The sequence below is a fragment of the Trinickia fusca genome, from assembly GCF_003628145.1.
GTDB classification, from domain to species: Bacteria; Pseudomonadota; Gammaproteobacteria; order Burkholderiales; family Burkholderiaceae; genus Trinickia; species Trinickia fusca.
On sequence record NZ_RBZV01000015.1, the window covers coordinates 55,717 to 111,608 of the forward strand.

The following is a 55,892-nucleotide window of genomic DNA, read 5'->3' on the forward strand; positions in this document are numbered from 1 at the left end:
ATGGCAGCGCTGCCCGCAGCACGTCGCGCGAAAATCGAGCGACGTGCGCAGGAACTCGCCTCCTTGAAGGACTTGCGACAGGCGGTCGAGAAAACCCAGGTCGAGTTGGCCCAGGCCCTAGGCGTCGGGCAGGACACCATTTCGCGCCTCGAACAACGTAGCGACATGCTACTTTCGACCCTACGGCGCTACATCGAAGGCATGGGTGGGAAACTGGAGCTGGTGGCGCAGTTTCCGAATCGTCCGCCAGTGGTTATTGACCATCTGGCCGAAGAAAAAGCGCCAGCCCGTTCTGCCGCTAGGGCGCAGCGCTCACCTCGGGCGAGCAGGGCAACAGCGTAATCGCGGCACACTCGCCGAACGAGGACGCGCATGTTGGCCAACCTAGACACCGTGACAAGCTTCGCTTCGGTCCACAACTGTCAGGCGGGTATATCAGGCGGTTACCCAATCCGCCGACAGCGTTTCCGCCTGCGCCAGCACCGTATCGGTCGCCTCCTCCTGCCGGTCGGGCGGATACTTATAGCGCTTGAGTAGCGTTTTGACCATCACGCGCAGCTTCGCGCGCACGGTTTCTCGCTTCGCCCAATCGACCGTAACCGTGCCGCGCAGCCTCACGACCAACTCGACCGCGATTTTCTTGAGCGTATCGTCGCCGAGTTCGCGCACCGCCGCCTCATTGGTTGCCAGCGCATCGTAAAAGGCCATTTCGTCGCTGTTCAATCCCAAGCGCTCGCCGCGCTCGGCGGCCTCCTGGAACTGTTTGGCCATCGCGATAAGCTCTTCGATGACCTGCGAAGTCTGCACCGCTCGATTGTTGTAGCGCGTCAGGCTCTGCTGCAGCAGTTCCGAGAACTTCGCGCTCTGCACTACGTTGGTTTTGAAGCGCGACTTGATTTGGTCTTTCAGCAGACGCTCCAGGAGTTCTACCGCCAAGTTGCGCTGCTTCATATGCCGCACATCATCCAGGAAGGCGTCGGACAGCACTCCAATGTCCGGCCGCTTCAACCCTGCCGCCGAGAAGATGTCGATAACCTCGTCGCTGACCACCACGCTGCTGATGATTTGCCGCAACGCGTGTTCCTTCTGCTCGTCGGTCAGCGTTTTGTTGACGTTCTCGCTCTTGGCGATGGCGGCCTTGACCGCCTGAAGAAAGGCCAGCTCGTCCCGGTACTGGAGCGCTGCATCGAGCGTGCAGCAAAGCGCGAACGCCTGGCCCGCAGCCAGGACGGCATCCGCGAAGCGTTTCTTACCGTCCTTCTGTCCGAGCACGTGGTCAGCTACAGCCGGCAACAGTTGCCATGCCTGGGTGCGGAACGCCGCGTAATCGACGCCGTGCAGCAAGTCGTGCAGCACATCCATCTTTTCCATCAACACGGCCAGCGCTTCGCGCGCGTCGATGGTAGGCCGGCCGCGTCCGTTGGCCTGCGTGTAAGTCGCCAGCGCCGCTTTCAGCTCGTTCGCAATGCCGATGTAATCGACCACCAAGCCACCCGGCTTGTCTTTGAAGACCCGGTTGACGCGCGCGATGGCCTGCATCAGGTTATGGCCCTTCATCGGCTTGTCGATGTACATGGTGTGCATGCACGGCGCATCAAAGCCCGTGAGCCACATATCGCGCACGATAACAAGCTTGAACGGGTCGGACGTGTCCTTGTACCGGAGTTCGAGCTTTTTACGAATGTCCTTCGGGTAGATGTGCGGCTTGAGCAACGCCTTGTCGGACGCCGAGCCTGTCATCACGACTTTGATAACGCCCTGCATCGGGTCGTCGCTATGCCACTCGGGACGCAGCGCAACGATAGCGTTATACAGATGCACGCAGATGTCGCGACTCATCGCGACCACCATCGCCTTGCCGTCCAGCGCGGCCAAGCGATTCTCGAAGTGGGCCACAATATCAGCAGCGATTATTTGGACACGCGGCGGCGCACCGACAATCTTCTCCAGAGCGGCCCATCGGCGCAGCGTGGCGACCTTCGATTCGTCGTTGGCCTCGTCTTCGGTCAGTTCGTCCACCTGGTCGTCGAGGTCGTCGGTGTCGGCCTCTTTCAGCTCCAGCTCAGCCAAGCGGCTTTCGTAGTAAATCGGCACTGTCGCGCCATCCTTCACGGCCTGCTCGATGTCGTACACATGGACGTAATCGCCGAACACGGCGCGCGTATCGCGGTCGTCGAGCGAAACCGGCGTGCCAGTGAACGCAACGAACGTGGCACCGGGGAGCGCATCACGCAGATACTGCGCATAGCCGTAGCGCACAGCCGAATTGGCCGGTGACGCACCGTCCTTGCCCGCATCCGTCAGGCGCGCATCGAAACCATACTGGCTGCGGTGCGCTTCGTCGCAGATAACGACGATATTGTGCCGTTCGGAGAGCACCGGGAATGTGTCCTCGTCCTCGCCGGGCGTGAACTTCTGAATGGTCGTGAAAATGATGCCACCGGACGGGCGATTGGCGAGCAGGCGGCGCAGTTCGGTACGCGTATCAGCCTGCACCGGCGTTTCACGAAGCAACTCGCTGGCTCCGGCGAACACACCGAAGAGCTGGTTGTCCAGGTCGTTGCGGTCAGTGACGACCAAGAGAGTCGGGTTCTGCATCTCCGCACTGGCCATTAGTGCACCGGCCAGGCAGGTCATTTCGATGCTCTTGCCCGCGCCCTGCGTATGCCAGACGACGCCGCCCTTGCGCGAACCGCCGGGGGCCGAGGCGTGCAACACGCTATCGACCACTGCGCGCACCGCGTGGAACTGGTGGTACGCGGCAATCTTTTTGACGAGCGCGCCTTCGTCCTCGAACAGGATGAAGTGGTGCAGGTAGTCGAGCAGGTAGTCGCGGCGGAACAGACCGCGCGTGAGTGTTTCGAGTTCGCGCATCGCGCCAAGCGGGTCGGTTTCTCGGCCGTCGATGGTACGCCAAGCTAGGAAGCGTTCCTTGCTCGACGTGAGCGAACCCATGCGGGCCGTGGTGCCGTCCGAGATAACCTGTATCGCATTGGTGTGGAACAGCTCGGGAATGTCTTCCTGGTAAGCCTGAAGCTGATTCCATGCGCCCCAGATGTCTGCATTCTGGTCGCCGGGGTTCTTCAGTTCGACCACGACAATCGGTAGACCGTTGAGGAACAGCACGACATCGGGACGGCGGGTTTTCTTCGCGCCCTGGATGCTGAACTGGTTGACGGCCAGCCAGTCGTTCGCGGCCGCGTCGGAGAAATCGGCGAGGCGTACGCGGTCGCCGCGCGTCTCGCCATCCTTCTGGAACTCGACCGGCACGCCATCGACCAGCCAGCGGTAGAGCTGGCGATTGGCATTGACGAGGCCGGGGACGTTCGGGTTCAGCACATGGCGCAGCGCGTCGTCGCGAGCGCCGGGCGGGATATGAGGGTTGAGCTTCGCAACGGCGGCAGCCAGGCGATGACGCAGGACGACATCGCGGTACGTGTCGCGTTCGGTGCCGGGCGTCTTACTGTCGGGCGGGGAAATGTCGGGGCCGTGGGCGGTTTGCCAGCCGAGGTCGACCAGCCAGCCGAGCATGGCCTGTTCGACTGCATCCTCGCTGATGACGCTCATGCAAGTGCCTCGTTCAATTGCGCCTCGGCTTCGGGGAGACGGAGTTTGCCGGAAATTAGGCGGGGCAATAGCGCATCACGTAATGCCGCAAGCGCTTTCGCCTGATTGTCGTTTGCTGCGATACGGGCTTGTATATTACCGAACACCGTTTCAGTAGCAACGGCGATACGCTCATCAGGGGGGGCAGCCAGTGGGAATTGCATAAGGCGTGACAGGTCGATACGTTGACGGCCACTCGTTCCCGTCATCGCCTGAATGGCAAACTGCCGAAATGGCTCGTGTCTGGCCAGCAAATATGCGCAGTATGTCGGAAATTTCAGTCGCGAATGCAACACGATAAATTCCGTTGAACCCCAACCTATTTCGTTTTCCCCAAGAAAATCGACAAACGCTGATTTTCCATTTTCGAGGCATGGGGTAATTTTTGCCAGCAGCGCATCCCCATTTCTAAATTTGCAACCGGAGCCAAACGGTCGAAAACCAACATGCCCCAATGGTCGGTGACCAGTCGTTGGAGCATTAGCCATTTCCAAATAGGCGGCGTCTCCCCCTTTTTTCAGCGAGCGAGATGGATTCAACTCGAATGCCTCGCCCAGAGTAATGGCATGCCATCCCTTCGGAATCTCACCCAACACCGAATTCTCAAACGAATCAGGAAACAGCGCAGCCGTATCGGCATCCAAACCTTCCGGCTCGCGGCCTGCGGCCTTCGCGCGCACCGGGTCGAAGTCGATGAACCAGCTTTTGAACAGGGCTTGGGCGATGGATTCGAGGGTGGCGTTGGTCTGGCGCAGGAGGTCGATGCGGTCGTCGAGGTTCTCAAGTATCTCGGCACATTGCTGCTGGACCGGCATGGAAGGAACGGGAATCCGCAGTTCCGCCAAGTCACTGCCCGTAATTCCCGACACTGCCACTTGCCGAAGAATCGTCCGCATTAATTCCCGACCTTGTGGCGACGCGAAGTAGTAATAAAGATAGTCGCTGCTCGCCTTTGACGGGTCTGGACGCGCTCGAATGATGGAACTTTCAAATGTAGTAGGCTCAAACACTTCCTTTACGACGCTACACCTCCCAGCTCCTTCGGCCACAAGGGAGCGTCTAGCAAAGAGCAAATCTCCTTGTCGAAGCGACGACTTACGGATTTCGTTGTCTGTGAGTTCAAGCCTTTTCATCGGCACATCGCGAAGTCGCGGATGACCGAAGAGTTCCCCCATATTAACGACCTTAGCTCCTCGGCCATGGTGCTCTTTCGACTTGTAGACGCCGTTTCGCAGAGGTTCAGCTAGCAAGTCGGCAAACTGAACAAGCGGATACTCTTCAGACCGCATATCCAATTCCCCCGAGCTTCTCCCGAATCACCGCATCTAGTTCCGCGCCCTTCGCCATCTGCTCGGCAAGCTGCGCGGTCAGCCGCTCCATCTTCTCGCCGAAGGCTTCGTCATCGTCTTCTGTTTCTTCCGCGCCGACATAGCGCCCTGGCGTGAGCATATACCCGTGTTCCGCAATCTCGGCCACCGACACCGACCGGCAGAATCCCGGCACATCGGCATAAGACACATCAGCCCCATCCTCGCCATCCGCGCGCCAGGCATGTACGGTCGAGGCGATGCGCGCGATGTCCTCGTCATCGAACACACGCACCACGCGCGACGCCATCCGCCCGAGCTTGCGCGCGTCGATGAACAGCACCTCGCCGCGCCGGTCACGGCCGACCTGACGGCCAGGGGACGGCGTACCGCTCTTGTCCCTGGCGAGGAACCACAGGCACGCTGGAATCTGGGTGTTGAAGAAAAGCTGCGGCGGCAGCGCGACCATCACATCGACCACGGCAGCCTCGACCATCGCGCGGCGAATCTCGCCTTCGCTATTCTGCGAACTGGACATGCTGCCATTGGCCAGCACCACGCCCGCCTGCCCGCGCGGACTCAGGTGATGCAGGATATGTTGCAGCCACGCATAGTTCGCGTTGCCTGCCGGCGGCACGCCATACGTCCAGCGTCGGTCGTCGGCCAGCCGCTCGCCGCCCCAATCGCTGATATTGAATGGCGGATTGGCGAGCACGTAGTCGGCGCGCAAGTCGGGGTGCTGGTCGCGGTGGAAGGTATCGGCCGGCTCCTTGCCGAGGTCGGCCGAGAAACCGCGAATCGCCAGGTTCATCGCCACCAGCCGCCATGTGGTCGGGTTCGCTTCCTGGCCGTAGATGCTGATGTCATCCGCCTTGCCGCCGTGCGACTCGATGAATTTCTCGGACTGCACGAACATCCCGCCCGAACCGCAGCAGGGGTCGTACACGCGCCCCTCGTGCGGAGCCAGCACTTCGACGAGCACGCGCACCACCGAGGCCGGCGTGTAGAACTGGCCGCCTTTCTTGCCTTCGGCCGTCGCGAACTGACCGAGAAAATATTCATAGACCTCGCCGAGCAGGTCTTTGGCGTGGTGGCCCTCGCCGAAACCGACCGTCGAAATCAAGTCCACCAGTTCGCCGAGCTTGCCCGGTTCGAGCTGCGTGCGACCGAAACGCTTGTCGAGGATGCCTTTAAGGCTCTTGTTATCGGCCTCGATAGCTTCCAGTGCCGAATCAATCCGCACGCCGATGTCCGGCTGCTTGGCTTGCGCGCGGATGGATTCCCAACGCGCGGACGCCGGCACCCAGAACACGTTCGCCATCGTGTAGTAATCGCGTTCTTCCAGCGCTTCAGCATGGTCGGTCGCGTCGGGCAGATACAGGTCGTCTTCCTGGTTGCCGAACGCCGCCGCGAGCTGCGCGCGGCGCTCGTCGAACGCATCGGAGATGTATTTCAGGAAAATCAGGCCGAGCACGATGTGCTTGTACTCAGCGGCATCCATCGATGAGCGCAGCTTGTCGGCGGCGGCCCAGAGGGTTTTCTTCAGGTCTTGGTTCACTGGTAGGACGGAATATGGGAATCGTCCAGGATGATAGTCTCATCGCATTGGACTCGTCATGCTGATACCGCATCGAGGCGCACGGCCCGGACCTCTGTAATGCCCAATGGCAACGAGGCTTCACGAAATGCGGGTATCTGCCGATATAGGACTTCTTGGCCATATCGGCCAACTTGTCCAAGCTGCCGAAGCTGGTCATGCTGGCCAAGTTCAAACGGATTATACAAAGCAGGATGAGAGGAAAACGTGCGTGACGCGGAAAACCGGTCGAAAGACAGCGGGCAATTCATCAGTTTGTGGGAGCTATTCGGGCAAATCGGCCAGGCGGAAACGGCCATAGTGTACGAGGCGGCTGGTTATCTAGTTTCGGCCCCAGAAGCCGACTTGACTGGCATCAACGACATCCGCTCCCGTGACGCATCGGGCGTCATACTTCCCTTGGACATGGGTGCGCGCTTGCAGCTGCTCAGTCAGCTTCGTCTCTTTGCTGACCAGGGAACGCTGTTCGACGCGGACGGCACGCCGAACGACGACGCGCAGCCCCTGTTCGAGCGTATCGGCTTCTACGTGGAGGACATCTATCCCTTTCTGTTGCGCCACGATGTCGCCGTCGTGCGGCCGGACGAGATGGATTCGGACTCGCGGCGGTTTCCAGACGGGCGGCATGTGCCGGGTTGGATACGCGCTTACGACGGTAAAGCGTGGATTTCGCACTACCGCGCCACCACCATCCTTATCGCCGGCACGAGTGATGCCGGGGTTCAATCGCCTGCATACGATGACGTGTTCTGGAAATGGAAGGCTGCCGTGACCGATGGCGTCGAGCGCACGGAGATTGCAGCGACCACGATTTCCGGCAAGCAGATGCTCTTGCATACCGATATTCGCTCTTGGTGCGCGCGGCACGGCTATGCGTGGCCTCTTGAAGCGCCCGCCGCCGAACTCGTCGCGGTCGCTGCCGACGAGACTAGCGCAGGAGGTGCTCGGGCATCGGAGCCGGGCATTACGCCCCGCCCCTTGCAGCAACAAGCCTTCCAGGAACAGGAAATTCTGAGGGTTCTAGCGGAACTCGGACATGACCCACTGAGCTTGCGTAAATCCCCCGCCGGGCAGCCAGGTGTGAAGGCCGAGGTTCGCAAAACCCTGAACTGGCAAGGCTCCACGACGTTCGACAAGGCGTGGGAGCGGTTGAGGCGCAACAAGGAAATCGCCGACGCCCGGTAATGTCCCCCGTGCCCGTCTCCCCCAAGTTGGGGGAACGGGGACGCTTGTGGGGGACGGTATAGGGGTAAATCTAATGCGTATCACCCTAACGAAACGCCAAACGGCGAAAGGTGATACAGATGAATCTCCAGCATACCCTCCGCCCGTTCCTCACGACCGAGGAACTCGCCTCGATGATGGCCGTGCGTCCGCAGTCCATCCGCAAGCGCTACATGGAAACCGGCAGCTATCACGGCGTGCGCCCGGTGAAACTCCCGAACCGCTTTCTCGCCTGGCCGAGTAATGCTCTGGAACAACTTATGGGCGGGGTGGCGGCATGAATCTCGTCACGTCCACCGCACAAACGCAAGCCGACGCAACTATCCTGCCGCTCGCCAAACCGGCACCGACCAGCAAGCCCGAACCCGCGAGCGATGGCGTCATCGTCGTCAACGGTGCTTCGATGCACCCGCAACCCATGAACTGGCTCTGGGACGGCTATTTCGCCCGCGGCAAGATGACCCTGCTGGCCGGCGAGCCGGGTACCGGCAAAACGACGATTGCCATGTCCATCGGTGCCACGGTCACGCAAGGCGGCATCTGGCCTGACGGTACCGTGGCCGAGGCGGGCAATATCGTCATCTGGTCTGGCGAAGACGACCCGCGCGATACGCTGACGCCGCGCCTGATGGCCGCCGGTGCCGACATGAACCGCGTGTACTTCGTTACGGGCACGCGCATTGAAGGCAAAGTAAAGTGCTTCGACCCAGCTCGCGATATGCCCGCACTCAAGGAGACGTGCGAGAAAATCGGCAATGTCCGGTTGCTTATCATCGACCCCATCGTGTCCGCCGTGTCGGGCGACAGCCACAAGAACACGGAAACCCGTCGCGCGCTGCAACCGCTCGTGGACCTGGCTGCCAGTGTCGGCGCAGCGCTGCTCGGCATCACGCACTTCAACAAAGGTAAGGCGGGCAGCAACCCGGCGCAGTGGGTCAACGGTTCGGTCGCGTTCACGGCCGTGGCGCGCGTCGTGCTGATTGCGGCGAAGGTGAAGCGCGACAGCGACGAAGACATCCGCATATTCGCTCGCGCCAAGTCGAACATCGGGCCGGACGATGGCGGTTTCGAGTACCAAATCGAACAGTGCGAACCGGCCGCCGGCGTCCCGTCTTCATGCATCGCATGGGGCGATGAAGTCTCGGGTTCCGCACACGAACTACTCGGCAACCAGGAAAAAAACGAAGGGCGCGGCAGCAGTGCAGTCGATTCGGCTCGGGAGTTTTTGGCCGAACTGCTGAGCGCTGGCGACGTCCCGGCCAAAGCCATCGAGGCCGACGCCGAACAGGCCGGTATCGCGCTGCGCACCCTGCGCCGTGCGTCGGATGCCCTGCGCGTGGAAAAGTACAAGGGCAAGGACAGCAAGTGGTACTGGAGCCTGCCGGAGTTGGCCAACAGGGAATAGCTGGCCAAGATGGCCAATATGCCGCGCGATTAATCATAAGCAACCGCCCAGTCGGCAATTGACCAACTGGACGGTTGTCGCGGCAACATCGCCGCCGTGGCCTCGATACGTCTGGCCCTCGCGTGTTTCTGAACCTCAGCACTGCAACTGCTGACCCCTGATGCTTGTTTACGTGCGATAGCCGGAAGCGCGAGCGCGCGCGCATCGCACGGCCTGCTTGAATGGCGGGCAGAAAAGGTCATCCACTACACGCACAGACCGGCTCGGCTGGCGTGGGTGGCCTGTACCCAGGCCGCCGGTTTGTGGCGGCCTGGTTTTTACTTGAACGCGATGTCCTCGAAACTGTATAGCGCATCGACGTGGGATGTGAGCCGGTTTATTGTGGCTTCGCTCCATCCGGCGGCTTTCAGTTCGCGCACCAGTCGCACGTGGAATGCTGGCGTGCAGATGAAGATGACCTTTGCCCAACGCAGCCCGCCGAGCAGCGCCGGCCCGTCTGTCCGGTGTGCATCGTCATGGACGGCTTTCAGGAAGGCATGGAGCTTCGCCCAGTCGCTGGCCCGGCGACGCGATTTCTCGACCTCAATCCACCAGACCCGTCCATCCCCTTGCAGCAGCACGTCGGGCTTCTTGCCCGCGATGCCTTGCTCGCCGCCGAGCCACTTGTCCTGCGCGATTTCGCGCTCGGTCGAAACGCGGAATCCGGCCACGATGCCGGCAATCGCAATGTCGTTCGCGATGCTGCGGTGGCGGAACTGCGCCGAGCTGAAGCGCCTCACCAAATCCTTGCCCGATACGGCCGGCACGCCGAGCTGCGCGAGCCGACGTACACCCGCTTCGGCGAGCGCGTAAATCAGGCTGCCGTCTGGTGCACGCGCCCGCAGCACTTGGCGAGCCAAATACAGTCGGCGCAGCGTGCGTTGCGCCATCAGCCGGGCCGATGCGGTCGGCATCCGCGGCTGCATGTCCGGCTCGCCGGCCGGCTTTCGCAGCCAAGGCTGCCAAAGGAGCGCCCCAAGCGATTTCGTAGGCAGCCAGCCGAAGCGATTGAGCGCGCGCAATACGCGCACCTCGTTCTGGCTAGCCACAATCCGGCCGTCCTGCGCTGTCACGGTATGTCTCTCCTTGGTTTCGACATTTCCGTATAGCGCGTGACCACCCATATGTGCCCCTGTATGCCCGGAGTCATACAGGGGGAACGAAGCCGCTTGCGCGGCAAGGCCACCATCCCCTTACGCGGCCTGTACGGCCGCACGGGGATTCGTCGGGCTGGACGCCCGCCGTGTCCTTAAAACCAGCGCCCCGCACTGCGTGCGGGCAAGGTACTCATCCGTCCGCGCGGGATGCGCCGCCGGCTCCGGCCTGTGGGCCTACGGTCTACGCTGTGCTGCGACCCGACTACCTTGCCCGCACGCAGCGCAAGCGCTGCGCTTCGGGGCGGGGCTCCGCCCCCGGCCCTCTGCCGGTCGCTGGGGCGACCTCTGTCAGCTTGGGCTGTCAGCGATGACCGGCTCCCCCACGCAGACCGGCAACCGTCCTGGGGGCCGGTGCGCCAGTCTGTGCTGCGCACTGAACGCGCTTGCCCCACGTCGCTACGCGACGCGGCCCCCCTTCACCGTCGCGCTGATGCGCGCCACTGGCTTGCGAGTCACGCACGCTACGCGTGCATGGGTCGCGCTCGCACGTGGCCCACCGGCCCCGCTCTCCCGCGACGCCAGTTTCGTCGCAATGGCGGCCTGCCGCCGTCCTTCCCGCCGCTTAGCCCAAACGGATGACTGTACGCCAGGCGTGCCGCCATACAAGGTTGAACGCTGCGCGCACGTTCCTCACCCGTTTCCTTCGGACTGCGGCTTCCGGACGTGACCTTGCACGTCGCCCCTGTTGCCTGGTCGTCGCAGTGCATCAGGGCGAAGCAGAGGGAAGAACGGCGGCAGACACAGCGCCACCCCATGCCGGCACCGGCAAACGGTGTAAGGGGGCTCTGCATCAGGAACCCGGTCAGCTTTAAAGGAGCGAACACCATGCAGGACAACACGCACAACCCAGACGACGTTTTCGGTAAGACGATTTCGAGCTATACCCGCGCGCAAGCGATTGCCGATGGCGTGCTGGTCAACGTGAGCGGTCTGGCGCGAGAAGTCGGCTTTCGTATTCCGGTCGCGGTGACATCAGCGGTATGGGCAGATTGCGTGGCGTGGACTGACGCGGACAGCGAGAGGCAGGCCGCACAGGACGAAAGCGGTCGGCTTTGGGACGTGCTCTGGATGGGTGCACTGGCAGCAAAGCGCGCACGAGGCGTGCAGCGTATCGCGTTTGAACTGCACCGCGTGCCGCGCGGCGGTCATGGTACGCAGCCTCGACCGGTCGTGCTGAATCTGCATATCGGCCCAGGCGACAACGCCGAACCCGTTATCACGATTCTGATGTCCGACGACGACTGAGTTTCACCCGCCTCGTCGATGACGGCGGGCGTCTTCCAACCGCTCAACAAGGAGAGCGCTATGACTTACCCTATCAATCCGGCAACCGGCTTGCCAATGACCAGCGAGGATTACTCCGGCGTCGATGTCGGCGGCAATCCATACGGCACGCGGCTCGACTCGCGCCACCCTGGTCAGCGCCCTTCTGGGACGTCATGTAACCGAAACGACGTTGACCGGGATTGAGGAAATCCAGTTACACAGCGGTTACACGACCAACAGAAATGAACAAGGGGTTACAAGAAAAATCTTGTAACCCCTTGATTGTATTTGGTGCCGGCTGCAGGACTCGAACCCGCCACCTGATGATTACAAATCAACTGCTCTACCAGATGAGCTAAGCCGGCTGAGCCTGCGATTCTACTTCATTTCACAATCTTCAGGTGAGCTTTACCACCACCTTTTGATCCGTCGTCGTGCGACACGGGAGCAGACGCGGACTCCTGCCCCTCGGACGCTTGCTCCGAAGACTCCGCCGCCGGCAGCTCGGGCGCCCTTTCGACACCCTCGGCATTGATGACCGGCTCAACAGGAAACGCCATCCCCTGCCCGTTCTCGCGCGCGTAAATTGCGAGCACGTTCGCGACCTGCACCTCGATCTTGTGCGACTTGCCCGAGAACCGCGCATTGAACTCGATCCACTCGTTGCCCATCTGCAGCTGGCTCGTCGCCTCGAAGCTGATGTTCAGCACGATCTCGTCGTTGTGCACGAACTGGCGCGGCACGCGCGTCTGGCTGTCGACCCTCACCGCGATATGCGGCGTATATCCGTTATCGGTGCACCACTCGTACAACGCGCGCAGCAGATACGGCTTCGTCGAAATTTCTTGCATCAACTGTCCTCGCACGGAGCAGGCGCCGCGCTCAAGCCGCGCAGCGCCCCTCCAAAGCAGCCCTTAGCGGCGCATCACCTTTTCCGAAGGCGTCAGCGCTTCGATATAAGCGGGCCGGCTGAAAATGCGCTCGGCGTACTTCATCAGCGGCGCGGCGTTCTTCGACAGCTCGATGCCGTAGTGATCCAGACGCCACAGCAGCGGTGCGATCGCCACGTCGAGCATCGAGAACTCTTCGCCCAGCATGTACTTGTTCTTCAGGAAGATCGGCGCGAGCTGCGTCAGACGATCGCGAATCGCCAGACGCGCCTTCTCGTGATTCTTCTCTGCCGCCTTGCCCTTCTCGTTCTCGAGCGTGCTGACGTGGACGAACAGCTCCTTCTCGAAATTCAGCAGGAACAGGCGCGCACGCGCACGCTGCACCGGATCGGCCGGCATCAGCTGCGGATGCGGAAAGCGCTCGTCGATGTACTCGTTGATGATGTTCGATTCGTACAGAATCAAGTCGCGCTCGACGAGGATCGGCACCTGACCGTACGGATTCATCACGGCGATGTCTTCCGGCTTGTTGAACAGGTCGACGTCGCGAATCTCGAAGTCCATGCCCTTTTCGAACAGCACCAGCCGGCAACGCTGGGAGAAGGGGCAGGTAGTGCCGGAATACAGAACCATCATGTTTAAAATTTCCTCAAAAAGCTGAAGGGCCAGCGCGCCGAAAAACCCGCCTTTCAAGCGAGCCCTTCCTTGCGCCGGCCCCACACCGGTTCACGGCGTGTTTATTTAACGTCCTTCCAGTACGCCGCGTTGAGCCGCCAGGCTAAAAAAGTCAACACGCCCAGGAACAGCAGCACCCACACGCCAAGCTGCTTGCGCGTCTGCTGCGTCGGCTCCGACATCCAATTCAGGTAAGCAACCAGGTCGGCCACGGCAGAATCATAATCTACCGACGCCATCGTTCCCGGCTTTACCTGCTGGAAGCCCACGAATCGATGCATTTTCTCACCCGTTTCCGGATCTGTCGCATCCTCGAATTTCGCCGTCCGCTGGCCCTGGAGCTGCCACAACACGTTCGGCATGCTGACGTTCTCGAACACCATGTTGTTCCAGCCCGTCGGCCGCGTGTCATCGCGGTAGAAGCTGCGCAAGTACGTATAGAGCCAGTCCCGGCTGCGCGCGCGCGCCTCTACCGATAAATCGGGCGGCGCCGCGCCGAACCACGCCTTCGCATCGTCGGGATGCATCGCAATCGTCATCGTGTTGCCGACCTTGTCTGTCGTGAACAGCAAATTCTGCTCGATGTCCTTTTGCGAGATCCCGAGCTGCGTCAGCGAGCTGTAACGCACCAGATTCGCGCTGTGGCAATTCAGGCAATAGTTTACAAACAATTGTGCGCCATGCTGCAACGAAGCGAGATTCTGCGTGTTGTCAGGCGCACGGTCGAGTGGAAAATTTTCGTCCGCGCGCACCGCGCTCGCCACGCCCATCGTCAGCGTCAACGCCGCCGCGCCAATTAGCGCGAGCTTCGAAAGCCATGTTTTCATGTCGTGTTGTCCTCGCTCGCGGTTAATGGGGCTTGAAACGCACACGCTCCGGCGGCTGCTTGAACTTGCCGAGCGGCGTCCAGAACGGCATGCCGAGGAAGAACGCGAAGTAGATCAGCGCGCAGATCTGCGCGATCAGCGTCGCGGCCGGCGACGGCGGCTTCGTCCCAAGGAACGCGAGGGTCAGGAAGGCGAGCACGAAGATCGCGTAGAACACCTTATGAAAGAACGGCCGATAGCGGATCGACTTGACCGGACTGCGGTCGAGCCACGGCAGGAAACACAGCGAGATCACCGCCGAGCCCATCACCACGACGCCCCAGAACTTCGATTCGGTCAGCCACATCGCCAAGACGACGAGCACCGCGAGCACCGGCAACCCCACCTTCCACTTGCCGCGCGCCCTCACGAGCGCCAGCACGCCGAGCAACGCGACGACGATCATCAGCACGATCTTGAACGGGTCCGTGGTCGCGCGCAGCATCGCGTAGAACGCGGTGAAGTACCACACGGGCGCGATCTCGGGCGGCGTCTGCAGCGGATTGGCCGGGATGAAGTTGTTCTGCTCGAGGAAATAGCCGCCCATCTCGGGTGAGAAGAAGATGATCGCCGCGAACACCACGAGGAATCCGCACACCCCCATCAGGTCGTGCACGGAGTAGTACGGGTGGAACGGGATGCCGTCGAGCGGCACGCCGTCGGGCCCCTTCTTGGCCTTGATCTCGATGCCGTCAGGGTTGTTCGAGCCCACTTCATGCAGTGCGATCAGGTGTACGAACACGAGCAGCAGCAGCACGAGCGGAATCGCGACGACATGGAACGCGAAGAAGCGGTTCAGCGTGACGTCGGAAACGACATAATCGCCGCGAATCCACAGCGAGAGGTCAGGACCGACGAACGGAATCGCCGAGAACAGGTTCACGATCACCTGCGCGCCCCAGTACGACATCTGGCCCCACGGCAACAGGTAGCCGAAGAACGCTTCGGCCATCAGGCACAGGAAGATCGCACAGCCGAACAGCCATACGAGCTCGCGCGGCTTGCGGTACGAGCCGTAGAGCAGCCCACGGAACATGTGCAGATAGACGACCACGAAGAACATCGACGCGCCCGTCGAATGCATGTAGCGAATGAGCCAGCCCCACGGCACCTCGCGCATGATGTACTCGACCGACGCGAACGCAAGCGTCGAATCCGGCTTGTAGTTCATCGTCAGGAAGATGCCCGTGACGATCTGGTTCACGAGCACGAGCAGCGCGAGCGAGCCGAAGAAGTACCAGAAGTTGAAGTTCTTCGGCGCGTAGTATTCGGACACGTGCGTCTTCCACGTCTTCGTCATCGGAAAACGTCGATCGATCCAGCCTGCAAAGCCGGTCGTTTCCACTTGTTTTTCCGTCGCCATTTACGCTTCTCCTTGTTCGTCCTTGCCGATCACGATCGTCGTCGCCGACGTGAACATGTAGCGAGGAATGTCGAGGTTCTGCGGCGCAGGCTTGTTCTTGAAGACGCGGCCGGCCAGGTCGTAAGTCGAGCCGTGGCACGGGCACAGGAAGCCGCCGGGCCAGTCGTTGGGCAGATTGGCCTGCGGCCCCGACTGAAAACGCGGCGTCGGCGTGCAACCAAGGTGCGTGCAGACGGCAACGGCGACGAGAATGTTCTTGTGATCGGCGCGCGAGCGGTATTCGTTGTTGCAGTACGCAGGCAACGGTATCGAGAACGGCTTCTCCGTATGCGGATCGGCGACTTCGTCGTCGGCCTTCACGACCTCTGCCAGCATGGCATCGGTGCGATTGATGATCCACACGGGCTTGCCGCGCCAGGCCACGGTCTTCATGTCGCCGGGCTTCAGATCGCTGATGTCGACCTCGACCGGCGCACCGGCGGCCTTGGCCTTCTCGGATGGTGCTAAAGAGCTCGCAAAGGGTATGACAGCGGCCACGCCTCCAAAGCCGCCTGCTACGGACGTCGCAATCAGCCAAGTACGGCGGCTGTCGTCGACGCGTTGATCTTCTTTGTCTCGCATCACACGCCCCACTTCTGAGTTGGATTTTCCGACACGCTTTTTGCCACCGCCGCTAGTTTGCGCGAATGGAGTCGGCATTTACAAGAGCCGACCGACAAAAAGCGTGCGAAGCGCTTGATCCGTAAGGGTTTCCCCGCACCGACAATGCGTTATCGACTATCTCGTTTCTCTTTAAGCGTTTCCTGTATCGGCACGATTATTGCGGGATAACCCGCCATGCATGGAATTAAACGGGATTATCGACATCGATAAATAGATGCTCGATGTCGAATTGCTCCGACAAGTGCGCGCCGACGGCCTGTACACCATACCGTTCTGTCGCATGGTGACCCGCCGACACGAACGCGACGCCGCTCTCGGCCGCGATATGCGTCGTCGGTTCGGAGATCTCGCCGGTCAGGAAGACGTCGGCACCGACATCGATGGCCGCTTCGAAGTAACTCTGCGCAGCGCCCGTGCACCACGCGACGCGCCGCAGTTCGCCATCGGGATCACCGAGCACGAGCGGCGTGCGGCCCAGCGTCTGCTCGACTTGCGCGGCGAAGTGCGCGAGCGTGATGGGCATCGGCAGCGTCGACATCCAGCCGAGTTTGTCCGCGCCGAATCGGGTATCGGCGATCAGGCCCAGGCGCGCGCCGAGCTGCGCGTTGTTGCCGTATTCCGGGTGATCGTCGAGCGGCAGATGGTAGGCGAACAGGTTGATCTCGTTGGCGATCAGCAGCTTGAGCCGGCGGTACTTGCGCCCCGTCACCTGCGGCGCCTCGTTGCGCCAGAAGTAGCCGTGATGCACGAGCACGGCATCGGCGCCCCACTCGTGCGCGGCTTCGAGGAACGCCAGCGAGGCAGTCACGCCGGTCGCGATCTTGTCGATGCGGCGACGCCCTTCGACTTGCAGCCCGTTCGGGCAATAGTCCTTGAACCGATCAATATCGAGCATGTCGTTCAAGTACAATTCAAGTTCTATACGATCCATAGAAACCTCGATTCTTCAAATGCTTAGACGCTTTTGGCTGTTCTTTGCCCAAGCGGTGACGGTGCTGCTCGCGCTGATGTTCATCGTGGTGACGCTCAAGCCTCAATGGCTGCAGCGCCAAGGGCAATTCGGCAAGCAACTGGCCGCGCCAATCGTCGCGCTGCGCGAAGTGGCGCCCGGCTCCAGCTCCGGCCCCGCCACGGCTTCCTATGCCGACGCGGCCCAGAAAGCCATGCCCGCCGTGGTCAACGTCTTTTCGGGCAAGGGCGGTGCGCGTCCGCCGAACCCGCATGCGAAAGATCCGTTGTTCCGATACTTCTTCGGCAATCCGAAGAACCAGCCGCAAACGCCGCAGGATGAGCCGGCAACCAACCTCGGTTCGGGTGTCATCGTCAGTTCGGAAGGCTACATTCTAACGAACCAGCATGTCGTCGACGGGGCAGACGAGATCGAAGTCGCGCTGGCCGACGGCCGGCGTACCAACGCGAAAGTCATCGGCATCGATCCCGAAACGGATCTGGCCGTGCTCAAGATCAACATGAACAACCTCCCGACGATCACGCTCGGGCGCATGGATCAAGCGCGCGTCGGCGACGTCGTGCTCGCGATCGGCAACCCGTTCGGCGTCGGCCAGACGGTCACGATGGGCATCATCAGCGCGTTGGGCCGCAACCATCTCGGCATCAACACGTTCGAGAACTTCATTCAGACCGACGCGCCGATCAACCCTGGCAACTCGGGCGGTGCGCTCGTCGATGCGAGCGGCAACCTGCTGGGCATCAACACGGCGATCTACTCGCGCTCGGGCGGCTCGCTCGGCATCGGCTTCGCGATCCCCGTGTCTACAGCGCGCAGCGTCCTCGAGAGCATCATTACGACAGGCGGCGTGACGCGCGGCTGGATCGGCGTCGAACCGCAAGACGTGACGCCCGCGATCGCCGAATCCTTCGGCCTCGAGCAAAAGGGCACGATCGTGGCCGGCGTGCTGCAGGGCGGCCCGGCCGACCGCGCCGGCATCAAACCGGGCGACGTCCTGCTCGACGTCAACGGCGAGGAAATCACCGACACGACGCGTCTGTTGAACGTGATCGCGCAGATCAAGCCCGGCACCGAGGCGAAGATCCACCTGATGCGCAAAAACAAGGAAATGGAAGTCGCCGTGACGATCGGCAAGCGCCCGCCGCCGCCGAAGCCGACGAACAGCGACGAAGACTCACAGCAAGAAGAGTGAGCGGCGCAAGATTGAATTGAGGGATGTGAGACAACGGGCTGACCAGGTGGTCAGCCCGTTGCGCTTTCACCGTCGGTGACGTCGGCCTTCTTCGCGACGAACAGCCACGCGGCAAGAATGCCTGCCTCGTACAGCACGATCAGCGGGACGGCCAGGATCAGTTGCGAGAACACGTCGGGCGGCGTGACGACCGCGGCGACGACGAACGCGCCGACGATCACATAGGGCCGGATCTCCTTGAGCTTCTTCACCGTCAGCACGCCCATCCGCACGAGCAGCACGACGACGATCGGCACCTCGAACGTGAGGCCGAACGCCAAGAACATCGTCAGCACGAAGCTCAGGTAGTTGTCGATGTCGGTCGACATCTCGGCACCCAGCGGCGCGTTGTAGTGCGCCATCACGCGAAAGACGGTCGGAAACACGACGAAGTACGCGAATGCCATGCCGCACAGGAACAGCAGGTAGCTGCTCGTGACGAGCGGCGCGACAAGCCGTTTCTCGTGCTGATAGAGCCCCGGCGCAACGAACGCCCAGATCTGGTACAGCACGACCGGCAGCGCGATGACGAGCGCTACCAGCATCGTCACCTTCATCGGCACGAAGAACGAGCCAGTCACGTCGGTCACGATCATGCGGCCGCCGGGCGGCAGATTAGCGAGCAACGGACGCGCTAGCAGGCGGAAGATGTCTGCCGACCAGTACACGATCGCGAAGAACACGACGATCACCGAGATGCCGGCCCGGATGATGCGGTCGCGCAATTCGACGAGATGCGAGATGAAGGTCTCTTCGTTGCCTTCGTCCTGGCTGTGCTTGGGGTCGCTCACACCGGCCCTCGTTGTGGGTTCAGGAAGTCGACGCGCGACGTCGACCGGTCAAAAGAAGGAAAGCGTCGCCGAGCCAGGCCCACAGGCGATCGATCAGAAAAAGCGCCGCGGCGTGCGCAGGCTCGCCGGCGTGTACCGTGCGACGCGCGCCGCCCCCGACTGCACGTGCGTGCGCAGGCCGGTCGTCCGCTTGTACCAGACAGGCGTGGCCGAACGCTTCACGCGCCAGCTGCGACGCTTCTTGGAGGCGATCATGCTGCTGCGCCACGAACTGGGCGCTTGGCCGGCATCGCCGGTCGTTGCCAGCGGCTCGTCGCCGGCCGCCGCACTGCCCGCGATACTCGGCATGCCCGAGCCCCACGCCTCGCTGAGCTCGGCTTCGTGCTGACGCACGGTGTCGTGAATCGTCGTTCCGACGTTGCGCGCGGCCGATTCGAACTCGGTTTTCATGCGCCGCAGCTCATCGATCTCGATTTCGCGCGTGACTTCGGCCTTCACCTCGTTGATGTAGCGCTGCGCGCGGCCGAACAGCGCGCCGGCCGTACGCGCGACGCGCGGCAGCCGCTCGGGGCCGAGCACGACAAGCGCGACGACGCCGATCAGCGCCATCTTGGTCAGACCGAGATCGAGCATGAGCGGGGGCGATGCGTCAGTGCGTACGCGAATGCCGCATCAGCGATAGTCGCTCGAGCGGATCTTTTCCTTGGCCTGGACGTCGACCGTGTCCGAGCGCGGCAGCTCTCGCGTCGCGTTTTGCTCGGGAGCCGACGGGGGCGAAGAGGACGTATCGCCGTCCTTGATCCCTTCCTTGAAGCCCTTCACGGCGCTGCCGAGATCGCTGCCGAGGCTGCGCAGCCGCTTCGTGCCGAACACGAGCATGACGATCAGCAGAACGACCAACCAGTGCCAACCACTAAACGAACCCATGAAAACTCTCCAGAGCCGTGCCGTAACGATTCATACGTCCAGCAGGCAAACCGGCCTTGCGGCCATCATTCCCGAGCGCATACGCGCTGATTTTTATCGCCTCTCGCGAGCCTTGCCGGCAGCGCTCAGCCCATCCGATGCCAGGGGCGCGGCCCCGCGAGGATGTGCGCGTGCAGGTGGTAGACCTCCTGGCCGCCACCCGGCCCCGTATTGATGACGGTGCGAAAGCCCGTTTCGCCGCCCGTATACGCGCAACCAAGCTGTTCAGCAAGCCGCGATACCAAGATCATCATTCTACCAAGCAGCGGTGCATCGCTCTCTGTGCAGTTCGACAGCGTCGCGATGTGCTTGCGCGGGATCACGAGGATGTGCGTCTGCGCAGCGGGGCGAATGTCCTTGAACGCGACGAACTCTTCATCTTCATGAACTTTGGTACTCGGGATCTCACCCGCGGCGATCTTGCAGAACAGGCAGTTTTCGTGGCTCATGGTCTTCCAGGTTGCGTGAGCGGCGGCGCAGTCAGAACCACGCGTGCGGCTCGAGCGGCTTGTTTTCGTAGAGGTACAACCAGCCTTTGACGATACGGTACAACACCCAGATCGAAACGGCAGCGATGATCGGCACGCCGATGGCGACGACGATCAGCGCTGCGCCGATCAGGTAGCCGACGAGCGCCGTCCAGAACGTGCGGATCTGCCACTCGAAGTGTGCGGCGTAAGGCGTGCCGGCGGCGTCGGACCGCTTCACGTAGTCGAGGATGATGGCGATGAGCCCCGTTACGCCGCCCGTGAACCAATGCACGGCGTAAAGCGCATAGAGCACATGCGTAAACAAACGCATGTTCTGCAGGCGATCGGCATCGACCGCACCGCCGTAGGAAACCGATGAACGCCCGCCTTGTGGTTCTTCCATGCTCGCCTCCTCCTCGCGCTTTGCGCGGTTGAGAACTGCCGGAAAACGGCGCGAATGCCTCAGCCGCCGTTCTCTTCGCGCTCGCGCCGCTTTCTGAGCGCCTTTTCCTCGATGCCCGACAGGCCCTCGCGACGCTCGAGCTCGGCAATCACGTCCGCGGGGCTCAGATCGTAGTGCGACAGCATGACCAAGCAATGAAACCACAGATCGGCCACTTCGCCGACGAGCGCCGACGGCGCGCCGCCCTGCCGCACGTCCTTCGCGGCCAGCACGACTTCCGTCGCCTCTTCGCCGATCTTCTTCAGCACGGCATCGTCACCGCGGTGAAACAGGCGCGCGACGTACGAGCTTTCAGGGTCGCCGCCCTTGCGGCTGTCGATCACGGCCGCGAGCCGCAGCAGCGTGTCTTCGGTGGATAGGATCGGTTGGGTCATCGGTAGATATGTTCGGGGTCTTTCAGGACGGGATCGACGGCGACCCACTCGCCCTCGTCGACCGTGCCTTCGAATTTCTGGAAGAAGCAGGAGTGGCGGCCCGTATGGCAAGCGATGCCCGAGACTTGCTCGACCTTCAGCAGCACGACGTCTTCGTCGCAATCGAGGCGCACTTCGTGCACGCGCTGCACGTGGCCCGATTCCTCGCCCTTGAACCACAGGCGCTGGCGCGAACGCGAAAAGTAGACGGCGCGGCCCGTTTCGATCGTCTTGGCCAGCGCTTCACGATTCATCCACGCGAACATCAGCACGTCGTTCGTCGACGCTTCCTGCGCGATGACGGGCACGAGCCCGTTCGCGTCCCATTGCACCTTGTCGAGCCAGGGAAGATTGGCATGCATGTCAGAGCCTCACCGGAATGCCTTGCGCGGCCATGAAGCGCTTGGCCTCGCCGACCGTGTGTTCGCCGTAGTGGAAGATGCTCGCGGCCAGCACGGCGTCGGCGCGCCCGTCGCGGATGCCGTCGGCCAGATCCTGCAGCGAACCCACGCCGCCCGAGGCGATCACGGGCACGGACACCGCGTCCGACACGGCGCGCGTGAGCACGAGATCGAAGCCGCTCTTGGTGCCGTCGCGGTCCATGCTCGTGAGCAGGATCTCGCCCGCGCCGAACTCCGCCATGCGCGTGGCCCATTCGACGGCGTCGAGCCCCGTCGCCTTGCGGCCGCCGTGCGTGAACACCTCCCAGCGCGGCGTTTCGCCGTCGACCGAGACACGCTTGGCGTCGATCGCGACGACGATGCACTGCGAGCCGTATTTGTCGGCCGCGTCGCGCACGAGCTGCGGATTGGCGACGGCCGACGAGTTCATGCCGACCTTGTCCGCGCCCGCATTGAGCAGACGCCGCACGTCTTCGACCGCGCGCACGCCGCCGCCGACGGTCAACGGAATGAACACCTGCGAGGCCACGGCCTCGATGATCGGCAAAATCAGGTCGCGGCCGTCCGAGGTCGCGGTGATGTCGAGGAACGTCAGTTCGTCGGCGCCCTGCTCGTCGTAGCGGCGCGCGATTTCGACGGGGTCGCCGGCGTCGCGCAGCTCGACGAAGTTGACGCCCTTCACGACACGCCCGGCGGTCACGTCGAGACAGGGGATGATGCGTTTAGCTAGAGCCATGATGTTGCCAGTGCCGCAAAGGGTGAGCCGCCCCTCGCGCGGGAGGGGCGGATTGAAGCCGTATGCGCAGGCGGCGCGTGCCGTTATGCGTCGTCCGACTCACGCAGCGCGTCCGCGCGCGTTTGCGCGGCGGCGAAATCGAGGTCGCCCGAATAGATCGCGCGGCCGCAGATGACGCCCTCGACGCCTTCGCCCTCGACCTCGCACAGCGCTTCGATATCGGCCAGGTTCGAGAGGCCGCCGCTCGCGATGACGGGAATCTTCACCGCGCGCGCGAGCTTCACCGTTGCTTCGATGTTGATGCCCTGGAGCATGCCGTCGCGGCCGATATCGGTGTAGATGATCGATTCGCAACCGTAGTCCTCGAACTTCTGCGCCAGGTCGATCACCTCGTGGCCCGTGAGCTTGCTCCAGCCGTCGGTCGCGACCTTGCCGTCCTTCGCGTCGAGGCCCACGATGATGTGGCCGCCGAACGCCGTGCAGGCGTCTTGCAGGAAGCCAGGGTTCTTCACGGCCGCCGTGCCGATGATCACGTAGGACAGACCGTCGTTGAGATAGCGCTCGATCGTTTCGAGATCGCGGATACCGCCGCCGAGCTGGACTGGGATATCGCTGCCGACTTCCTCGATGATCGAGCGGATCGCGTCTTCGTTCCTCGGTTTACCGGCGAATGCGCCATTCAGATCGACCAGATGCAGCCGGCGTGCGCCACGGTCGACCCAATGTCGGGCCATCGCCGCAGGATCCTCGGAAAATATCGTCGCCTGGTCCATATCGCCTTGTTTGAGGCGCACACACTGACCGTCCTTGAGGTCGATGGCGGGAATCAGCAGCATAGCAATCGCGTTAAGTCTGGAAGGGTTGGGTTCATGCGGCCACGGTGCGGCGCATGACGCGCACACACGGTGACAGCCGTTTCGCTAGTACGGCGATAGCCGTTTCGTTAGTTTAGTACAAGTCTTTCGGCGTTCAGCCCGCCACGCCGTCGTTGGCCGGACGGCAGAGGGCTCACGGATTCCAATCGACGAAGTTACGGTACACGCGCAACCCGGCCTCGGCGCTCTTTTCGGGGTGAAATTGCGTCGCGAACAGGTTGTCGCGCGCCACCGCCGAGGTGAAGCGGGTGCCGTAATCGGTTTCCGCCGCCGTGTGCGACGGATTGTCGGGCACGACGTAGTAGCTGTGCACGAAGTAGAAAAAGCTGCCATCGGGCACGCCAGCCCACATCGGGTGCGGCTGCCGCTGGTGGACGCGGTTCCAGCCCATCTGCGGCACCTTGAAGCGCGAGCCGTCGTCTTGGAGCTGCCCTTCGAGCGCAAAGCGCAGCACCTTGCCTGGCATCAGGCCAAGGCCCAGCGTGTCGCCCTCGGCGCTCCAGTCGAACAGCATCTGCTCGCCGACGCACACGCCCAGCAGCGGCTTCGTCCGCGACGCCTCGACGACGGCCTCCTGCAGCCCCGACTCACCGAGGCAGCGCATGCAGTCGGGCATCGCGCCCTGGCCGGGCAGCACGACGCGATCGGCCGCGCGGATCGCCTCGGGGCGGTCGACGATGACGACGTCGGCCTCGGGCGCCGCCTTTTTCAGGGCCTGCGATACCGAGCGCAGGTTGCCCATCCCGTAATCCACAATCGCAATCTTTTTCATCGCAAATTCAGCGCAAATTAGGCAGCAACGCCTTCAACCCGTCGACGATGAACTCCACCGCCAGCGCCGACAACATCAAACCCATGAGACGCGTCCCGATATTGATCCCGGTCTGGCCGATCCAGCGCGCGATCGGCTCGGCGAGCCGTAGCGACCAGAAGCAGATCGTCGCGAGCGCAGCGCCGATCGCGACGAGCCCGATGCGGTCGTACCAGTGATGCGAGCTGGCCGCATAGACGATCACCGTGCTGATCGAACCGGGGCCCGTCAGCAACGGAATCGCGAGCGGCACGACCGCGATGCTGTTCTTCGACTCGGCCTCGTCGCGCTCCTCGGGCGTCGCGCGCGTGTTGCCGATCTGCGCGTTGAGCATGTTGATGGCCATCAGCAGCATGATGATGCCGCCGCCGACCTCGAGCGAGCCCACCGAAATGCCGAAGAAGCTGATGATCTGCTGACCGAGCAGCGTCGTCACCGCGATCACGCAAAACACCGAGATCGAGGCGATCCGGATCGTATGGCGACGTTCGACATCGGACTGCGCCGACGTGAGGCTCAGGAAGAACGGCACCGCGCCGACCGGGTTGATCAGCGCCAGTAATGAAATAAACGATTTGAGAAGATCCATCGCATGCCGGCGCGCGCCTCGCAGCGCGCCGCCGGTCCGTCGTGTCGCGTTAGAGACTGCCCTTCGTCGACGGGATCTGCCCCGCCGCACGCTCGTCCAGCTCGACGGCCATGCGCAGCGCACGGCCGAATGCCTTGAACACGGTTTCCAGCTGATGGTGAGTATTGACGCCGCGCAGGTTGTCGATGTGCAAAGTCACTTGCGCATGGTTCACGAAGCCGCGGAAAAACTCGATTGCCAAGTCGACGTCGAACGAGCCGACGCGCGCGCGCGTGAACGGCACGTGGAATTCGAGCAGAGGACGGCCGGAAAAATCGATGACGACGCGCGAGAGCGTCTCGTCGAGCGGCACGTAGGCATGGCCGTAGCGGCGGATGCCCTTTTTGTCGCCGATTGCCTTCGCAACGGCTTGGCCGAGCGTGATGCCGGTGTCCTCGACGGTATGGTGGTCGTCGATATGCAGATCGCCATGCGCCTCGATGTCCAGGTCGATCAGGCCGTGTCGGGCGATCTGATCGAGCATGTGATCGAGAAACGGCACGCCGGTCGCCAGCTTTTGCTGACCGGTGCCGTCCAGGTTGATCTTCACACGGATCTGCGTTTCGCTGGTGTGGCGAACGACTTCCGCAACGCGCATGGAAAACCTCGAATGAAACAGAAAAAAGGGTGCGGAATCAATGGTTGCGGGCCGCGCGCCAGGCGCCAAACGGCCCTCTTTTGTGAGCCGCTACTTCAACGCGAGCTTGAGCGCAGCCAGCATTTGCGCGTTTTCGTCGGGTGCGCCGACCGTCAAACGCAGGCAATTGGCCAGCAATGGGTGCATTTTACTCACGTTTTTGGTCAAAACCCGCGCGCTGAGCAGTGTTTCGAACGCGGCGTCCGCGTCGGGCACGCGCACGAGCAGGAAATTGCCGGCGCTCGGGAATACCCATGCCCCCGGCAACGCGGCCACGGCCTGCGCGAGCTGGGCGCGCGCTTCGCGCAATTGCGCGGCTTGCGCGTCGAGCACATCGACGTGTTCGAGCATGAACTCGGCCGCTGCCTGCGTGAGGACATTGACGTTGTACGGCGGGCGCACCTTGTCGAACTCTTCGAGCCAGGCCGGCGCGCCGACCAGGTAGCCGAGCCGGATGCCCGCCAGCCCGAGCTTGGACACCGTGCGCATGACGACGACGTTGTCGAACTCGGACGCGCGCGCGATCCAGCTCTTCTGCGCGAACGGCTGATAGGCCTCGTCGATGACGACGAGGCTCGAGCGCGCCGCGTGGATGATGCGTTCCATGTCGGCATCGTCGTACAGCGTGCCAGTCGGGTTGTTCGGGTAGGCCAGATAGATGATCGACGGTCGGTGCTCGGCGATGGCCGCGAGCATCGCGTCGGTATCGAGCGTCATATCGGCGCGCAGCGGCACGCCGACGAACTCGAGATGCGCCAACTTCGCCGACAGCTGATACATGACGAAGCCCGGCGTCGGCGCCAGCAACTTGGCGCCCGGCTTCGCGCAGGCCACGGCGACCATGCTGATGATCTCGTCCGAGCCGTTGCCGAGCAACACGTCGCAGCCGGCCGGCACGCCCATCACTTGCTTGATGCGTTCGATCAGCTGGGCCGGGCGCGGCGCCGGATAGCGATTGAGCGCGACGCCGGCAAGGCGTTCGCCCAATTGCGCCGCCAGCGGCTCGGGCAGCGTGAACGGGTTCTCCATCGCATCGAGCTTCACGAAGCCCGTCGCGTCGGCGACGGGGTAGCCCTTCATCGAAAGGATGTCACTGCGAATGATGTCTTGCGGTGTCGTCATGGTCGTTGAGCCGGCGCCAAAGGCATTCTCGCGCGGTCCCGCCGCGCACGGGGCATTTCAGCCAGTCTGCTTCATGCGGTACTCGGCGCTGCGCGCATGCGCGGGCAGGCCTTCGCCGTAGGCGAGCTCGGCCGCGATTTCGCCGAGTGTCTGCGCCCCTTCCGCGCTGACCTCGATCACGCTCGAGCGCTTGAAGAAATCGTAGACGCCCAGCGGCGACGAGAAGCGCGCCGTGCGCGAGGTCGGCAGCACGTGGTTCGGGCCCGCGCAGTAGTCGCCGAGGCTCTCGCTCGTGAAGCGGCCCACGAAGATCGCCCCCGCGTGGCGGATCTCCTTGGTCCATTGATGCGCATCGAGCGCCGACACTTCGAGGTGCTCGGGCGCGATCTGGTTCGCGATCGTGCAGGCTTCATGCATGTCGCGCACTTTCACGAGTGCGCCGCGGTCTTCGAGCGAGCGTTGGATCACTTCGCGGCGCGGCATCGTGGGCAGCAATTCCGCGATTGCGTCCTCGACGCGCGCAATGAACGTCTCATCGGGACACAGCAGGATCGACTGTGCGAGTTCGTCGTGCTCGGCCTGCGAAAACAGGTCCATCGCGATCCAGCGCGGATCGGTCGTACCGTCGCACAGCACGAGGATTTCCGACGGGCCCGCGATCATGTCGATGCCGACCGTGCCGAACACGCGGCGCTTGGCCGACGCCACGTAGGCGTTGCCGGGGCCGCAGATCTTGTCGACGGCCGGCACCGTCTGCGTGCCGTAGGCCAGCGCGGCGACAGCCTGCGCGCCGCCGATCGTGAACACGCGATCGACACCGCCGAGCAGCGCCGCGGCCAACACGAGCGGATTGCGCGCGCCGTCGGGCGTCGGCACGACCATGACGATCTCGCGCACGCCGGCCACCCGGGCCGGAATCGCGTTCATCAGCACCGACGACGGATACGCGGCCTTGCCGCCCGGCACATAGAGGCCGACGCGATCGAGCGGCGTCACCTTCTGGCCCAGCACCGTGCCGTCGGCCTCGGTGTACTGCCAGCTATGGCTGCCGCACTCGATTTTCTGCTTCTCGTGGAAGGCGCGCACGCGCGCGGCCGCCGCTTCGAGCGCCGCGCGCTGCTTGGGCTCGAGGCTCTCGAGCGCGGCTTCGAGCTCCGCTGCCGGCAACTCGAGCGCCGCGACGCTCGACGCCTGCAGGCGGTCGAAGCGGTTCGTGTACTCGAGCACGGCCGCATCGCCGCGCGTTTTGACGTCGGCCAGGATCTGCGCGACCGAGCGCTCGATCGCTTCGTCCTCGCTCGCCTCGAAGGCGAGCACGGCTGAAAGCGACGCGCTGAAACCGTTGGCGCTCGAGTCCAGTTTGCGAATCTTCAGGGACATGCTGGTATCCGTTCCGGTAAGGCGTACGCCGCGCGCCGCTTACGCGGGCGGCGTGGCGCGCTGCGACGCGCGCTCGAACGCATCGAGAAAAGGCTTGAGCGCGGCGCGCTTGAGCTTGAGCGCGGCCTGGTTGACCACGAGGCGCGACGAAATCTGCATGATTTCCTCGACCTCGACGAGATGGTTCGCGCGCAGCGTGCCGCCCGAGCTGACGAGGTCGACGATCGCATCGGCCAGGCCCACGAGCGGTGCGAGCTCCATCGAGCCATACAGCTTGATGAGGTCGACGTGCACGCCCTTGGCCGCGAAGTGCTCGCGTGCCGTTTGCACATATTTGGTCGCGACGCGCAGACGCGCGCCCTGGCGCACCGCATTCGCGTAGTCGAAGCCGTCCTTCACGGCGACCGACATGCGGCAGCGCGCGATGTCGAGGTCGATCGGCTGATACAGCCCCTCGCCGCCATGCTCGATCAGCACGTCCTTGCCGGCCACGCCGAAATCGGCCGCGCCGTATTCGACGTAGGTCGGCACATCGGTCGCGCGCACGATGATCACGCGCAGGTTCGGCGCGCTCGTGGGCAGGATCAGCTTGCGCGAGGTTTCGGGGTCTTCCGACACCTGCACGCCGGCCGCCTCGAGCAGCGGCACCGTCTCTTCGAAAATGCGCCCCTTCGACAGCGCAAGTGTCAGCGGCGGCATGTTCATGCGTGGCTCCCCGAGTTGCCCGACACGCGACGCACGCTCGCGCCGATGCCGGTCAGTTTCGTTTCCATGCGGTCGTAGCCGCGGTCGAGGTGATAGATGCGATCGACGAGCGTCTCGCCCTCGGCGCACAGGCCCGCGATCACGAGACTGGCCGAGGCGCGCAGGTCGGTGGCCATCACGGTCGCGCCCGAGAGCTTCGGCACGCCGGCCACGAGTGCCGTGTTGCCGTCGATCGTGATGTGCGCACCAAGCCGGTTCAGCTCCTGCACGTGCATGAAGCGGTTCTCGAAGATCGTTTCGACGACTTGCGAGGTCCCGTCGGCGATCGCGTTGAGCGCCATGAACTGGGCCTGCATGTCGGTCGGGAACGCCGGGTATTCGGAAGTGCGGAAGTTGACCGCGGCCGGGCGCTGGCTCATACGCACGCGCATCCAGTCCTCGCCCTCCTCGATCGTCACGCCGGCCTCGCGCAGCTTCACCGTAACGGCTTCGAGTGTGAGCGGACGCACGCCGCGCAGCAGCACATCGCCGCCGGCCGCCGCCACCGCGCACAGGAACGTGCCCGCTTCGATGCGATCCGGGATCACCGAATGGCGTGCGCCATGGAGCGCGTCGACGCCCTGGATCACGAGACGGTCGGTGCCGATGCCCTCGATCTTGGCGCCCATCGCCACGAGCAAGTGGGCAAGGTCGCCAACTTCGGGTTCACGGGCCGCGTTCTCGAGCACCGTCTCGCCGTCGGCCAGCACGGCCGCCATCAGCAGGTTTTCGGTGCCCGTCACGGTGATCATGTCGGTCACGATGCGCGCGCCCTTGAGACGCTTGGCGCGGGCCTCGACGTAGCCGTGCTCGATGTTGATCTCGGCGCCCATCGCCTGCAGGCCCTTGATGTGCTGATCGACGGGGCGCGCACCAATCGCGCAGCCGCCCGGCAGCGAGACCTTCGCCTCACCGAAGCGCGCGAGCAGCGGCCCCAGCACGAGGATCGACGCACGCATCGTCTTGACGAGCTCGTAAGGTGCGACGGGGCTATCGACGTGCGCAGCATCGAGCTGCAAGCTCCCCGACGCGCCGTCGGCACGCACGCCCATCTGCCCGAGCAGCTTGAGCGTCGTGCGCACGTCCTGCAAATCGGGCACGTTGTCGAGGTGGATGGCTTCTGCGCTGAGCAGGCTCGCGCACAGGATCGGCAGCGCCGCGTTCTTCGCGCCGGATATCCGCACTTCGCCGGCCAGCTGCCGGCCACCTTCGATCACGAGCTTGTCCATGCCTATCTGTCCTTCGCGGGCCTGACTGTCGGCCCCGCTTGCCGTCGCGGCGCCGCTACCGGCGTCGCGTGAATCTTGAGTAATGCGCACTACGATTTCCGAATTATGCGTTTTGCCATTCCGCTGGCGTGAGCGTCTTCATGCTCAGTGCGTGAATTTCCTCACGCATGCGCTCGCCGAGCGCCGCGTACACGAGTTGATGCCGCTGGATCAGCCGCTTGCCCTCGAAGGTGTCGGAGACGATCGTCGCAAAAAAATGCTGGCCGTCGCCTTCGACTTCGAGATGCGTGCAGGCGAGCCCTGCGGCGATGTATTGCTTGACCTGTTCGGGAGTCGGCAACATGGTGAAAATCCTTCTGAACCCTTCTGAATCAGTGACGCAGCTTGTAGCCGGTCGCGAGCAAACGCATCGCGAGCGCGGCCAGCAGCACGAAAAAACCGCCGACGACGGCCAGGCTCGCGAGCGGATTGATGTCCGACAGCCCGAAAAAGCCGTAGCGGAACCCGTCGATCATGTAGAAGAACGGATTGAGCCGCGACACCTCGCGCCAGACGGGCGGCAGCGTGTGCGTCGAATAGAACACGCCCGACAGGAACGTGAGCGGCATGATCAAAAAATTCTGGAACGCGGCGAGCTGGTCGAACTTCTCGGCCCAGATGCCCGCGATCAATCCGAGCGTGCCGAGAATCGCCGAACCGAGCACGGCGAACGCGACGATGTAGAGCGGTGCCGCAAAACTCATCGGGATGAACCAGATCGTCACGACGAACACGCCCAAGCCCACGGCCAGCCCGCGCACGACCGACGCCAGCACGTAGGCCGAGAACATCTCCCATTGCGTGAGCGGCGGCAGCAGCACGAAGACCAGATTGCCGGTGATCTTCGACTGGATCAGCGACGACGAGCTGTTCGCGAACGCATTCTGCAGCACGCTCATCATCACGAGGCCGGGAATCAGGAAACTCGTGTATTCGACGCCCGGATACACCTCGACGCGGCCGCGTAGCGCGTGACCGAAGATCGTCAGATACAGCAGGGCCGTCACGATGGGTGCCAGCACGGTCTGGAACGACACCTTCCAGAAACGCAGGATTTCCTTGTAGAACAGCGTGCGAAAACCGCTCATGCAAGCCCCTCGACCAGTTCGGGTCCGTTCATCAACTGTACGAAGACGTCCTCGAGATCGGCCTTGCGGACGTCGATCTCGTCGAACGTGCAACCGTGCGCACGGCATTGCGCGAGGATGCGCTCGACTTCGTCGTAGCTCGACAAACGCAGCAAATGCTGCCGCGCGCCGGGCGCGCTGGGCTCGACCTCGAACGGGCGCAGATCGGCCGGCAGTTCACCCTGCGCCAAACGCACGAACAGCTGCATGCCGGCAAAGCGCTGCAGCAGCTCGCTCGTGCGCTCGAGCGCCACGACTTCGCCGCGGCGCAGCATCGCGATGCGGTCGCAAAGCGACTCGGCTTCTTCCAGATAGTGGGTCGTCAGCACGATCGTGTGCCCCTCGCGGTTCAGACGCGAGATGAACTTCCACAATGTCTGCCGCAACTCCACGTCGACACCGGCCGTCGGCTCGTCGAGCACGATGACGGGCGGCCGGTGCACGAGTGCCTGCGCGACGAGCACGCGCCGCTTCATCCCGCCCGAGAGCGCACGCATGTTCGCGTCGGCCTTCTCGGTGAGGTCCAGGTTCGCCATGACCTCGTCGATCCAGTCGTCATTGCGACGCAGGCCGAAGTAGCCGGACTGGATGCGCAGCGTTTCGCGCACCGTGAAAAACGGGTCGAATACGAGTTCCTGCGGGACGACGCCGAGCGCGCGACGGGCGCGGCGGAAATCGGCGGCCACATCGTGGCCGCGCACAGATACGCTGCCTTCGTCGGCACGCGCGAGACCGGCCAGGATGCTGATGAGCGTCGTCTTGCCTGCGCCGTTCGGACCGAGCAGGCCAAAGAACTCGCCATCCTCGACCGTCAAGCTGACGCCCTTGAGCGCTTGCAGCGCCTTATAGCGCTTCTTGACGTTGCGGATTTCTATCGCTGACATGGGGTGTGCGCGGCCATCATGCGGCGGCGCCTATTGTTTAGATGTGATGAGCGGGCTTTCGCTGCCATCGATGCGGGCCACAATTGCCCAGCCGACGAGCCGAAAATCGGGGCGCATCGGCCACCTGGAAAAACGGTTGATTATAGGCTAACTCGGCAGGGCCCACTTGCTGCACCCTCGGCGCCGCGCCACGTGCAAAACGTGGCGTCTTGACCGTGCGAATGCGCCGTCAGAGCGACGCCGGAACGCTGTCGTGCGAGGGTCGATGTCGCGCCGTGAGCAGCGCGTCGACGCCGTAGACCTGCGCGAGACTCGCGAGGCCGGAAGGAAGATTGACGATCTCGAACGCGCCCCCGCGCGCCTGCGCAGCACGCTGCCAGGCGAGCAGGACGGCGAGCGCCGACGAATCGAATTGCGTAAGCGGCGCGCAATCGACGCCGTCGGCGCCAGCACCGATGCGCGCCAACCCCGCCGCGAGCGCACTGTTGGCGCTCGCGTGCGTGAGTGTCGTGCCCGTTGCGAAACGGTTCATCGTGCCGCTCACGACGGCTGCTTGCCGGCGGCAAGCTGCTCGTTGCGCTGCGTGAGGAACTGGATCAGACCGTCCACGCCGCTCTGGTTGATCTTCTCGGAGAACTGCTGCTGATAGGTCTGGATCAGCCAGGCGCCCAGCACGTTCAGGTCATACACGCGCCAGCCTTGCGGCGTCTTGTAGAGGCGATAGTCGAGCTGGATCGGCTGGCCGCCGTTCATCACGACCGAACGCACGACGACATCCGTATCGGCGGGGTCGGCGTGGAACGGCTTGAATTCCACCTGCTGATCGCGCACTTGCGACAGCGCACCCGAGTACGTGCGGATCAAGAGCATCTTGAACTGCTCGACCAGTTGATCGCGCTGCTGCGGCGTGGCCGTGCGCCAGGCGCGGCCCGTGGCGAGCTGCGTCGTGCGGCGGAAATCGGTGTACGGCAGGATCTTCTGGTTCACGATCTGCGCGATGCGATTCACGTCGCCACTCTTGAGCGACTTGTCAGCGCGAATCGTATCGAGCACGTCCTTCGTCACGGCCTTGATCATGCCGTCGGGCGAGTTCGTGTCGACCGCGCTAGCGTTCGCGCCAGCGGCCTGTTGGGCGAAAGCCGTTTGTGCAGCCGTCAGGCCGCCGAAAGAAACCGATGCGGCAACTAGCGGAATCAGCAGAAATCTTTTCATGGTCAGTCCTGATCTCAAAAGCTGGAAGTCGAATCTATGGTGCCACGTCCGTTCGGACGATTGCCCTACGACGCGGCAAGATCCGTATCCAAGTGTTACGCCGGGCGGCCGCGCGAAGCCGCCCCCAATTAGTGCGGCAGCAGCCGGATCACGGGCAAGCCCGTCCGCTGGGGCGGCGGCACGTATTGCTGCGGCGGCACCGTTTGCACCTCGCCGTTGGGCCCACCCAACGTAGCCGGGGTCGTGGGTGCCGCGACAGGCGCCGATGCGCCACCCGCGGTTGCAGCCGAAGCCGCGGCCGGGCTCGACGCGCCGCCCTGCGGCGCCGGCGCGCTTTCCTCAGCGCCGCCGTCATCGTACTTCGGCAGCGATTCCTCGTAACTTTTCTCCGACCCCGTGCCGTCACCGCCCGTGATGAGATAGCGGCGGCGCTGCAGGTATGCATCACGCATGAACGAGTACTTGTCGATCGCCGCGCCTGACACGACTTCGCCTGCCGTCAACAGGTTCGCACGCGTGTTGACGAGATTCACGCCGTACAACGCCCAGCTGACCGACGAATCCCCCACATAGGTCAGCGGATTGCCATAGTAGTCGACAGCAAGCCCCGCTGCGTCGCGCACCGTGCTCGGCCCGAGCAGCGGCAGCACGAGGTACGGGCCCGACGGCACGCCATAGTGGCCCAGCGTAATGCCGAAGTCGGCCGCGTGCTTAGGCAACTGCGCAAGCGTCGCCACGTCGAACAGACCGCCGACGCCGAACAGCGTATTGATCGTGACGCGCATGATGTCGCCGACGCCGTCGGCGATCTTCAGCTCGAGCAGTTCGTTGGCGGCGATGTAGACGTCGCCGATATTCGAGAAGAAGTTCGTCACGCTCTGACGCACAGGCTGCGGCACCGCCCATTGGTAGCCTTGAGCGACGGGCTTGAGCGCGTACGTGTCGACCTTGTCGTTGACCTTGAAGACGGTCCGGTTGAAGCCCTCGAACGGATCGCCTGGGGTCGGCGTCTGAACGGAAGCGCAGCCGGCCAGTACCGCTGCCGCGATGGTTGCGAACGCTGCCCGTTTGGCGCGCATGGTCTGCATTATTGTTTTCTCCGTTGACTGACTCTGACTCTGTCTATGCCTTGCCGAGTGCTCTCAGATACTCAGCTGCCCGCGCCCGACGCCACCGCGCCCGCGGAAGCCGAAGCTGCGCTCGGCGCCGCCGGTGCGGGCGCGGCCGACGACGACTTGCTGCCGCCTGCGTCGGCTGCCTTGTTGTAGAGGAACTGGCCGATCAGGTTTTCGAGCACGATCGCCGACTGCGTCATGGAGATCGTGTCGCCGGCCTTCAGCATCTGATCGTCGCCGCCAGGCTGAAGCCCGATGTATTGCTCGCCGAGCAGGCCGGCGGTCAGGATCTTGGCCGACGTGTCCTTCGGAAACGGGTACTGCTTGTCGATGTCGATCGTCACGAGCGCCTGATAGCTCGAGGTATCGAAGCCGATCGAGGCAACCCGGCCCACGACGACGCCCGCGCTCTTGACCGGCGCGCGCACCTTGAGGCCGCCGATGTTGTCGAACTTGAGCTTGACCGCGTAGGTGGGCTGGAACGACAGCGAGCTCATGTTGCCGGCCTTGAGCGCCAGGAACAGCACCGCGATAAAGCCCAGCACCACGAACAAGCCGACCCAGAAGTCGAGAACACTCTTTTTCATCGTCATCCCAAAAAACAGAGAGAATGGCTGCGCGCCCCGCCGCCTGGCGAGGTGCGGCACATCAACTGAACATCAGCGCCGTGAGCAGGAAGTCGAGCCCCAGCACGGCCAGCGACGCATACACGACCGTGCGCGTCGTCGCGCGCGAGACGCCTTCAGGCGTCGGCTTGGCCTCGTAGCCTTGAAAGAGCGCGATAAACGTCACCGCGAACCCGAACACGATGCTCTTGATGACGCCGTTGCCGACGTCGGCCCAGACTTCGACGCCGCTTTGCATCTGCGACCAGAACGCGCCCGAGTCGACGCCGATCATCAATACGCCGACGACGTACCCGCCGAGCACGCCGACCGCACTGAAGATCGCGGCCAGCAACGGCATCGAGATGATGCCGGCCCACATACGCGGCGCGATGACGGTCTTGAGCGGGTCGACGGCCATCATTTCGAGCGCCGTCAGCTGCTCGCCGGCCTTCATGAGGCCGATCTCGGCCGTCAGCGACGTGCCCGCGCGGCCGGCGAACAGCAGCGCCGTGACGACCGGCCCGAGTTCGCGCACGAGCGAGAGCGCGACGAGCAGCCCGAGCGCCTGCTCGGAGCCGTAGCGATTGAGCGTGTAGTAACCCTGCAGGCCGAGCACGAAGCCGACGAACAGGCCCGAGACGGCAATGATGACGAGGGAGTAGTTGCCGACGAAGAGAATCTGCTTCACGACGAGCCCGGGGCGGCGCAGCAGCGCGAGCCCCTCGAGCACGACGCGCAGGAACATCCGCGTCGCATAGCCCGCGCGCGCAATGCGCTCGAGCACCCAGCTTCCGATGGTGCTGATCATGCACGCTCCCCGGCGATACCGAAATCCGCCGCGAGCGAGGCTTGCGCCGGGTAGTGGAACTTGAACGGGCCATCGGGCGCCGCGTCGATGAACTGCCGCACGGTCGGATCGACCGACTCGCGCAGCTGCGCCGGCGTGCCGTGCGCGAGCACGCCGCCGTTCGCAAGGAAATAGACGTAATCGGCGATCGCGAACGATTCGGGCACGTCGTGGGTGACGAGGATCGAGGTCGCACCGAGCGCGTCGTTCAGTGTCCGGATCAGGTTCGCCGTAATGCCGAGCGAAATCGGATCGAGGCCGGCAAACGGCTCGTCGTACATCATCAGCTCGGGGTCGAGCGCGATCGCCCGCGCGAGCGCCACGCGCCGCGCCATGCCGCCGGAAATTTGCGACGGGGCCAGATCACGCGCGCCGCGCAGGCCGACCGCATTGAGCTTCATCAACACGAGATCTCGGATCAGCGCGTCGGGCAGATCGGTGTGCTCGCGCAGCGCGAATGCGACGTTCTCGAACACCGACATGTCGGTAAACAGCGCGCCGAACTGGAACAGCATGCCCATCTTGCGGCGCAGGGCGTAGAGCCCCTCGCGCGTCTGCTTGCCGACGTCCTGGCCGTGAAACAGCACCTCGCCGCGGCGTGCGCGCTCGAGCCCGCCGATCAGGCGCAGCACCGTCGTCTTGCCGCAGCCGGAGCCGCCCATGACAGCCACGACCTGGCCACGCCCAAAGCGCATGTTCAGGTTCGAGAGCACGAGGCGGCCGTCGCCGTAGCCGAAATCGACGTTGCGAAGCTCGAGAAGAGGCGCGGATGAAGAAGCTGACACGAAGCGGACGATCCTTTTTACGCGGAAGCCGAATTATAGGGCCTCAGCGTGAAGGACGTCGTAACAGTTCCGTTTCCTCCGCGCAACAGTGTGTTAACCCGAGCTAGGTCGGCGCTCGAAGGCCGCATGCAGCGCCGTCACCGCGGCTTGCGGGTCCTGGGCTTCGGTGACGGCACGCACGACGGCCGCACTACCCACGCCGGTGGCGAGCACGCCCGGCAGCGTAGTCAGATCAATACCGCCGATCGCCACGAGGGGCACGACACCCTCGACGAGCCGCACATAGCGCGCGAGCCGTGCCAGGCCCTGTGGCGCGGTCGCGAGTGTCTTCGTCGTCGTTGCGAAAACGGCCCCGAAGGCCAGATAGCTGGGACGGAAATGGAGCGCACGGAGCATCTCGTAGTAGCCGTGCGTCGACAGCCCGAGCCGCAGGCCAGATGCCGCAATCGCGGTCAGCTCGGCCGGCGCCAAAGTCTCCAGGTCTTCCTGCCCCAGGTGCACGCCGTAGGCACCGGCTGCGATCGCCTCACGCCAATGATCGTTGATGAAGACGCGCGCGCCGTGCCGGCGCCCGGCCTCGACGCTGCGCGCGATTTCCTCAGCCAGTTGCGCGGGCGGCGCGTCCTTCATGCGCAGCTGCACGGTCTGCACGCCAAGCGTGAGCACGCGTTCGACCCACGCAGCGCTCGGCACGACCGCATAGAGCCCGAGCCGAGCCGGACACGATGCGAACGGCTCGGCAGGAACAGGCGGCAGGCCGACGAGACGCGGAAAGCGCGCGAGGTCCACCGGCCAGGCATCGTCCGAGCGCGCATCGTCGCCGTCGCGCCAGGCCATGGCGAGCACGAGCGCATCGGGCGCCTCGAACCCGCAGTCGAGGAAGGCCGCCAGTGCCGCGAGCCAGTCTTCGGCCAGCGTACCTTCGAACGCGTACCGCTGCCCGGCCAGCATCAGGCTCACCCCGCCCGCCTTCGCTTCGACGACACCTGCGCCATGGGCGAGCCAGCCTGCGAAGCTCGCCGGATGGTCGTTGTCGTCGGCAACGACGATCAGATCGCCCGCGCGTGGCGCATCGGGCGCCGTCAGACAGATGCGCCATGGCACTGGCGCGCGCGGCCAGTCGCCGAGCCGTGCGCGGATCCGCTCGGCGGCCTGCATGAGCTCGTCGGCCGGTGGCCAGAAAATGTCGCGCTCGGCGAACGCGAGCGTGCTCGTCATACAGCCTCCCGCTCGGCGGCAGGCCCGCGCCGCGGCAGCAAGCCTGGGCACGTGAGAATCGGACCACGCATCGCTCAAGACTCCTGGTGCCAGAACGGCATGCCGACGACGGGTGTGCTCGCCTCGGCGCTATCGCGCTCGGCCATCGGGCCGGCCAGGAACGCCGTGCGGCCCGCGTCGACGGCTTGCGCAAACGCGCGCGCCATCACGGGAGGCAGCGTCGACTGCGACACCGCCGTGTTCAGCATCACGCCGTCGAAGCCCCATTCCATCACTTGGCACGCGTGCGAGGGCACGCCGAGCCCGGCGTCAATGATCAACGGCACGTCGGGCAGCCGCTCGCGCAGCACGCGCAGGCCGTACGGGTTCACGATGCCCTTGCCGGAGCCGATCGGCGCGCCCCACGGCATCAAGACCTCGCAACCCGCGTCGATGAGACGTCGGCCGATCACGAGGTCTTCGGTGCAATAGGGCAGCACCTTGAAGCCGTCCTTCACGAGCCGCGTCGCGGCCTCGACGAGCGCGATCGGATCGGGTTGCAGCGTGTAGTCGTCGCCGACGGTCTCGAGCTTGATCCAGTCCGTCTCGAAGATCTCGCGCGCCATATGCGCGGTCGCGATGGCTTCATCGACGCTCTGGCAGCCGGCGGTATTCGGCAGCAGCGGCACGCCCTGGCGCACGAGCATGTCGAAGAAGCCGGCTTCGGCCGTCTGATCGTGCATCTGCCGGCGCAGCGCCACGGTGACCATGCCAGGCCGAGCTTGCTCGATCGACTCGGCGAGCGATTGCAGCGACGGATAGCGCGACGTGCCGAGCAGCACGCGGCTCGCGAACGTTTGGCCGTACAGCGTGAACGCGTCGGCGGCAAGGGCGGAACTCATCGATGAATCCTTAAGCGGGCAATCGGTTCGCCCGACGCGCGGCGCCGGGCACGGGTAAGCGTCGTGCGGCGTTCAACCGCCGGCGACGGGATGCACGACGTCGAGCCGATCGCCCGCCTCGAGCGCGCGCGCCGCGTGCTGCGTGCGCGCGACGAACTGGCCGTTCACGGCGACGGCGAACGGTGCGCGCGCACCGAACGCGGTCAGCGCATCAGCGACGGTCGCTCCGTCTGGTAGCGACAGCGGTTTTTGGTTGACCTGAATATCCATGACGTTGAGATTCGACAGTTCCGATTGATAGCGATTCACGCGCCCGTGCCGGACGCACACGTCTCGCGCGCGCCGGCCAGACGCAGCATCGGCGCCCAGCGTGCGGCGCGGCGCCAGTGCTCGAAGCCCTCGGCATCGGCGACACGCCCCGTGACGAGCTCGGCAGCGAGTTCCGCCGCCGCCTGCGAGACTTCGGGCACGATCATGTAGCCATGCCGATAAAGACCGTTCACGCGCAAGGTCGCGCGACCGTCCCAGACGATCGCGGGACGATGGTCGGGTAACGTCGGGCGACACTGCGTGTTCAGTTCGAGAATGCGCGCCTCGCCAAAGCCCGGGTGCACGGCGAATGCCGCGCTCAGCAACTCGAGCGCCGAGCGCACGCTGATGGGCGACATGTCCTCACCTTCGATCTCGGTCGCACCGATCACGTAGAGGTCGTCCTGCTTCGGCGCGATATAGAGCGGATAGCGCGGATGCAGCATGCGCACCGGGCGGGTGAGGCCGATACCTGGCGCATGCACGCGCGCGACTTCGCCGCGGATGCCACGCAACGTCGACAGCACGGGTTTCGCACCGAGGCCGCGGCAATCGATGGTGATGCGCGCCGGCGGCAGCGCATCGTCCGCGACGCTCGTATTCCAGTGCGTGGCGACGCGCCGCTCCGCGAGCCCCGCCGCCAGCGCAGCGAGCACCTGGCGATTGTCGAGCTGACCTTCGCGTGGCAGCAGCCAGCCTTGATTGAAGCGCCCCGCGAGCGCGGGTTCTGCTTGCGCGAGCGCGGCGCCGTCGAGCGGCGTAAAGCCGCCCTGCTCGAACAGCGCGGCAGGCGCATTGGCGCGCACGCGCCGCTCGAACAGCGACGCCTCCGCGCGATCGGCGCGGTGCCAGACGACGAGCGTGCCATTGCGCTGAAAGAACACGGGCTCGGGCAGTTGCGTGATCAGATGCGGCCACGCGTCGAGCGAGGCGGCACCGAGTTCGGCGATGAGCGGCTCGGCGACGGCTGCCTCGGCCAGCGGTGCGAGCATGGCCGCCGCGACCCACGCCGCCGCGCCCGAGCCAGCCGCATCGCCGCGCTCGTACAACGCGACGCGGTAGCCCTCGCCGGCGAGCCGCCATGCGACGAGCCGGCCACACAGCCCGCCACCGAGCACGGCGAAATCGGGCTGGCCCGAGAAAACGACTGAAGATTGAGCGGTCATCGGATCGATCCTTTCCGTACGGCTGCGAGCGCGTACCCAAGGACGAAACCGGCGGGAGAGGCCGGCCAGGCAACGAGCGTCCGCGTAGCGGACACGGCCCGGCGGGGAAGGGATTCCACAGCGAAAACCACGGAAAGCGTTCCGGAAACTTCCCGCGCCGGTATTACCCGGATCGGGTGCAAAGGGTCTCTCTCAGCCTCGCAGCGGTACGGCCCATGCCGTTGCCACCGCCCATTACTGGACTTGCGAAGCACCCCTGTTTCGTCACCGGCGATTAGACCATAAAAGGCGAAAGCGCCGCAAACCGGAATAGCGCTTATGCCCTTGAATCGGCCGGGCAGCGAGCGCAAAGCCGCGGGCGCGCTCTGGCACAATGTGCCGACCGCGCGAGTCCAGTCCGCCAAGGCCGCGCCCCCACATGCTGCGTCCCTGTTAAGCCTGGCTTAAGAGGCCGACACAACAATGGCGCGGCGTTCGGACGCAGCCCCGCACCGCCAGCCGTGAGCCGGTAACCGATCGAGAACATAGTCATGCCCCCGTCCACTGCCCCGCTTTCCCTGCGCAGCCATGCGCCGCGCGACCCGCACTCCGTCTCGGCCTGGAGCCTCATCAAGCCCTATTGGGTGTCCAAGGAATGGAGGATCGCGTGGACACTCCTGATCGCGATCATCGCGATGGACCTCGTCACCGTGCGGATCACCGTCTTCCTCAACAGCTGGAGCGCGCAGTTCTACAATGCGTTGCAGACGAAAGACGTACGCGACTTTCCGCACTTGATGATCGTGTTCTCGGGCATCGTGGCCGCGCTGATCGTGCTGTTCGTCTACCGCCGCTACCTGTCCCAGATGCTCGGCTTTCGCTGGCGTCAGTGGCTGACCGATCAGTTCCTGCGCGAATGGCTCGGCGAGCGCGCGTTCTACCGTATCGAGCGAGACCGCCTCGCCGACAACCCCGACCAGCGGATCAGCGACGACTTGCAATCGCTCGCGACGACCACGCTGTCGCTGTCGCTCGACCTGCTCTCGACGGTCGTCACGCTCGTCACGTTCATCTTCATCCTGTGGACGCTCGCGGGTGCGCTCACGGTCACGCTGGGCGGCAAGCCGCTCGTCGTTCCGGGCTACATGGTGTGGGCCGCGGCGCTCTACGCGCTCGGCGGCTCGTTCGTGATGCAGAAGCTCGGCCATCCGCTCGTGTCGATCAACTACCAGCAACAGCGCGTCGAGGCCGACTTCCGTTTCGGGCTCATCCGCGTGCGCGAGAACGCTGAGCAGATCGCGTTCTACGACGGCATGCGCACCGAAGAAAACAACGCAAAGACGATCTTCGCGCGCATTCGCGACAACTGGTGGCGCATCATGAAGTACACGAAGCGCCTGAGTTTCGTGCTGAGCTTCTATAGCAACATCGCGTTCATCTTCCCGATCGCGGTCGCCGCACCGAAGTATTTCGCGGGCGCCTATACGATGGGCGTGCTGATGCAGGTGCGCTCGGCGTTCTCGACCGTCAGCGACTCGTTCTCGTGGTTCATCAATAGTTACGGCACGCTCGTCGAATGGCGCGCAACCGTCAACCGTCTGCGCGAATTCAAGCGTGTGATCCACACGACGCACCTGAAGGAATCGGTGCTGCCGGCCACCGAGCACGGCGGCATCAACCTGCATTTCGTCGATGCACCCACGCTGACTACGCGCGGCCTCAAGCTCGCGCTGCCGAACGGTACGCCGCTCACGACGATCGGCGACGTCGCGATCGAGCCCGGTTCGCGCTGGCTCGTGCGCGGCGCCTCGGGCGCGGGCAAGAGCACGCTGCTGCGCGCATTCGCGGGTCTGTGGCCGTTCGGCGACGGCGCGATCGATGCGCCCGTCGACGCGCATATGATGTTCGTGCCGCAGCAAAGCTACCTGCCGATCGGCACGCTGAAAGCCGCGCTCGCCTATCCGGCGCCTGCCGATGCATACGACGACGAGGCATGCCGCGAGGCGCTTCGCACCTGCCGCCTCGAGGACTACGCTGCGCGGCTCGCCGAATCGGCGCACTGGACGCGCGTGCTGTCGCCGGGCGAGCAGCAACGGCTCGCGGCCGCGCGCGTGCTGCTGCACAAGCCTGACTTCCTGTTCCTCGATGAAGCGACGAGCGCGCTCGATGCCGAAAACGAAGCGCGCATCTATCGGCTGTTCGACGAACACCTGCCGAAGACCGCCATCGTCAGCGTCGCGCATCGCGAAGCGCTGGCCGCGTTCCATCCGCACACGCTCGAAGTCGAACGCAGCGGCGAGCGCGCCGTCGCTTAAGCGCGCAATCGATCGCGGCTGCGTGCACCGCTCACGCAGCCGCGCCCGCGCGCCGATTCAACACGCGGGCACGGGCGCCGACGCGATCGCCCGATAACGCGCGCCGTGACGGGCGAGCGTGCTCGAATAGAGCGTCAGCCTATCGAAGCGGGCCAAGACCTGCGCGCTAGTGCCGCCGCGCACCTCGAATGTCGTCGACAACGCCGCTTTCGCATCGGCCGTGCCGATGCGGCTCGCCGGACGCCTATCGCGCGACAGGCGTGCGAGCGTAACGTGCGGACGAAACGCGCGATGATCGTCGACGGGCAGACCATGCGCGAGCACGAGTGCGCGCACGCGCGCCTCGAACTGCGTCATCGGCTCCGACTCCTCGAACGACACGACGACGAGCCGCGGATGCGTCGCATTGGGCCAGTACTCGCTGCCCTGAATCGCGAGCGGCGGCAGCGGCGCGACGACGCCCGGCAGCGCTTGCGCCAGCTGCTCGCCCTGAGCGGGCGGCACGGAGCCGAGAAACGCGAGCGTCAGATGCAGTTGATCGACGCTCACGCGTCGCTGCGCACTGCCGACGGGCATCGTAGCGAACACCGCGCGCGTGGCCGCATCGGGCTCGAGCGCGATGAAGCAGCGATGCCAGTCGTCGATCTCCTGCGCCGGCATGCTGCGCCCCTTCGTCAGCGCGGCAGGTCGGAATTGCCCATCAGGTACGCGTCGACCGACCGTGCGCACTGACGGCCTTCACGAATCGCCCAGACGACCAGCGACTGACCACGACGCATGTCGCCGGCCGTGAACACCTTGTCGACCGACGTGTGGTACGCGCGCTGGCCTTCGGTCGACGCGCGCACATTGCCGCGCGCATCCTTGTCGACTCTGAACGCTTCGAGCACGGGTGAAGCCGGCTGCGTGAAGCCCATCGCGAGCAACACGAGATCGGCCTTCATTTCGAATTCCGAGCCCGGCACTTCCTGCATCTTGCCGTCCTTCCATTCGACGCGCGCCGCAATCAACTTCTCGACCTTGCCGTTCTTGCCCTCGAAGCGCTTGGTCGCGACCGCCCAGTCGCGCTGGCAGCCCTCTTCGTGCGAGGACGAGGTGCGCAGCTTGACCGGCCAGTACGGCCAGACGAGCGGCTTGTGCTCCTCTTCGGGCGGCTGCGGGAGCAGCTCGAACTGCGTGACGCTCTTGGCGCCGTGGCGGTTCGACGTGCCCACGCAGTCCGAACCCGTGTCGCCGCCGCCGATCACGACGACGTGCTTGCCCTTGGCGAGCAGCTGCTCGGGCAGCTTGTCGCCGGCATTGACCTTGTTCTGCTGCGGCAGGAAGTCCATCGCGAAGTGCACGCCCGCGAGCTCGCGTCCCGGCACGGGCAGATCGCGCGGCGTTTCGGAGCCGCCCGCGATGACGATCGCGTCGAACTCGTCCTTCAGCGTTTCAGGCGAAATCGTCTCCTTCGCCATGTTGCCGATCGTCGTCGGCAGGGCTTCCTTGCCGACGAACACGCTCGTGCGGAACGTCACGCCTTCGGCCTCCATCTGCCGCATGCGGCGGTCGATGAGCCACTTCTCGAGCTTGAAGTCGGGGATGCCATAGCGCAGCAATCCGCCGACGCGATCGTTCTTTTCGAACACCGTCACGTCATGGCCCGCGCGCGCGAGCTGTTGCGCGCAAGCGAGGCCGGCCGGGCCCGAGCCGACGACGGCCACCTTCTTGCCCGTCTTGCGCTTGGGCGGCTGCGGCGCGACCCAGCCTTCGCTCCATGCCTTGTCGATGATCGCGTGCTCGATCGACTTGATGCCGACGGGATCGGCATTGATGCCGAGCGTGCAGGCGGCTTCGCACGGCGCGGGACAAATGCGCCCCGTGAACTCGGGGAAGTTGTTCGTCGAATGCAGCACCTCGATCGCATTGCGCCAATCATGGTGATAGACGAGATCGTTGAAATCGGGAATCACGTTGTTGACGGGGCAGCCGTTGTTGCAAAACGGAATGCCGCAGTCCATGCAGCGTGCGCCCTGAATCTTCGCCTGCTCGTCGCTGAGCGCGTGGACGAATTCCTTGTAATGCTTCACGCGCGAGAGCGGCACTTCGTACGCTTCGTGCACACGGTCAAACTCGAGAAAACCGGTTGCCTTGCCCATAAGGTTCTCTTCTATCCAAATCTTCGGTATCGGGTGAGGCCGGCGAGCGGCCTGCGCGCCGCCACATGTCGGGCGCAGGGGCCGCCCGGCTGGCGGCTGGTCTTTGCGCTGCGCGCCCTCGCGCCGCACGCGCTCAGGCGTACGGCGTGGTCGCGCTACGCGGCGTTCGTCGTGTCGGCGCTCATGCCGCGAGCGCCTCCTTGGCCGCCTTCTTCGCGCCCAATTCACCGAGCGCGCGCTTGTACTCGGTCGGGAACACCTTGACGAACTGACGGCGCGACATGTCCCAGCTCTCGAGCAGCGCTTTGGCGCGCGGCGAGCCCGTGAACTGGAAGTGCCGTTCGATGAGCCCCTTGAGCAGGGCCTCGTCGGTCTCGCCGCGATGCCACAGTGCGCGCTCGACCGTGTGCTCCTGCTCGGCCTGCTGCAGCACGGGCTCGAGCGTCACCATCGACTTGTTGCACTTGCCCGCGAACGTGCCGTCCGCGTCGTAGACGAAGGCCACGCCGCCCGACATGCCGGCCGCGAAGTTGCGTCCGGTTTCGCCGAGCACGACGACCGTGCCGCCCGTCATGTACTCGCACCCGTGGTCGCCGGTGCCCTCGACCACAGCGCTCGCGCCCGAGTTGCGCACGCAGAAGCGCTCGCCCGCGACGCCGCGCAGGTACGCTTCGCCTTCGATCGCGCCGTACATCACCGTGTTGCCGCAGATGATGTTCTCCTCGGACTTGCCGCGGAAATCGTTGGTCGGCCGGATGATGATGCGCCCGCCCGAGAGGCCCTTGCCGACGTAGTCGTTGCCGTCGCCGACGAGATCGAGCGTGATGCCGCGCGCCAGGAACGCGCCGAAGCTCTGTCCCGCCGTGCCCTTCAGCTGGATGTGGATCGCATCGTCGGCCAGGCCGTCATGGCCGTGCTTCTTCGCCACGGCGCCCGAGAGCATCGCGCCCACGCTGCGGTTCACGTTGCGCACGGGCTGGATGAACGAGACGTGCTCACCGTTCTCGAGCGCGGCACGCGCCTTCTCGATCAGCGTGTGATCGAGTGCGCGTGCGAGACCATGATCCTGCTCCTCGACATGACGGCGCGCGACTTCGACGGGCATGGTCGGCTGATGGAAGATCTTCGAGAAATCGAGACCCTTGGCCTTCCAGTGCTCGATGCCCTTGCGCGTGTCGAGCAGATCGGCGCGGCCGATCAGCTCGTCGAACTTGCGGATGCCGAGCTGCGCCATGATTTCGCGCACTTCCTCGGCGACGAAGAAGAAGAAGTTGACGACATGCTCGGGCTGCCCCGTGAATTTCGCGCGCAGCACCGGATCTTGCGTGGCAACGCCGACCGGGCAGGTGTTCAGGTGGCACTTGCGCATCATGATGCAGCCTTCGACGACGAGCGGTGCCGTCGCGAAGCCGAATTCGTCGGCGCCGAGCAGCGCACCGATCACGACGTCGCGGCCCGTCTTCATCTGACCATCGGCCTGCACGCGCACGCGGCCGCGCAGGCGATTGAGCACGAGCGTCTGCTGCGTTTCGGCGAGGCCGAGCTCCCACGGCGTGCCCGCGTGCTTGACCGACGAGAGCGGCGACGCGCCCGTGCCACCGTCGTGGCCTGCGATCACGATATGGTCGGCCTTGGCCTTCGCGACACCCGCCGCGATCGTGCCTACCCCCACTTCCGACACGAGCTTGACCGAGATGCTCGCCACCGGATTCGCGTTCTTCAGATCGTGAATGAGCTGCGCGAGGTCTTCGATCGAATAGATGTCATGGTGCGGCGGCGGCGAGATGAGCCCGACGCCGGGCACCGAATAGCGCAGCTTGCCGATGTACTCGGAAACCTTGTGGCCCGGCAGCTGACCGCCCTCGCCGGGCTTGGCTCCTTGCGCCATCTTGATCTGGATCTGGTCGGCCGACGCGAGATATTCGGCCGTCACGCCGAAGCGCCCCGATGCGACCTGCTTGATCTTCGAGCGCAGCGAATCGCCGTCCTTCAGCGCAATGTCGCGCACGACTTCCGGACCGATCACCGACACCAGCGTGTCGCCGTTCTTGATCGGAATGCCGCGCAGCTCGTTGCGATAGCGGTTTTCGTCCTCACCGCCCTCACCCGTGTTCGACTTGCCGCCGATGCGGTTCATCGCGATCGCGAGCGTCGCGTGCGCCTCGGTGCTGATCGAGCCCAGCGACATCGCGCCGGTCGCGAAGCGCTTGACGATCTCCTTGGCCGGCTCGACTTCGTCGAGCGCGATCGCCTTGGATGGGGCGACCTTGAATTCGAACAGGCCCCGGAACGTCATGTGACGGCGCGTCTGATCGTTGATCAGATGGGCGTATTCCTTGTAGGTCTGATACGAGTTGCTGCGCGCCGAATGTTGCAGCTTGGCGATCGCATCGGGCGTCCACATGTGGTCCTCGCCGCGCACGCGGTACGCGTATTCGCCACCGGCATCGAGCATCGTCGCGAGTACCGGGTCGTCGCCGAACGCGTCGCGGTGCAGACGAATCGCCTCCTCGGCCACTTCGAACAGGCCGATGCCGCCCACCTTCGAGGCCGTGCCCTTGAAGTACTTCTCGACGAGATCGCTGGAGAGTCCCACCGCTTCGAAGATCTGCGCGCCCGTGTACGACATGTAGGTCGAGATGCCCATCTTCGACATGACCTTCTGCAGGCCCTTGCCGATCGCCTTCGTGAAGTGATAGACGGCCTTCTCGGGCGAGAGATCGCCCTTCATGCCCTGCGCGAGTTGGGCAAGCGTCTCCATCGCCAGATACGGATGGACCGCTTCGGCGCCGTAGCCCGCGAGCAACGCGAAGTGATGCACCTCACGCGCCGAGCCCGTCTCGACGACGAGCCCCGTGCTCGTGCGCAAGCCTTGCGAGACGAGATGCGTGTGGATCGCCGCCGTCGCGAGCAGCGCCGGGATCGCGACGTTGTCGCGGTCGGTGCGGCGGTCCGAGACGATCAGCATGTTGTAGCCCGATTTCACGGCGTCGACGGCTTCGGCGCACAGCGACGCGAGCCGCGCCTCGATGCCTTCCTTGGCCCATGCGACGGGGTAGCAGATGTTGAGCTCGTAGGAGCTGAACTTGCCGCCCGTGTACTGATCGATCGCGCGAATCTTCGCGATGTCCTTGAAGTCGAGCACGGGCTGCGACACTTCGAGGCGCATCGGCGGGTTGATGTTGTTCGTGTCGAGCAGATTCGGCTTCGGACCGACGAACGACACGAGCGACATCACGAGGTTTTCGCGGATCGGGTCGATCGGCGGGTTCGTGACCTGCGCGAACAGCTGCTTGAAGTAGTGATAGAGCGTCTTGTTCTTGTTCGACATCACCGCGAGCGGCGAGTCGTTGCCCATCGAGCCGACCGCTTCCTCGCCCTGCTGCGCCATCGGCGCCATCAGGAACTTGAGGTCTTCCTGCGTGTAGCCGAACGCCTGCTGGCGATCGAGCAGCGCCGCGGCTTCACGGCGTTCGGTCGCGACGTCCTCTGCCTTCGGCTCGATCTCGTCGAGCTTGATGCGCACGGCGTCGATCCAGCTCTTGTAGGGCTTGGCGTTGGCGAGGTTGTCCTTGAGCTCCTTGTCGCCGATGATGCGACCGTGCTCCATGTCGATGAGGAACATCTTGCCCGGCTGCAGACGCCATTTCTTGACGATCTTCGACTCGGGAATCGGCAGCACGCCCGCCTCCGACGCCATGATCACGAGATCGTCGTCGGTGACGATGTAGCGCGCCGGACGCAGGCCGTTGCGGTCGAGCGTGGCGCCGATCTGACGGCCGTCGGTGAAGGCGATGGCCGCGGGGCCGTCCCACGGCTCCATCATCGCGGCGTGGTATTCGTAGAACGCGCGGCGGTTCTCGTCCATCAGCGTGTGCTGCTCCCATGCCTCCGGGATCATCATCATCACCGCATGCACGAGCGGGTAGCCCGCCATCACGAGCAGCTCGAGGCAGTTGTCGAACGATGCCGTATCGGACTGGCCGGGATAGATCAGCGGCCACAGCTTGGGCAAGTCGTCGCCGAGCACATGGCTCGCGATCGCGCCGGTCCGTGCATTGAGCCAGTTCACGTTGCCCTTGACCGTATTGATCTCGCCGTTGTGGGCGATCATCCGGTACGGGTGCGCGAGCTCCCAAGCCGGGAAGGTGTTCGTCGAGAAGCGCTGGTGCACGAGCGCGAGCGCCGACACCACGCGCTCGTCCTGCAGATCGCGATAGTAGACACCCACCTGCCCCGCCAGCAGCAATCCCTTGTAGACGACCGTGCGCGCCGACATCGACGGCACGAAGTATTCCTTGCCGTGCTTGAGCTTGAGTGCCTGGATGCGGTGGCTGGCCGTCTTGCGGATCACGTACAGCTTCCGCTCGAGCGCATCGGTGACCATGATGTCCTTGCCGCGCCCGATGAAGATCTGGCGGATCACGGGCTCGGTCGCCTTCACGGCCGGCGAGATCGGCATCGCACGATCGACGGGCACGTCGCGCCAGCCCAGCACGACTTGGCCTTCGGCCTTCACCGTCCGCTCGAGCTCCTGCTCGCAGGCGAGGCGAGAAGCGTGTTCCTTCGGCAGGAAGATGATGCCGACACCGTACTCGCCCGCCGGCGGCAGCGTCACACCCTGACGTGCCATCTCCTCGCGATAGAAGGCATCGGGAATCTGAATCAGGATGCCCGCGCCGTCGCCCATCAGCGGATCGGCGCCCACGGCGCCCCGGTGGTCGAGGTTCTCGAGAATCTTGAGCCCTTGCTGAATGATGTCGTGGCTTTTCTTGCCCTTGATGTGGGCGACGAAGCCGACGCCGCAAGCGTCGTGCTCGTTTTGCGGGTCATACAGACCTTGCGCGGCGGGGACCGGGGAGATCGGTTGCTGGTCGTTCATGAGGGGACACCGTCTGTAAGGGAGCCGTAATCGGCCATTCGCATAAGGGCTTCGCCGCAGTCTCCGGGCAGCCGAATTCAGCACGGCCGCGGGCCGGGAAAGCCGCTCCCGGGAGACCACCGGAAATCGGAATATACGCGACGAATCAAAGGAATAGCAAACAAAACGGCTTGATCTGACACCATTTACTGCGACGCATCATCGGTGTGCATTTTTATTAGGGCCGTATCAAAAACGGGCAAAACAAAAGCGGCTCGCAAGGAGCCGCCAATGCACCGTCAGACAAGCGATTGCCTCCCGCGGCGGCGAACTCGGACGTTCGCGCCGCATCACACCGCACCGAATCGGTGCAGCGTCATTGTGTCTGAGGCGTCTCGCGCACTTTCTTGGGCCGGCCGCGCGGCAGCGGAGAAACGCGCCGATTTGCCGCACGCGCGGCCCATTCCCGGTACGATTCGCCGCCGAGCACCCATCCCTTGAGCGTCGCCTGCTGCAATTCGTTGGCTTCGCGCTCGTCAAGCGGCTGCTCGCACAGCTCCTTGTAGGCGCGTTGCCGCTCGAACGGCGTATTGCCGAGCGACCAGTAAAGCGAGTGGTCGGTCACGAGGCTGTCGATGGTGACGCCGATGTGATGCCGGTAACTCGACCATCGATAGTCTTCGGGCGCCGAGACGAGCTGGGCGCGCACCGGACTGAGTTCGATCACGCGGCTCGCGAGCAGGAAGTAGCGCTCGCCTTCGATGACCGTCGCGCGATAACGCCCCTCCCAGAGCGTGCCACGCCGCGCATAACGCCGATTGAAGTGCGCGACGTAGCGCCTGCCCACCGCCTGCATCGCTTTGGGCAAGCTCGATTCGTCGCTCGGCGTGACGAGCAGCTGCACCGCCCCTGGCATCAGCACGTAGGCGTGAACGGCAAGGTGATGATCGCGCGAGGCGGCTTTCAGGCAATCGACAAATAGCTCGTAGTCCTGCTCGTCGACGAAGGCGGGCTGTTGATCGAGTCCGCGCAGGATCACGTGCTGCGGCTGTTCAGGAACGTAGAGACGTGCAAGCCGTGCCATGCTGGGTTCCATTTAGTGCGTTGGTGAATACCCGAAGGGACAAAAGGCTGCGTTAGCGCTTCAGACGGCCGTACGCAGCTTAGGCCGAAGGCGCGCCGTGCTTAGGGAGAATGCTCTAGCATGCGCGCTTGGTTTGTTTCAAACCTTCTATTCATAATAGGCGGGCCTTTCATGGAGGAGCACATATGAAATTAAAACAGGCCATCACGGGGGCCGCCGTGGCACTCACGTGCACGACGGCTGCATACGCACAATCGGCCGGAACGTTTTATACCTCGACCGGGTGGTTTCACTTTGCACCCCAGAGCGGCAGCGACGCGCTCAAGGTGCTGAGCGTCGGCGGCAACTCGCTCAACCAGTCGGTCCCGAACACGGGCGCAGACGTGGACCAGTCGGATACGATTGGCCTGAGCTTTGGGTACTTCATTACCGATCACCTCGCAGCTGAAATCGAAGGCGGCATCCCGCCAAAGTTCGACATCGAAGGCACCGGCTCGCTGTCGTCGTTCGGTACCCTCGGCAGCGCACGGCTCTGGAGCCCCGCCCTGCTGTTCAAGTGGAACTTCCTCAAGCCGGACGACAAGTTCCGCCCGTACGTCGGTATCGGCGTGACGCGCGTATGGTTCACCGACGCCAAGATCACCAACGACCAGTTCCAGTCCCAGTTCCTGCATGGTGCGACCTCCGTTTCGACGGATCGTTCCTGGGCACCCGTGTTTAATGCAGGCTTCAATTACTCGTTCAACAAACACTGGTTCGCCGGCTTGTCCGTTTCGTACATCCCGGTCAGCGTGACTGCGAACTTCACTTCGAACAACGTCGGGCCACTTGGCTTGACGGTTCAATCGCAAGCAAAGATCAGACTCAACCCGATCGTCACGTTCGCGAAGATCGGCTACAACTTCTAAAGCCTAGTCGAATTTGCGAGCTTGCAAAAACGCCGTCGCCTTGCGCGACGGCGTTGTCGTTTCAACCGCCTGATTTCCTGCTTCTTTTTTTGGTTGCCCCGTTCGCTTCAGCCTGTTGGCACCGAAGTTGCGGGACGAGTACGCTCGGGAAAACCCTTGAGAGATGCCGGCCATCGTCGGCATGCTCGCGCTCGTGACAGGCAGGGGGCTTGGCTGACGGAGAGCCGCAGAAAGCTCGCCCGTACAAGGCCCGCAACGGGCCCCGCATGAGCAGCAGCGCGTCTGATCACGCGCCTTCGAAGAAGTCAGCGCCGATCAGGTCGATGCGGTCGGTGCAGATCGTATCGACGCCCCGCTCGCCGAGCATGCGCGCGCGGGCCGGGTCGTTGACCGTGTAGGCCAGAATGCAAAGCCCGGCAGCCTTGATGTCGGCGACCAGTCCGGCATCGAGCGCCCGGTGATCGGCATGGAGCGATACGCAGCCAAGTGCGTCGGTCTGCGCACGCCAGTCATCCGGCACACGGCCGTACAGCATGCCGCGTGGCAACGCCGGCACGGCTTCGCGCGCCGCGGCCAGGGCCTCGAACGAGAAAGACGACAGCAGCGGCGGCAAGGCCGCGTCTGCCCACAAGCGTGCGGCCTCCTCAGCCACGATTCTCCCGGTCTGCACCTCGCGCCCCGGGCACGGTTTGATCTCGATGTTGGCGGCAAGGCCGTGCGTGGCGCAGCGCGCAGCCACCTGTTCGAGCGTCGGCATCGGCTCGCGTGCAAAGCGGGCGTCGTACCAGCTACCGGCATCGAGCTCGGCAATCTGCGCATACGTCATGCTGGCCGCCAGGCCACGTCCATCCGATGTGCGGTTCACGGTGTCGTCGTGCAGCAGAAAAACGACATCGTCGGCCGCGAGCTTCGCGTCGAATTCGATCATCTTCAGGCCGAGCCGCGCACCCGTATCGATCGCGGCCAGGGTGTTCTCTGGCGCCAGCGACCCGCCGCCGCGATGGGCAACGACGCGCGGGTAAGGCCAGGTGGAGATTTGCTTCGTCATGCTCAATGTTTCCGTGTGTCTTGGTGTCGTTCGAGATCCCGGGGGCTCGCGCAACGCGCGGCGCACCGCGCATCAGCAGGCGCGCTTGCCCGTCGCCGGATCGAAGAAATGCAGATGCTCGATCGGCAGCGCGGCCGTGATCACCTGCCCGCGCGCGGGACGATCGGCGTGCGGCAGGCGCACCGTCACATCGTGGTTACCCCAACGGCCATGGGCGAGATTGTCGGCGCCCAGCAATTCGCAGGAATCGACCGTCATCGACGCCGCCGCACCATCGGCCCGTGGCGTCAGATGCTCGGGCCGGATGCCGAGAATCCACTCGCGTCCCATCGCCACCTCGCGCCCGACGCCACGTGCGCCGGCCACCGGCAAGCGCGGGCCACCGCCCGCGACCTCGAATGTCGTACCGTCGTTCGACAACTGTCCCGACAGCAGATTCATTGCCGGCGAGCCAATGAAGCTCGCGACGAACACCGTCGCCGGTCGTTCGTAGATTTCGGTCGGTGCGCCGATCTGCTCGGCGTGCCCGCGGTTCATCACGATCACGCGTGTCGCGAGTGTCATCGCTTCGATCTGATCGTGCGTCACGTAGACGCTCGTCGTGGCGAGCCGCGCATGCAGGCGCTGGATCTCGAGGCGCATTTGCACGCGCAGCTTCGCGTCGAGGTTCGACAGCGGTTCGTCGAACAGGAACACCGACGGCTCGCGCACGATCGCGCGCCCCATCGCCACGCGTTGGCGCTGGCCGCCCGAGAGCTCACGCGGCTTGCGCGCGAGCAGCGGGTCGAGCTCGAGGATCTTCGCGGCAGCGGCCACGCGCGCGTCGATCTGCGCGCGCTCGATGCCACGGATCTTCAGGCCGTAGGCCATGTTGTCCTTCACGCTCATGTGCGGATAGAGCGCGTAGTTCTGAAACACCATCGCGATATCGCGGTCTTTCGGTTCCAGCGTGTTGACTACGCGTCCGCCAATCGCGATCTCGCCTTCCGACACGCTTTCGAGCCCCGCCACCATGCGCAGGAGCGTCGATTTGCCGCAACCCGACGGGCCCACGAGCACGACGAATTCCCCATCCGCCACGTCGACGTCGATCCCGTGCAGCACGAACTGCTTGCCGTCATACGTTTTGCGAACGCCTTTCAGAGTGAGCGCTGCCATACTTCGTTGTTCTCCCTTAAATCATTTCTCTGTATCGACGAGGCCGCGCACGAACCAGCGCTGCATCGCGATCACGACGACGAGTGGCGGCAACATCGCGAGCAGCGTTGCGGCCATCACGAGATGCCATTCGGTGGCGGTGTCGCCGCTTGCAATCATCGTCTTGATGCCGACGACGGCCGTCGTCAGCGATTGCTCGTTCGTAATCAGGATCGGCCACAGATACTGATTCCAGCCGTAGATGAACGTGATGACGAACAGCGCCGCGATGTTGGTCTTCGACAGCGGCAACACCACGTCGCGGAAAAAGCGCAGCGGGCCGGCACCGTCGATGCGGGCGGCGTCCATCAGTTCGTCGGGCAACGTCATGAAGAACTGCCGGAACAGGAACGTGGCCGTCGCCGACGCGATCAGCGGCAGCGTGAGGCCCGCATAGCTGTTGGTCAGATGCATCGACGACACCACCTGCACCGTCGGAAAGATCCGCACCTCGACCGGCAGCATCAGCGTGACGAAGATGAGCCAGAACGCCGTATTGCGAAACGGAAAGCGAAAGAAGACGATCGCGTACGCGGAGATGATCGAAACGGCGATCTTGCCGATCGAGATCGCCAGCGCCATCACGAGACTGTTGAGCAGCATGCGGCCGAATGGACTGGCGGCATTGCCGCTGCCGTGCCCCCAAACGGTGGCGAGGTTTTCGAACAGATGCGAGCTCGGGACGAGCGACAGCGGCACCGAAAACACCTCGTGCTCGCTCATCGTCGCCGCGCAGAACGCCACGTAGACGGGGAAGACGATCAGTGCGACGCCGGCGATCAGCACGGCGTGGCAAAACAAATCGAAGCCTTTGCGATTCTCGATCATGCGTACTGCACCTTGCGTTCGATGAAGCGAAATTGCACGACGGTCAGCGCGACGACGATCGCCATCAGCACGACCGACTGTGCGCCCGAACTACCGATGTCGAGCCCCTGGAAGCCTTCGGCGAAGATCTTGTAGATCAGCGTCTTGGTCGCCTGCGCAGGGCCGCCGCCCGTGGCCGCGTCGATGACGGGGAAGGTGTCGAAGAACGCATAGACGACGTTCACGACGAACAGGAAAAACGTCGTCGGCGACAGCAACGGCAGCGCGATGCCGAAGAAGCGTCGCACGGGGCCTGCGCCGTCGATGGCGGCGGCCTCCATCAGCGAGCGCGGAATCGCTTGCAAGCCCGCGTAGAAGAACAGGAAGTTGTAGCTGACCTGCTTCCAGACCGACGCGAGCACCACGAGAAACATCGCCTGCGAGCCGTTCAGCGCGTGATTCCAGACGATGCCGAACTTCGCGAGCCCATAGGTCACGATGCCGATGCTCGGGTTGAACAGGAAGGACCACAGCACGGCGGCGATCGCGGGTGCGACCGCATACGGCCAGATCAGCAGCGTGCGATAGGCCTTGGCGCCGCGCGTGACGCGATCGGCACAGGCCGCGAGCAACAGCGAGATGACGAGCCCGCCCACGGTCACGAGACCGCTGAACACGAGTGTCGTCTTGAACGAATCGAGGTAGAGCGGATCGGTGAACAGGTGGGCGAAGTTGGCAAGGCCGACGAATTCGCTCGAGGTGCCGAATGCGTCTTGCATCTGCGTCGACTGCCACAGCGCGACGCCGGCAGGCCAGAGAAAGAACAACGCGGTAATGAGGAGCTGCGGCGCGATCAGCAGATACGGCAACGCGCTCGCAGCAAAACGGGAACGTTCGTGCATGGAAGGATCAATCGATGAATGCATCGCGCCGCCATGGCACGTTCTACACGCGAATGGCGGCGCGATGGACAACCGGGCCGATCAGCTCGAACGTTCGAACGATCGGCCGGCCTGCGTTACGAACCCGACTTCTCGAAGCGCCGCAGCAGATCGTCGCCACGGTTGGCGGCTGCGTCAAGTGCCTGCTGAGGCGTCTTCTTCTGCGCCCAGACCTGCTCGAGCTCTTCGTCGACGATCGTGCGGATCTGCGGCATGTTGCCGAGGCGCAGCCCCTTCGTGTACGGCAGCGGCGGCTTGTTCATCATCTGCCGGATCGCCGTGTCCGCACCGGGGTTCTTCGCGTAGAAGCCTTGCTGATGCGCGAGGTCGTAAGCTGCCGCCGTAACCGGCAGATAGCCCGTGTCCTCATGCCACTTCGCCGCCACGGGCGCCGAGGCCAGGTACGCCAGGAACTTCGCCACGCCCTTGTAGACGTTCGGATCCTTGCCCGCGAGCACCCACAGGCTGGCGCCACCGATGATCGCGTTCTGCGGC

57 protein-coding genes, 1 tRNA gene and 1 riboswitch (2 of these 59 only partly in view) are annotated in these 55,892 nt (G+C 64.0%); of the genes, 8 read left to right on the forward strand and 50 right to left on the reverse strand.

Features of this window, described 5'->3' with window-relative positions; translation table 11 throughout:
* Positions 1-342, forward strand: partial view of a helix-turn-helix domain-containing protein gene (locus D7S89_RS23885; protein WP_121281352.1) — the 3' portion only. It extends 24 nt beyond the left edge of the window; only the last 342 of its 366 coding nucleotides appear in the window; its start codon lies beyond the left edge, outside the window; it ends in the stop codon at positions 340-342.
* Between the two features lie 93 nt (positions 343-435).
* On the opposite strand, the gene D7S89_RS23890 is transcribed toward D7S89_RS23885, so the two are convergent.
* The 3 genes from D7S89_RS23890 to D7S89_RS23900 are packed head-to-tail and all read right to left on the reverse strand — an operon-like array spanning position 436 to position 6,471.
* Entirely contained in the window at positions 436-3,567 is a 3,132-nt protein-coding gene (locus tag D7S89_RS23890) for a type I restriction endonuclease subunit R (RefSeq protein ID WP_121281353.1), read from the reverse strand.
* Positions 3,564-4,895, reverse strand: a complete 1,332-nt coding sequence (locus tag D7S89_RS23895) for a restriction endonuclease subunit S (RefSeq protein ID WP_121281354.1) — start codon at positions 4,893-4,895, stop codon at positions 3,564-3,566. The genes D7S89_RS23890 and D7S89_RS23895 overlap by 4 nt, the downstream gene beginning before the upstream one ends.
* Positions 4,885-6,471, reverse strand: a complete 1,587-nt coding sequence (locus D7S89_RS23900; protein WP_121281355.1) for a class I SAM-dependent DNA methyltransferase — start codon at positions 6,469-6,471, stop codon at positions 4,885-4,887. The genes D7S89_RS23895 and D7S89_RS23900 overlap by 11 nt, the downstream gene beginning before the upstream one ends.
* Before the next feature lie 246 nt (positions 6,472-6,717).
* Here D7S89_RS23900 and D7S89_RS23905 point away from each other — a divergent pair, with 246 nt between their 5' ends.
* From D7S89_RS23905 to D7S89_RS23915, 3 genes are all read left to right on the forward strand, one after another.
* Positions 6,718-7,695: a hypothetical protein gene (locus tag D7S89_RS23905; protein ID WP_121281356.1), complete on the forward strand. Its 978-nt coding sequence runs from the start codon at positions 6,718-6,720 to the stop codon at positions 7,693-7,695.
* Between the two features lie 119 nt (positions 7,696-7,814).
* Complete coding sequence (locus D7S89_RS23910; protein ID WP_060373689.1) at positions 7,815-8,015, forward strand: hypothetical protein; 201 nt, start codon at positions 7,815-7,817, stop codon at positions 8,013-8,015.
* On the forward strand, positions 8,012-9,139 hold the full coding sequence (locus tag D7S89_RS23915) for an AAA family ATPase (RefSeq protein ID WP_121281357.1): 1,128 nt from the start codon (positions 8,012-8,014) through the stop codon (positions 9,137-9,139). The genes D7S89_RS23910 and D7S89_RS23915 overlap by 4 nt, the downstream gene beginning before the upstream one ends.
* A 317-nt stretch (positions 9,140-9,456) precedes the next feature.
* Here the strand turns inward: D7S89_RS23915 and D7S89_RS23920 are convergent, their stop codons facing one another.
* The gene (locus tag D7S89_RS23920; RefSeq protein ID WP_121281421.1) at positions 9,457-10,251 is read right to left on the reverse strand and encodes a hypothetical protein; all 795 of its coding nucleotides are present in this window, start codon (positions 10,249-10,251) and stop codon (positions 9,457-9,459) included.
* Between the two features lie 747 nt (positions 10,252-10,998).
* Between D7S89_RS23920 and D7S89_RS23925 the strand changes: the two genes are divergently transcribed.
* Complete coding sequence (locus D7S89_RS23925) at positions 10,999-11,580, forward strand: DUF6573 family protein (RefSeq protein WP_245983215.1); 582 nt, start codon at positions 10,999-11,001, stop codon at positions 11,578-11,580.
* Between the two features lie 310 nt (positions 11,581-11,890).
* Here D7S89_RS23925 and D7S89_RS23935 read toward each other — a convergent pair.
* The 7 genes from D7S89_RS23935 to D7S89_RS23965 all read right to left on the reverse strand — a co-directional run bounded on the left by D7S89_RS23935 (position 11,891) and on the right by D7S89_RS23965 (position 16,989).
* Positions 11,891-11,966 (reverse strand) — tRNA-Thr (locus D7S89_RS23935).
* Positions 11,967-11,984: 18 nt separating this feature from the next.
* Entirely contained in the window at positions 11,985-12,452 is a 468-nt protein-coding gene (locus D7S89_RS23940) for a ClpXP protease specificity-enhancing factor (RefSeq protein ID WP_121281359.1), read from the reverse strand.
* A gap of 63 nt (positions 12,453-12,515) precedes the next feature.
* On the reverse strand, positions 12,516-13,127 hold the full coding sequence (locus tag D7S89_RS23945) for a glutathione S-transferase N-terminal domain-containing protein (RefSeq protein ID WP_027797364.1): 612 nt from the start codon (positions 13,125-13,127) through the stop codon (positions 12,516-12,518).
* Between the two features lie 101 nt (positions 13,128-13,228).
* Positions 13,229-13,993, reverse strand: coding sequence for a cytochrome c1 (locus D7S89_RS23950; RefSeq protein ID WP_121281360.1), 765 nt, complete (start codon positions 13,991-13,993; stop codon positions 13,229-13,231).
* Positions 13,994-14,015: 22 nt separating this feature from the next.
* A complete protein-coding gene (locus D7S89_RS23955) occupies positions 14,016-15,395 on the reverse strand; it encodes a cytochrome b (RefSeq protein ID WP_121281361.1) in 1,380 nt (459 codons plus the stop codon).
* On the reverse strand, positions 15,396-16,016 hold the full coding sequence (gene petA / locus D7S89_RS23960) for a ubiquinol-cytochrome c reductase iron-sulfur subunit (RefSeq protein WP_121281362.1): 621 nt from the start codon (positions 16,014-16,016) through the stop codon (positions 15,396-15,398).
* 226 nt (positions 16,017-16,242) lie between these two features.
* Complete coding sequence (locus tag D7S89_RS23965; RefSeq protein ID WP_121281363.1) at positions 16,243-16,989, reverse strand: Nif3-like dinuclear metal center hexameric protein; 747 nt, start codon at positions 16,987-16,989, stop codon at positions 16,243-16,245.
* A gap of 19 nt (positions 16,990-17,008) precedes the next feature.
* Between D7S89_RS23965 and D7S89_RS23970 the strand changes: the two genes are divergently transcribed.
* Positions 17,009-18,220: a Do family serine endopeptidase gene (locus D7S89_RS23970; protein ID WP_121281364.1), complete on the forward strand. Its 1,212-nt coding sequence runs from the start codon at positions 17,009-17,011 to the stop codon at positions 18,218-18,220.
* A 50-nt stretch (positions 18,221-18,270) separates the two neighbouring features.
* On the opposite strand, the gene tatC is transcribed toward D7S89_RS23970, so the two are convergent.
* From tatC to D7S89_RS24115, 29 genes are all read right to left on the reverse strand, one after another.
* Positions 18,271-19,050, reverse strand: coding sequence for a twin-arginine translocase subunit TatC (tatC, locus tag D7S89_RS23975; RefSeq protein ID WP_121281365.1), 780 nt, complete (start codon positions 19,048-19,050; stop codon positions 18,271-18,273).
* Between the two features lie 93 nt (positions 19,051-19,143).
* A complete protein-coding gene (gene tatB, locus D7S89_RS23980; protein ID WP_121281366.1) occupies positions 19,144-19,683 on the reverse strand; it encodes a Sec-independent protein translocase protein TatB in 540 nt (179 codons plus the stop codon).
* Positions 19,684-19,722: 39 nt separating this feature from the next.
* Positions 19,723-19,977 (reverse strand): Sec-independent protein translocase subunit TatA, encoded by a 255-nt coding sequence (gene tatA / locus D7S89_RS23985; RefSeq protein ID WP_121281367.1) that lies wholly within the window; start codon positions 19,975-19,977, stop codon positions 19,723-19,725.
* Between the two features lie 125 nt (positions 19,978-20,102).
* Positions 20,103-20,465 carry a histidine triad nucleotide-binding protein gene (locus D7S89_RS23990; RefSeq protein ID WP_121281368.1) on the reverse strand — a complete coding sequence of 121 codons (363 nt, stop codon included), beginning with the start codon at positions 20,463-20,465 and terminating at the stop codon, positions 20,103-20,105.
* Between the two features lie 31 nt (positions 20,466-20,496).
* Entirely contained in the window at positions 20,497-20,889 is a 393-nt protein-coding gene (locus tag D7S89_RS23995) for a DUF4870 family protein (RefSeq protein WP_121281369.1), read from the reverse strand.
* Positions 20,890-20,948: 59 nt separating this feature from the next.
* The gene (locus D7S89_RS24000) at positions 20,949-21,323 is read right to left on the reverse strand and encodes a phosphoribosyl-ATP diphosphatase (RefSeq protein ID WP_121281370.1); all 375 of its coding nucleotides are present in this window, start codon (positions 21,321-21,323) and stop codon (positions 20,949-20,951) included.
* Complete coding sequence (gene hisI, locus D7S89_RS24005) at positions 21,320-21,724, reverse strand: phosphoribosyl-AMP cyclohydrolase (RefSeq protein ID WP_121281371.1); 405 nt, start codon at positions 21,722-21,724, stop codon at positions 21,320-21,322. Before hisI ends, D7S89_RS24000 begins: the two co-directional genes overlap by 4 nt.
* A gap of 1 nt (position 21,725) precedes the next feature.
* Positions 21,726-22,499, reverse strand: a complete 774-nt coding sequence (gene hisF / locus D7S89_RS24010) for an imidazole glycerol phosphate synthase subunit HisF (RefSeq protein ID WP_121281372.1) — start codon at positions 22,497-22,499, stop codon at positions 21,726-21,728.
* 83 nt (positions 22,500-22,582) lie between these two features.
* A complete protein-coding gene (hisA, locus tag D7S89_RS24015; RefSeq protein ID WP_121281373.1) occupies positions 22,583-23,335 on the reverse strand; it encodes a 1-(5-phosphoribosyl)-5-[(5-phosphoribosylamino)methylideneamino]imidazole-4-carboxamide isomerase in 753 nt (250 codons plus the stop codon).
* 172 nt (positions 23,336-23,507) lie between these two features.
* On the reverse strand, positions 23,508-24,116 hold the full coding sequence (hisH, locus tag D7S89_RS24020) for an imidazole glycerol phosphate synthase subunit HisH (RefSeq protein ID WP_425470902.1): 609 nt from the start codon (positions 24,114-24,116) through the stop codon (positions 23,508-23,510).
* Between the two features lie 37 nt (positions 24,117-24,153).
* A complete protein-coding gene (locus tag D7S89_RS24025; protein WP_121281375.1) occupies positions 24,154-24,774 on the reverse strand; it encodes a YchE family NAAT transporter in 621 nt (206 codons plus the stop codon).
* Between the two features lie 49 nt (positions 24,775-24,823).
* Positions 24,824-25,411, reverse strand: a complete 588-nt coding sequence (gene hisB / locus D7S89_RS24030; RefSeq protein ID WP_121281376.1) for an imidazoleglycerol-phosphate dehydratase HisB — start codon at positions 25,409-25,411, stop codon at positions 24,824-24,826.
* Positions 25,412-25,501: 90 nt separating this feature from the next.
* Positions 25,502-26,572 carry a histidinol-phosphate transaminase gene (gene hisC, locus D7S89_RS24035; RefSeq protein WP_121281377.1) on the reverse strand — a complete coding sequence of 357 codons (1,071 nt, stop codon included), beginning with the start codon at positions 26,570-26,572 and terminating at the stop codon, positions 25,502-25,504.
* Between the two features lie 57 nt (positions 26,573-26,629).
* A complete protein-coding gene (gene hisD / locus D7S89_RS24040) occupies positions 26,630-27,952 on the reverse strand; it encodes a histidinol dehydrogenase (protein WP_121281378.1) in 1,323 nt (440 codons plus the stop codon).
* Between the two features lie 39 nt (positions 27,953-27,991).
* The gene (hisG, locus tag D7S89_RS24045) at positions 27,992-28,657 is read right to left on the reverse strand and encodes an ATP phosphoribosyltransferase (RefSeq protein ID WP_121281379.1); all 666 of its coding nucleotides are present in this window, start codon (positions 28,655-28,657) and stop codon (positions 27,992-27,994) included.
* Entirely contained in the window at positions 28,654-29,925 is a 1,272-nt protein-coding gene (gene murA, locus D7S89_RS24050; protein ID WP_183085337.1) for a UDP-N-acetylglucosamine 1-carboxyvinyltransferase, read from the reverse strand. Before murA ends, hisG begins: the two co-directional genes overlap by 4 nt.
* Positions 29,926-30,028: 103 nt before the next feature.
* A complete protein-coding gene (locus D7S89_RS24055) occupies positions 30,029-30,268 on the reverse strand; it encodes a BolA family protein (protein ID WP_121281381.1) in 240 nt (79 codons plus the stop codon).
* Positions 30,269-30,296: 28 nt separating this feature from the next.
* On the reverse strand, positions 30,297-31,052 hold the full coding sequence (locus D7S89_RS24060; RefSeq protein WP_121281382.1) for an ABC transporter permease: 756 nt from the start codon (positions 31,050-31,052) through the stop codon (positions 30,297-30,299).
* Complete coding sequence (locus D7S89_RS24065; protein WP_121281383.1) at positions 31,049-31,975, reverse strand: ABC transporter ATP-binding protein; 927 nt, start codon at positions 31,973-31,975, stop codon at positions 31,049-31,051. Before D7S89_RS24065 ends, D7S89_RS24060 begins: the two co-directional genes overlap by 4 nt.
* A 229-nt stretch (positions 31,976-32,204) precedes the next feature.
* A complete protein-coding gene (locus D7S89_RS24070; RefSeq protein WP_121281422.1) occupies positions 32,205-32,507 on the reverse strand; it encodes an STAS domain-containing protein in 303 nt (100 codons plus the stop codon).
* 8 nt (positions 32,508-32,515) lie between these two features.
* Entirely contained in the window at positions 32,516-33,187 is a 672-nt protein-coding gene (locus D7S89_RS24075) for an MlaC/ttg2D family ABC transporter substrate-binding protein (RefSeq protein ID WP_121281384.1), read from the reverse strand.
* 128 nt (positions 33,188-33,315) lie between these two features.
* On the reverse strand, positions 33,316-34,275 hold the full coding sequence (locus tag D7S89_RS24080; protein ID WP_121281385.1) for an MlaA family lipoprotein: 960 nt from the start codon (positions 34,273-34,275) through the stop codon (positions 33,316-33,318).
* Positions 34,276-34,337: 62 nt separating this feature from the next.
* Positions 34,338-34,895 carry an outer membrane lipid asymmetry maintenance protein MlaD gene (mlaD, locus tag D7S89_RS24085; RefSeq protein ID WP_121281386.1) on the reverse strand — a complete coding sequence of 186 codons (558 nt, stop codon included), beginning with the start codon at positions 34,893-34,895 and terminating at the stop codon, positions 34,338-34,340.
* 55 nt (positions 34,896-34,950) lie between these two features.
* Positions 34,951-35,718: a lipid asymmetry maintenance ABC transporter permease subunit MlaE gene (mlaE, locus tag D7S89_RS24090; RefSeq protein WP_121281387.1), complete on the reverse strand. Its 768-nt coding sequence runs from the start codon at positions 35,716-35,718 to the stop codon at positions 34,951-34,953.
* A complete protein-coding gene (locus tag D7S89_RS24095) occupies positions 35,715-36,542 on the reverse strand; it encodes an ABC transporter ATP-binding protein (RefSeq protein ID WP_121281388.1) in 828 nt (275 codons plus the stop codon). The genes mlaE and D7S89_RS24095 overlap by 4 nt, the downstream gene beginning before the upstream one ends.
* Positions 36,543-36,635: 93 nt before the next feature.
* A complete protein-coding gene (thiE, locus tag D7S89_RS24100) occupies positions 36,636-37,760 on the reverse strand; it encodes a thiamine phosphate synthase (protein ID WP_121281389.1) in 1,125 nt (374 codons plus the stop codon).
* A gap of 74 nt (positions 37,761-37,834) precedes the next feature.
* A complete protein-coding gene (locus tag D7S89_RS24105) occupies positions 37,835-38,641 on the reverse strand; it encodes a thiazole synthase (protein ID WP_121281390.1) in 807 nt (268 codons plus the stop codon).
* A 72-nt stretch (positions 38,642-38,713) separates the two neighbouring features.
* On the reverse strand, positions 38,714-38,911 hold the full coding sequence (thiS, locus tag D7S89_RS24110) for a sulfur carrier protein ThiS (protein WP_121281423.1): 198 nt from the start codon (positions 38,909-38,911) through the stop codon (positions 38,714-38,716).
* A gap of 35 nt (positions 38,912-38,946) precedes the next feature.
* The gene (locus tag D7S89_RS24115; RefSeq protein WP_121281391.1) at positions 38,947-40,116 is read right to left on the reverse strand and encodes an FAD-dependent oxidoreductase; all 1,170 of its coding nucleotides are present in this window, start codon (positions 40,114-40,116) and stop codon (positions 38,947-38,949) included.
* Positions 40,117-40,248: 132 nt separating this feature from the next.
* A riboswitch (TPP riboswitch) is annotated at positions 40,249-40,384 on the reverse strand.
* 262 nt (positions 40,385-40,646) lie between these two features.
* On the opposite strand from D7S89_RS24115, the gene D7S89_RS24120 reads away from it, so the two are divergent.
* The gene (locus D7S89_RS24120) at positions 40,647-42,410 is read left to right on the forward strand and encodes an ABC transporter ATP-binding protein/permease (protein ID WP_121281392.1); all 1,764 of its coding nucleotides are present in this window, start codon (positions 40,647-40,649) and stop codon (positions 42,408-42,410) included.
* Between the two features lie 57 nt (positions 42,411-42,467).
* Here the strand turns inward: D7S89_RS24120 and thpR are convergent, their stop codons facing one another.
* The 4 genes from thpR to D7S89_RS24140 form a co-directional block, all read right to left on the reverse strand.
* Positions 42,468-43,070, reverse strand: a complete 603-nt coding sequence (thpR, locus tag D7S89_RS24125) for an RNA 2',3'-cyclic phosphodiesterase (protein WP_121281393.1) — start codon at positions 43,068-43,070, stop codon at positions 42,468-42,470.
* 14 nt (positions 43,071-43,084) lie between these two features.
* A complete protein-coding gene (locus D7S89_RS24130) occupies positions 43,085-44,551 on the reverse strand; it encodes a glutamate synthase subunit beta (RefSeq protein WP_121281394.1) in 1,467 nt (488 codons plus the stop codon).
* A 181-nt stretch (positions 44,552-44,732) separates the two neighbouring features.
* Complete coding sequence (locus tag D7S89_RS24135; protein ID WP_121281395.1) at positions 44,733-49,433, reverse strand: glutamate synthase-related protein; 4,701 nt, start codon at positions 49,431-49,433, stop codon at positions 44,733-44,735.
* Between the two features lie 355 nt (positions 49,434-49,788).
* The gene (locus D7S89_RS24140) at positions 49,789-50,496 is read right to left on the reverse strand and encodes a transposase (RefSeq protein ID WP_121281396.1); all 708 of its coding nucleotides are present in this window, start codon (positions 50,494-50,496) and stop codon (positions 49,789-49,791) included.
* A 185-nt stretch (positions 50,497-50,681) separates the two neighbouring features.
* Between D7S89_RS24140 and D7S89_RS24145 the strand changes: the two genes are divergently transcribed.
* The gene (locus D7S89_RS24145; protein ID WP_121281397.1) at positions 50,682-51,404 is read left to right on the forward strand and encodes an OmpW/AlkL family protein; all 723 of its coding nucleotides are present in this window, start codon (positions 50,682-50,684) and stop codon (positions 51,402-51,404) included.
* Positions 51,405-51,407: 3 nt separating this feature from the next.
* On the opposite strand, the gene D7S89_RS27275 is transcribed toward D7S89_RS24145, so the two are convergent.
* From D7S89_RS27275 to ugpB, 6 genes are all read right to left on the reverse strand, one after another.
* Positions 51,408-51,587 (reverse strand): hypothetical protein, encoded by a 180-nt coding sequence (locus D7S89_RS27275; RefSeq protein WP_147426756.1) that lies wholly within the window; start codon positions 51,585-51,587, stop codon positions 51,408-51,410.
* 103 nt (positions 51,588-51,690) lie between these two features.
* Positions 51,691-52,452 carry a glycerophosphodiester phosphodiesterase gene (gene ugpQ, locus D7S89_RS24150; RefSeq protein ID WP_121281398.1) on the reverse strand — a complete coding sequence of 254 codons (762 nt, stop codon included), beginning with the start codon at positions 52,450-52,452 and terminating at the stop codon, positions 51,691-51,693.
* Positions 52,453-52,524: 72 nt separating this feature from the next.
* The gene (locus tag D7S89_RS24155; RefSeq protein WP_121281399.1) at positions 52,525-53,610 is read right to left on the reverse strand and encodes a sn-glycerol-3-phosphate import ATP-binding protein UgpC; all 1,086 of its coding nucleotides are present in this window, start codon (positions 53,608-53,610) and stop codon (positions 52,525-52,527) included.
* A 21-nt stretch (positions 53,611-53,631) separates the two neighbouring features.
* On the reverse strand, positions 53,632-54,477 hold the full coding sequence (gene ugpE / locus D7S89_RS24160; protein ID WP_121281400.1) for a sn-glycerol-3-phosphate ABC transporter permease UgpE: 846 nt from the start codon (positions 54,475-54,477) through the stop codon (positions 53,632-53,634).
* Positions 54,474-55,358: a sn-glycerol-3-phosphate ABC transporter permease UgpA gene (ugpA, locus tag D7S89_RS24165; RefSeq protein WP_121281401.1), complete on the reverse strand. Its 885-nt coding sequence runs from the start codon at positions 55,356-55,358 to the stop codon at positions 54,474-54,476. Before ugpA ends, ugpE begins: the two co-directional genes overlap by 4 nt.
* A 116-nt stretch (positions 55,359-55,474) precedes the next feature.
* Positions 55,475-55,892: the 3' end of a sn-glycerol-3-phosphate ABC transporter substrate-binding protein UgpB gene (gene ugpB / locus D7S89_RS24170; RefSeq protein ID WP_121281402.1), read on the reverse strand. It continues 911 nt past the right edge of the window; only the last 418 of its 1,329 coding nucleotides appear in the window; its start codon lies off the right edge, out of view — the gene reads right to left on this strand; the stop codon is at positions 55,475-55,477.

What these genes read in the sequence shown, in the direction of transcription:
- D7S89_RS24065 (WP_121281383.1), bottom strand. Translation starts at nt 31,975, where the DNA reads ATGTCAGCGATAGAAATCCGCAACGTCAAGAAGCGCTATAAGGCGCTG.
- D7S89_RS23940 (WP_121281359.1), bottom strand. Translation starts at nt 12,452, where the DNA reads ATGCAAGAAATTTCGACGAAGCCGTATCTGCTGCGCGCGTTGTACGAG.
- D7S89_RS23970 (WP_121281364.1), top strand. Translation starts at nt 17,009, where the DNA reads ATGCTTAGACGCTTTTGGCTGTTCTTTGCCCAAGCGGTGACGGTGCTG.
- D7S89_RS23895 (WP_121281354.1), bottom strand. Translation starts at nt 4,895, where the DNA reads ATGCGGTCTGAAGAGTATCCGCTTGTTCAGTTTGCCGACTTGCTAGCT.
- murA (WP_183085337.1), bottom strand. Translation starts at nt 29,925, where the DNA reads ATGGACAAGCTCGTGATCGAAGGTGGCCGGCAGCTGGCCGGCGAAGTG.
- D7S89_RS24130 (WP_121281394.1), bottom strand. Translation starts at nt 44,551, where the DNA reads ATGGGCAAGGCAACCGGTTTTCTCGAGTTTGACCGTGTGCACGAAGCG.
- D7S89_RS24060 (WP_121281382.1), bottom strand. Translation starts at nt 31,052, where the DNA reads ATGAGCGGTTTTCGCACGCTGTTCTACAAGGAAATCCTGCGTTTCTGG.
- D7S89_RS23965 (WP_121281363.1), bottom strand. Translation starts at nt 16,989, where the DNA reads ATGGATCGTATAGAACTTGAATTGTACTTGAACGACATGCTCGATATT.
- thpR (WP_121281393.1), bottom strand. Translation starts at nt 43,070, where the DNA reads ATGCCGGCGCAGGAGATCGACGACTGGCATCGCTGCTTCATCGCGCTC.
- D7S89_RS24145 (WP_121281397.1), top strand. Translation starts at nt 50,682, where the DNA reads ATGAAATTAAAACAGGCCATCACGGGGGCCGCCGTGGCACTCACGTGC.
- D7S89_RS23990 (WP_121281368.1), bottom strand. Translation starts at nt 20,465, where the DNA reads ATGAGCCACGAAAACTGCCTGTTCTGCAAGATCGCCGCGGGTGAGATC.
- mlaE (WP_121281387.1), bottom strand. Translation starts at nt 35,718, where the DNA reads ATGATCAGCACCATCGGAAGCTGGGTGCTCGAGCGCATTGCGCGCGCG.
- ugpQ (WP_121281398.1), bottom strand. Translation starts at nt 52,452, where the DNA reads ATGACGAAGCAAATCTCCACCTGGCCTTACCCGCGCGTCGTTGCCCAT.
- D7S89_RS27275 (WP_147426756.1), bottom strand. Translation starts at nt 51,587, where the DNA reads ATGCCGACGATGGCCGGCATCTCTCAAGGGTTTTCCCGAGCGTACTCG.
- tatB (WP_121281366.1), bottom strand. Translation starts at nt 19,683, where the DNA reads ATGCTCGATCTCGGTCTGACCAAGATGGCGCTGATCGGCGTCGTCGCG.
- D7S89_RS24155 (WP_121281399.1), bottom strand. Translation starts at nt 53,610, where the DNA reads ATGGCAGCGCTCACTCTGAAAGGCGTTCGCAAAACGTATGACGGCAAG.
- hisG (WP_121281379.1), bottom strand. Translation starts at nt 28,657, where the DNA reads ATGAACATGCCGCCGCTGACACTTGCGCTGTCGAAGGGGCGCATTTTC.
- D7S89_RS24135 (WP_121281395.1), bottom strand. Translation starts at nt 49,433, where the DNA reads ATGAACGACCAGCAACCGATCTCCCCGGTCCCCGCCGCGCAAGGTCTG.
- petA (WP_121281362.1), bottom strand. Translation starts at nt 16,016, where the DNA reads ATGCGAGACAAAGAAGATCAACGCGTCGACGACAGCCGCCGTACTTGG.
- thiS (WP_121281423.1), bottom strand. Translation starts at nt 38,911, where the DNA reads ATGGATATTCAGGTCAACCAAAAACCGCTGTCGCTACCAGACGGAGCG.
- mlaD (WP_121281386.1), bottom strand. Translation starts at nt 34,895, where the DNA reads ATGACGATGAAAAAGAGTGTTCTCGACTTCTGGGTCGGCTTGTTCGTG.
- ugpE (WP_121281400.1), bottom strand. Translation starts at nt 54,477, where the DNA reads ATGATCGAGAATCGCAAAGGCTTCGATTTGTTTTGCCACGCCGTGCTG.
- D7S89_RS24140 (WP_121281396.1), bottom strand. Translation starts at nt 50,496, where the DNA reads ATGGCACGGCTTGCACGTCTCTACGTTCCTGAACAGCCGCAGCACGTG.
- hisD (WP_121281378.1), bottom strand. Translation starts at nt 27,952, where the DNA reads ATGTCCCTGAAGATTCGCAAACTGGACTCGAGCGCCAACGGTTTCAGC.
- tatA (WP_121281367.1), bottom strand. Translation starts at nt 19,977, where the DNA reads ATGGGTTCGTTTAGTGGTTGGCACTGGTTGGTCGTTCTGCTGATCGTC.
- D7S89_RS23890 (WP_121281353.1), bottom strand. Translation starts at nt 3,567, where the DNA reads ATGAGCGTCATCAGCGAGGATGCAGTCGAACAGGCCATGCTCGGCTGG.
- D7S89_RS24075 (WP_121281384.1), bottom strand. Translation starts at nt 33,187, where the DNA reads ATGAAAAGATTTCTGCTGATTCCGCTAGTTGCCGCATCGGTTTCTTTC.
- D7S89_RS24000 (WP_121281370.1), bottom strand. Translation starts at nt 21,323, where the DNA reads ATGACCCAACCGATCCTATCCACCGAAGACACGCTGCTGCGGCTCGCG.
- thiE (WP_121281389.1), bottom strand. Translation starts at nt 37,760, where the DNA reads ATGACGAGCACGCTCGCGTTCGCCGAGCGCGACATTTTCTGGCCACCG.
- D7S89_RS23945 (WP_027797364.1), bottom strand. Translation starts at nt 13,127, where the DNA reads ATGATGGTTCTGTATTCCGGCACTACCTGCCCCTTCTCCCAGCGTTGC.
- D7S89_RS24105 (WP_121281390.1), bottom strand. Translation starts at nt 38,641, where the DNA reads ATGAGTTCCGCCCTTGCCGCCGACGCGTTCACGCTGTACGGCCAAACG.
- hisB (WP_121281376.1), bottom strand. Translation starts at nt 25,411, where the DNA reads ATGCGCGTTGCGGAAGTCGTTCGCCACACCAGCGAAACGCAGATCCGT.
- D7S89_RS24055 (WP_121281381.1), bottom strand. Translation starts at nt 30,268, where the DNA reads ATGTTGCCGACTCCCGAACAGGTCAAGCAATACATCGCCGCAGGGCTC.
- D7S89_RS24070 (WP_121281422.1), bottom strand. Translation starts at nt 32,507, where the DNA reads ATGAACCGTTTCGCAACGGGCACGACACTCACGCACGCGAGCGCCAAC.
- D7S89_RS24115 (WP_121281391.1), bottom strand. Translation starts at nt 40,116, where the DNA reads ATGACCGCTCAATCTTCAGTCGTTTTCTCGGGCCAGCCCGATTTCGCC.
- D7S89_RS23950 (WP_121281360.1), bottom strand. Translation starts at nt 13,993, where the DNA reads ATGAAAACATGGCTTTCGAAGCTCGCGCTAATTGGCGCGGCGGCGTTG.
- hisF (WP_121281372.1), bottom strand. Translation starts at nt 22,499, where the DNA reads ATGGCTCTAGCTAAACGCATCATCCCCTGTCTCGACGTGACCGCCGGG.
- hisC (WP_121281377.1), bottom strand. Translation starts at nt 26,572, where the DNA reads ATGACGACACCGCAAGACATCATTCGCAGTGACATCCTTTCGATGAAG.
- D7S89_RS23955 (WP_121281361.1), bottom strand. Translation starts at nt 15,395, where the DNA reads ATGGCGACGGAAAAACAAGTGGAAACGACCGGCTTTGCAGGCTGGATC.
- D7S89_RS23915 (WP_121281357.1), top strand. Translation starts at nt 8,012, where the DNA reads ATGAATCTCGTCACGTCCACCGCACAAACGCAAGCCGACGCAACTATC.
- D7S89_RS24080 (WP_121281385.1), bottom strand. Translation starts at nt 34,275, where the DNA reads ATGCAGACCATGCGCGCCAAACGGGCAGCGTTCGCAACCATCGCGGCA.
- ugpA (WP_121281401.1), bottom strand. Translation starts at nt 55,358, where the DNA reads ATGCACGAACGTTCCCGTTTTGCTGCGAGCGCGTTGCCGTATCTGCTG.
- hisH (WP_425470902.1), bottom strand. Translation starts at nt 24,116, where the DNA reads ATGGGCAACCTGCGCTCGGTATCGCAGGCCCTGAAAAAGGCGGCGCCC.
- hisA (WP_121281373.1), bottom strand. Translation starts at nt 23,335, where the DNA reads ATGCTGCTGATTCCCGCCATCGACCTCAAGGACGGTCAGTGTGTGCGC.
- D7S89_RS24025 (WP_121281375.1), bottom strand. Translation starts at nt 24,774, where the DNA reads ATGGATCTTCTCAAATCGTTTATTTCATTACTGGCGCTGATCAACCCG.
- D7S89_RS23995 (WP_121281369.1), bottom strand. Translation starts at nt 20,889, where the DNA reads ATGGAAGAACCACAAGGCGGGCGTTCATCGGTTTCCTACGGCGGTGCG.
- D7S89_RS24120 (WP_121281392.1), top strand. Translation starts at nt 40,647, where the DNA reads ATGCCCCCGTCCACTGCCCCGCTTTCCCTGCGCAGCCATGCGCCGCGC.
- hisI (WP_121281371.1), bottom strand. Translation starts at nt 21,724, where the DNA reads ATGCATGCCAATCTTCCCTGGCTCGACAAGGTGCAATGGGACGCGAAC.
- D7S89_RS23910 (WP_060373689.1), top strand. Translation starts at nt 7,815, where the DNA reads ATGAATCTCCAGCATACCCTCCGCCCGTTCCTCACGACCGAGGAACTC.